This window comes from Terrabacter aeriphilus, from assembly GCF_039542985.1.
Taxonomy (GTDB): Bacteria; Actinomycetota; Actinomycetes; order Actinomycetales; family Dermatophilaceae; genus Terrabacter; species Terrabacter aeriphilus.
This window is the reverse complement of record NZ_BAABIW010000009.1, coordinates 229620-285617: the sequence shown is the minus strand read 5'-3', so window position 1 is coordinate 285617 and position 55998 is coordinate 229620. Positions and strand designations below refer to the sequence as shown.

53 protein-coding genes (2 of these 53 running past the window's edge) are annotated in these 55998 nt (G+C 73.8%); 12 read left to right on the top strand and 41 right to left on the bottom strand.

All coding sequences use genetic code 11. The features are described 5' to 3' along the window. Positions 1-1022, top strand: the 3' portion of a protein-coding gene (locus tag ABD979_RS06360; RefSeq protein WP_345506606.1) for an ABC transporter ATP-binding protein. 754 nt of this gene lie to the left of the window's left edge; 1022 of the gene's 1776 nt are visible here — the last part of the coding sequence; the start codon falls outside the window, past its left edge; it ends in the stop codon at positions 1020-1022. A gap of 166 nt (positions 1023-1188) precedes the next feature. On the opposite strand, the gene ABD979_RS06355 is transcribed toward ABD979_RS06360, so the two are convergent. Together ABD979_RS06355 and ABD979_RS06350 are read right to left on the bottom strand one after the other, a co-directional pair. Continuing rightward, positions 1189-2856, bottom strand: coding sequence for a GMC oxidoreductase (locus tag ABD979_RS06355; protein ID WP_345506605.1), 1668 nt, complete (start codon positions 2854-2856; stop codon positions 1189-1191). Between the two features lie 62 nt (positions 2857-2918). Next, positions 2919-5060, bottom strand: a complete 2142-nt coding sequence (locus ABD979_RS06350) for an acyltransferase family protein (protein WP_345506604.1) — start codon at positions 5058-5060, stop codon at positions 2919-2921. Between the two features lie 242 nt (positions 5061-5302). Here ABD979_RS06350 and ABD979_RS06345 point away from each other — a divergent pair, with 242 nt between their 5' ends. Further along, a complete protein-coding gene (locus tag ABD979_RS06345) occupies positions 5303-6859 on the top strand; it encodes a glycosyltransferase (RefSeq protein ID WP_345506603.1) in 1557 nt (518 codons plus the stop codon). Between the two features lie 46 nt (positions 6860-6905). Here the strand turns inward: ABD979_RS06345 and ABD979_RS06340 are convergent, their stop codons facing one another. From ABD979_RS06340 to ABD979_RS06320, 5 genes are all read right to left on the bottom strand, one after another. Then, positions 6906-9482, bottom strand: a complete 2577-nt coding sequence (locus ABD979_RS06340; protein WP_345506602.1) for a bifunctional glycosyltransferase/CDP-glycerol:glycerophosphate glycerophosphotransferase — start codon at positions 9480-9482, stop codon at positions 6906-6908. A 177-nt stretch (positions 9483-9659) separates the two neighbouring features. Further along, positions 9660-10781: a GuaB3 family IMP dehydrogenase-related protein gene (locus ABD979_RS06335; RefSeq protein ID WP_345506601.1), complete on the bottom strand. Its 1122-nt coding sequence runs from the start codon at positions 10779-10781 to the stop codon at positions 9660-9662. Between the two features lie 94 nt (positions 10782-10875). After that, the gene (guaB, locus tag ABD979_RS06330) at positions 10876-12393 is read right to left on the bottom strand and encodes an IMP dehydrogenase (RefSeq protein WP_345506600.1); all 1518 of its coding nucleotides are present in this window, start codon (positions 12391-12393) and stop codon (positions 10876-10878) included. A gap of 42 nt (positions 12394-12435) precedes the next feature. Then, complete coding sequence (locus ABD979_RS06325; RefSeq protein ID WP_345506599.1) at positions 12436-13425, bottom strand: hypothetical protein; 990 nt, start codon at positions 13423-13425, stop codon at positions 12436-12438. Beyond that, the gene (locus ABD979_RS06320) at positions 13422-13997 is read right to left on the bottom strand and encodes a sigma-70 family RNA polymerase sigma factor (protein ID WP_345506733.1); all 576 of its coding nucleotides are present in this window, start codon (positions 13995-13997) and stop codon (positions 13422-13424) included. Before ABD979_RS06320 ends, ABD979_RS06325 begins: the two co-directional genes overlap by 4 nt. Before the next feature lie 422 nt (positions 13998-14419). On the opposite strand from ABD979_RS06320, the gene ABD979_RS06315 reads away from it, so the two are divergent. Next, complete coding sequence (locus tag ABD979_RS06315) at positions 14420-14707, top strand: WhiB family transcriptional regulator (RefSeq protein ID WP_345506598.1); 288 nt, start codon at positions 14420-14422, stop codon at positions 14705-14707. 149 nt (positions 14708-14856) lie between these two features. Here the strand turns inward: ABD979_RS06315 and groL are convergent, their stop codons facing one another. After that, positions 14857-16470, bottom strand: coding sequence for a chaperonin GroEL (gene groL, locus ABD979_RS06310; protein WP_345506597.1), 1614 nt, complete (start codon positions 16468-16470; stop codon positions 14857-14859). 126 nt (positions 16471-16596) lie between these two features. After that, on the bottom strand, positions 16597-16893 hold the full coding sequence (groES, locus tag ABD979_RS06305; RefSeq protein WP_345506596.1) for a co-chaperone GroES: 297 nt from the start codon (positions 16891-16893) through the stop codon (positions 16597-16599). A gap of 213 nt (positions 16894-17106) precedes the next feature. Here groES and ABD979_RS06300 point away from each other — a divergent pair, with 213 nt between their 5' ends. Further along, positions 17107-18348, top strand: coding sequence for a class I SAM-dependent methyltransferase (locus ABD979_RS06300; RefSeq protein WP_345506595.1), 1242 nt, complete (start codon positions 17107-17109; stop codon positions 18346-18348). Positions 18349-18450: 102 nt separating this feature from the next. On the opposite strand, the gene ABD979_RS06295 is transcribed toward ABD979_RS06300, so the two are convergent. The 4 genes from ABD979_RS06295 to ABD979_RS06280 form a co-directional block, all read right to left on the bottom strand. After that, entirely contained in the window at positions 18451-18936 is a 486-nt protein-coding gene (locus ABD979_RS06295) for an SRPBCC family protein (RefSeq protein ID WP_345506594.1), read from the bottom strand. Further along, the gene (locus ABD979_RS06290; protein WP_345506593.1) at positions 18933-19262 is read right to left on the bottom strand and encodes an ArsR/SmtB family transcription factor; all 330 of its coding nucleotides are present in this window, start codon (positions 19260-19262) and stop codon (positions 18933-18935) included. Before ABD979_RS06290 ends, ABD979_RS06295 begins: the two co-directional genes overlap by 4 nt. 80 nt (positions 19263-19342) lie before the next feature. Beyond that, positions 19343-20173: a PfkB family carbohydrate kinase gene (locus ABD979_RS06285; RefSeq protein ID WP_345506592.1), complete on the bottom strand. Its 831-nt coding sequence runs from the start codon at positions 20171-20173 to the stop codon at positions 19343-19345. After that, the gene (locus ABD979_RS06280) at positions 20173-21240 is read right to left on the bottom strand and encodes a nucleoside hydrolase (protein ID WP_345506591.1); all 1068 of its coding nucleotides are present in this window, start codon (positions 21238-21240) and stop codon (positions 20173-20175) included. Before ABD979_RS06280 ends, ABD979_RS06285 begins: the two co-directional genes overlap by 1 nt. Before the next feature lie 53 nt (positions 21241-21293). On the opposite strand from ABD979_RS06280, the gene ABD979_RS06275 reads away from it, so the two are divergent. Continuing rightward, positions 21294-22646, top strand: coding sequence for a glycoside hydrolase family 3 N-terminal domain-containing protein (locus ABD979_RS06275; protein ID WP_345506590.1), 1353 nt, complete (start codon positions 21294-21296; stop codon positions 22644-22646). On the opposite strand, the gene tsaD is transcribed toward ABD979_RS06275, so the two are convergent. From tsaD to glmS, 9 genes are read right to left on the bottom strand one after another with little or no spacing between them, the layout of a single operon-like run. After that, positions 22643-23689 carry a tRNA (adenosine(37)-N6)-threonylcarbamoyltransferase complex transferase subunit TsaD gene (gene tsaD, locus ABD979_RS06270; RefSeq protein ID WP_345506589.1) on the bottom strand — a complete coding sequence of 349 codons (1047 nt, stop codon included), beginning with the start codon at positions 23687-23689 and terminating at the stop codon, positions 22643-22645. The two genes, ABD979_RS06275 and tsaD, sit on opposite strands and share 4 nt — an antisense overlap. Continuing rightward, positions 23686-24210 (bottom strand): ribosomal protein S18-alanine N-acetyltransferase, encoded by a 525-nt coding sequence (rimI, locus tag ABD979_RS06265; RefSeq protein ID WP_345506588.1) that lies wholly within the window; start codon positions 24208-24210, stop codon positions 23686-23688. The genes tsaD and rimI overlap by 4 nt, the downstream gene beginning before the upstream one ends. Then, positions 24207-24920: a tRNA (adenosine(37)-N6)-threonylcarbamoyltransferase complex dimerization subunit type 1 TsaB gene (gene tsaB, locus ABD979_RS06260; protein ID WP_345506587.1), complete on the bottom strand. Its 714-nt coding sequence runs from the start codon at positions 24918-24920 to the stop codon at positions 24207-24209. Before tsaB ends, rimI begins: the two co-directional genes overlap by 4 nt. A gap of 60 nt (positions 24921-24980) precedes the next feature. Beyond that, entirely contained in the window at positions 24981-25448 is a 468-nt protein-coding gene (gene tsaE / locus ABD979_RS06255; RefSeq protein ID WP_345506586.1) for a tRNA (adenosine(37)-N6)-threonylcarbamoyltransferase complex ATPase subunit type 1 TsaE, read from the bottom strand. Then, positions 25445-26779, bottom strand: a complete 1335-nt coding sequence (locus ABD979_RS06250; protein WP_345506585.1) for an alpha/beta fold hydrolase — start codon at positions 26777-26779, stop codon at positions 25445-25447. The genes tsaE and ABD979_RS06250 overlap by 4 nt, the downstream gene beginning before the upstream one ends. Next, positions 26776-27996 (bottom strand): alanine racemase, encoded by a 1221-nt coding sequence (alr, locus tag ABD979_RS06245; RefSeq protein WP_345506584.1) that lies wholly within the window; start codon positions 27994-27996, stop codon positions 26776-26778. Before alr ends, ABD979_RS06250 begins: the two co-directional genes overlap by 4 nt. A 54-nt stretch (positions 27997-28050) precedes the next feature. Beyond that, on the bottom strand, positions 28051-29607 hold the full coding sequence (locus ABD979_RS06240) for a bifunctional ADP-dependent NAD(P)H-hydrate dehydratase/NAD(P)H-hydrate epimerase (RefSeq protein WP_345506583.1): 1557 nt from the start codon (positions 29605-29607) through the stop codon (positions 28051-28053). Next, the gene (locus tag ABD979_RS06235; RefSeq protein ID WP_345506582.1) at positions 29607-29957 is read right to left on the bottom strand and encodes a holo-ACP synthase; all 351 of its coding nucleotides are present in this window, start codon (positions 29955-29957) and stop codon (positions 29607-29609) included. Before ABD979_RS06235 ends, ABD979_RS06240 begins: the two co-directional genes overlap by 1 nt. 1 nt (position 29958) lies before the next feature. Continuing rightward, complete coding sequence (gene glmS / locus ABD979_RS06230) at positions 29959-31818, bottom strand: glutamine--fructose-6-phosphate transaminase (isomerizing) (RefSeq protein WP_345506581.1); 1860 nt, start codon at positions 31816-31818, stop codon at positions 29959-29961. A 62-nt stretch (positions 31819-31880) separates the two neighbouring features. Between glmS and coaA the strand changes: the two genes are divergently transcribed. Continuing rightward, positions 31881-32897, top strand: coding sequence for a type I pantothenate kinase (gene coaA, locus ABD979_RS06225; RefSeq protein ID WP_345506580.1), 1017 nt, complete (start codon positions 31881-31883; stop codon positions 32895-32897). An 8-nt stretch (positions 32898-32905) separates the two neighbouring features. On the opposite strand, the gene ABD979_RS06220 is transcribed toward coaA, so the two are convergent. From ABD979_RS06220 to ABD979_RS06195, 6 genes are all read right to left on the bottom strand, one after another. Next, positions 32906-33754: an aggregation-promoting factor C-terminal-like domain-containing protein gene (locus ABD979_RS06220; RefSeq protein ID WP_345506579.1), complete on the bottom strand. Its 849-nt coding sequence runs from the start codon at positions 33752-33754 to the stop codon at positions 32906-32908. Between the two features lie 299 nt (positions 33755-34053). After that, positions 34054-35289: an RNA 5'-3' helicase PhoH2 gene (gene phoH2, locus ABD979_RS06215; protein WP_425583927.1), complete on the bottom strand. Its 1236-nt coding sequence runs from the start codon at positions 35287-35289 to the stop codon at positions 34054-34056. Positions 35290-35752: 463 nt separating this feature from the next. Continuing rightward, positions 35753-36310 (bottom strand): hypothetical protein, encoded by a 558-nt coding sequence (locus ABD979_RS06210; RefSeq protein WP_345506577.1) that lies wholly within the window; start codon positions 36308-36310, stop codon positions 35753-35755. Then, positions 36307-36966 carry a hypothetical protein gene (locus ABD979_RS06205; RefSeq protein WP_345506576.1) on the bottom strand — a complete coding sequence of 220 codons (660 nt, stop codon included), beginning with the start codon at positions 36964-36966 and terminating at the stop codon, positions 36307-36309. The genes ABD979_RS06210 and ABD979_RS06205 overlap by 4 nt, the downstream gene beginning before the upstream one ends. 113 nt (positions 36967-37079) lie before the next feature. Then, positions 37080-38063, bottom strand: coding sequence for a WXG100 family type VII secretion target (locus ABD979_RS06200; protein ID WP_345506575.1), 984 nt, complete (start codon positions 38061-38063; stop codon positions 37080-37082). Between the two features lie 141 nt (positions 38064-38204). Further along, positions 38205-38966, bottom strand: coding sequence for an isoprenyl transferase (locus ABD979_RS06195; protein ID WP_345506574.1), 762 nt, complete (start codon positions 38964-38966; stop codon positions 38205-38207). A gap of 275 nt (positions 38967-39241) precedes the next feature. On the opposite strand from ABD979_RS06195, the gene trhA reads away from it, so the two are divergent. Beyond that, entirely contained in the window at positions 39242-39952 is a 711-nt protein-coding gene (gene trhA / locus ABD979_RS06190; RefSeq protein ID WP_345506573.1) for a PAQR family membrane homeostasis protein TrhA, read from the top strand. A gap of 95 nt (positions 39953-40047) precedes the next feature. Here trhA and ABD979_RS06185 read toward each other — a convergent pair whose 3' ends face one another. Then, the gene (locus ABD979_RS06185; RefSeq protein WP_345506572.1) at positions 40048-40341 is read right to left on the bottom strand and encodes a hypothetical protein; all 294 of its coding nucleotides are present in this window, start codon (positions 40339-40341) and stop codon (positions 40048-40050) included. Next, entirely contained in the window at positions 40338-41375 is a 1038-nt protein-coding gene (gene mca / locus ABD979_RS06180; RefSeq protein ID WP_345506571.1) for a mycothiol conjugate amidase Mca, read from the bottom strand. The genes ABD979_RS06185 and mca overlap by 4 nt, the downstream gene beginning before the upstream one ends. A 173-nt stretch (positions 41376-41548) precedes the next feature. On the opposite strand from mca, the gene ABD979_RS06175 reads away from it, so the two are divergent. Further along, positions 41549-41920 (top strand): DUF4307 domain-containing protein, encoded by a 372-nt coding sequence (locus ABD979_RS06175; RefSeq protein ID WP_345506570.1) that lies wholly within the window; start codon positions 41549-41551, stop codon positions 41918-41920. 214 nt (positions 41921-42134) lie between these two features. Then, positions 42135-42620, top strand: a complete 486-nt coding sequence (greA, locus tag ABD979_RS06170; protein WP_345506569.1) for a transcription elongation factor GreA — start codon at positions 42135-42137, stop codon at positions 42618-42620. Positions 42621-42883: 263 nt separating this feature from the next. Here greA and ABD979_RS06165 read toward each other — a convergent pair whose 3' ends face one another. The 3 genes from ABD979_RS06165 to ABD979_RS06155 all read right to left on the bottom strand — a co-directional run bounded on the left by ABD979_RS06165 (position 42884) and on the right by ABD979_RS06155 (position 46668). Continuing rightward, positions 42884-43873: a hypothetical protein gene (locus ABD979_RS06165; protein WP_345506568.1), complete on the bottom strand. Its 990-nt coding sequence runs from the start codon at positions 43871-43873 to the stop codon at positions 42884-42886. Positions 43874-44107: 234 nt separating this feature from the next. Further along, entirely contained in the window at positions 44108-45490 is a 1383-nt protein-coding gene (locus tag ABD979_RS06160) for a glutamate mutase L (RefSeq protein ID WP_345506567.1), read from the bottom strand. Then, positions 45490-46668: a cystathionine gamma-synthase gene (locus tag ABD979_RS06155; protein ID WP_345506566.1), complete on the bottom strand. Its 1179-nt coding sequence runs from the start codon at positions 46666-46668 to the stop codon at positions 45490-45492. The genes ABD979_RS06160 and ABD979_RS06155 overlap by 1 nt, the downstream gene beginning before the upstream one ends. An 80-nt stretch (positions 46669-46748) precedes the next feature. Here ABD979_RS06155 and ABD979_RS06150 point away from each other — a divergent pair, with 80 nt between their 5' ends. Beyond that, entirely contained in the window at positions 46749-47453 is a 705-nt protein-coding gene (locus tag ABD979_RS06150; RefSeq protein ID WP_345506565.1) for an SGNH/GDSL hydrolase family protein, read from the top strand. A 64-nt stretch (positions 47454-47517) separates the two neighbouring features. Here the strand turns inward: ABD979_RS06150 and ABD979_RS06145 are convergent, their stop codons facing one another. The 8 genes from ABD979_RS06145 to ABD979_RS06110 all read right to left on the bottom strand — a co-directional run bounded on the left by ABD979_RS06145 (position 47518) and on the right by ABD979_RS06110 (position 54645). After that, positions 47518-48315, bottom strand: a complete 798-nt coding sequence (locus ABD979_RS06145; protein ID WP_345506564.1) for an amino acid ABC transporter ATP-binding protein — start codon at positions 48313-48315, stop codon at positions 47518-47520. Then, positions 48312-48980 (bottom strand): amino acid ABC transporter permease, encoded by a 669-nt coding sequence (locus ABD979_RS06140; RefSeq protein WP_345506563.1) that lies wholly within the window; start codon positions 48978-48980, stop codon positions 48312-48314. The genes ABD979_RS06145 and ABD979_RS06140 overlap by 4 nt, the downstream gene beginning before the upstream one ends. 7 nt (positions 48981-48987) lie before the next feature. Continuing rightward, positions 48988-49800, bottom strand: a complete 813-nt coding sequence (locus ABD979_RS06135) for an amino acid ABC transporter substrate-binding protein (protein WP_345506562.1) — start codon at positions 49798-49800, stop codon at positions 48988-48990. Positions 49801-50110: 310 nt separating this feature from the next. Then, on the bottom strand, positions 50111-50731 hold the full coding sequence (locus ABD979_RS06130; RefSeq protein WP_345506561.1) for a response regulator: 621 nt from the start codon (positions 50729-50731) through the stop codon (positions 50111-50113). Beyond that, complete coding sequence (locus tag ABD979_RS06125) at positions 50728-52185, bottom strand: sensor histidine kinase (protein ID WP_345506560.1); 1458 nt, start codon at positions 52183-52185, stop codon at positions 50728-50730. Before ABD979_RS06125 ends, ABD979_RS06130 begins: the two co-directional genes overlap by 4 nt. 166 nt (positions 52186-52351) lie before the next feature. After that, the gene (locus ABD979_RS06120) at positions 52352-52966 is read right to left on the bottom strand and encodes a hypothetical protein (protein ID WP_345506559.1); all 615 of its coding nucleotides are present in this window, start codon (positions 52964-52966) and stop codon (positions 52352-52354) included. 60 nt (positions 52967-53026) lie between these two features. Next, a complete protein-coding gene (locus ABD979_RS06115; protein WP_345506558.1) occupies positions 53027-53437 on the bottom strand; it encodes a hypothetical protein in 411 nt (136 codons plus the stop codon). 143 nt (positions 53438-53580) lie between these two features. Then, the gene (locus tag ABD979_RS06110; RefSeq protein ID WP_345506557.1) at positions 53581-54645 is read right to left on the bottom strand and encodes a GNAT family N-acetyltransferase; all 1065 of its coding nucleotides are present in this window, start codon (positions 54643-54645) and stop codon (positions 53581-53583) included. Between the two features lie 164 nt (positions 54646-54809). Between ABD979_RS06110 and msrA the strand changes: the two genes are divergently transcribed. Further along, positions 54810-55484 (top strand): peptide-methionine (S)-S-oxide reductase MsrA, encoded by a 675-nt coding sequence (gene msrA / locus ABD979_RS06105; protein ID WP_345506556.1) that lies wholly within the window; start codon positions 54810-54812, stop codon positions 55482-55484. Between the two features lie 84 nt (positions 55485-55568). Next, positions 55569-55998, top strand: the 5' end (the start) of a protein-coding gene (locus ABD979_RS06100; RefSeq protein ID WP_345506555.1) for an ATP-binding protein. It continues 3023 nt past the right edge of the window; 430 of the gene's 3453 nt are visible here — the first part of the coding sequence; it begins with the start codon at positions 55569-55571; its stop codon lies off the right edge, out of view.

Genomic DNA, 55998 nt, shown 5'->3' with positions numbered 1-55998 from the left:
CCCTCGGCCTGCGGATGCGCTGGTTCCCCTCCGTCGAGTTCGCCTTCTTCGCCCCCGTCGCGGTCACGCTGCTCTGGGGCGGCTTCCTCATCTCGCGCGACGTGGCGACGGCCGGCACCGTGACGGCCGTGGCCCTCTACGTCCAGCAGATGGCCGGCCCCCTCGACGAGCTCATCTCGTGGCTCGACGAGATCCAGGTCGGCGCGACCTCGCTCGCCCGGGTCATCGGCATCGCCGACGTGCCCGCCGACCGCGCCGCGACCGGCGAGGAGCCGGCCGACGACCACCTCGAGGTCGAGGACGTCCACTACGCGTACCGCGCCGGCCGCGACGTGCTGCGCGGCGTCTCGCTCGACCTGCGCCCCGGCGAGCGGCTCGCCATCGTCGGGCCCTCCGGCGCCGGCAAGTCGACCCTCGGACGCCTCATGGCCGGCATCGACGGGCCCCGCGAGGGGCGGGTCGACGTCGGCGGCGTGCGGCTCGTCGACCTCGAGCTCGCCCAGCTGCGCGGCCAGGTCGCCCTCGTGACGCAGGAGCACCACGTCTTCGTCGGCTCGCTCGAGGACAACCTCCGGCTCGCCCGGCCCGAGGCCTCGCGCGACCAGCTGCTCGACGCCCTGGCCGCCGTCGACGCGCGCGGGTGGGCGCTCGAGCTGCCCGCCGGCCTCGACACCGTGGTCGGATCGGGCGGTCACCGGCTGAGCGAGCCGCAGGCGCAGCAGCTGGCCCTCGCCCGGCTCGTGCTCGCCGACCCGCACACCCTCGTGCTCGACGAGGCGACGTCGCTGCTCGACCCGCGGGCCGCCCGCCACCTCGAGCGGTCGCTCGCGGCGGTCGTCGAGGGCCGCACCGTCGTGGCCATCGCGCACCGGCTCATGACGGCCCACGACGCAGACCGGGTCTGCGTCGTCGAGGACGGCCTCATCAGCGAGATCGGCTCGCACGAGGAGCTGCTGCGCGCGGACGGCGCCTACGCCGCCCTCTGGCGCTCCTGGCGCGACGAGCCAGCCCCCACCCACTGACCCACCGACCCCCGCGCGCAACGGGTCCGCGGCGTCGGGGCCGTAACCCCGGGGCCGGCGGCTCGTTGTCCGGGTGGTGCCGACTCCCTGACCGGTGGGCCGGCACCACGGGTGGGGTCGTCTCTGAGGGGTGACGGCCCCACCCACCCGCCGGTCGGTGAGTCGGTCAGGCGTCGACGAGCCGGTATGCCTCGCCCTGGGCGGGTCGGCGGTCCGGCTCGTCGCGCGCCGGCCACAGCGACACGGCCCGCTCGGCCTGGGCCGTGATCGTCAGGCTCGGGTTGACGCCGAGGTTGGCCGAGACCGCGGCGCCGTCGAGCACGTGCAGGCCGGGGTAGCCCCAGACGCGGTGGTAGGGGTCGACGACGCCGTGCTGCGGCGAGTCGGAGATGACGGCGCCACCGAGGAAGTGCGCGGTCATCGGGATGTCGAACACCTCGCCGACCGACGACCCGGGCCACGACCGCTCACCGGTCGCCTGCTCGAGCCGGCGGGCCATGGCGCGCACCGCCTCGTTGCCCTCGGGGATGTAGGTGGGGTTCGGCTCGCCGTGCCCCTGCTCGGACGTGAGACGCCAACCGAGCGGCCCGCGACGGCGGCGCACCGTGATCGAGTTGTCGCGGCTCTGCATGACGAGCGCGATGACGGTGCGCTCGCTCCACCGCCGCGTCGACAGCGACCGCGCGAAGACGGCGGGGTGCCGGATCGCCTTGCCGGCGAAGCGCGCCCAGCGCGGCAGCCGCCCTCCCCCGTCGACCTGGAGCACCGCGAGGGCCCCCATGAGGTTCGAGCCCTTGCCGTAGCGGACGTTCTCGACGTGCGTCGTGCCCGAGACGTGGAAGCTCGAGGTGATGGCCACGCCGCGCGTCAGCTCGATGCCCTCAGGCACGCGCGCGGTCATCGCGCCGCCGAGCGCCTCGGAGTTGGTGCGGGTCAGGGTGCCGAGGGTGTCGGAGAGCCTCGGCAGGCCACGCCCCTCGGGCTCGGCCCTCATCGCCTGGAGCAGCTGCGCCGTGCCCCAGGCGCCGGCCGCGACGACGACCTGGCCGGCCGTCACGGTGCGCTCGTCGGCCCGGCGCCGTCCCCAGGCGCCGCTGCGGACGGTCGTGACGGCATACCCCGACCCCGGCGAGGCCGGGTCGAGCGGGCGCACGCGCGTGACGGTGCGCAGCGGCTCGACGACGACGCCGCGGCGCTCGGCGAGCGCGAGGTAGTTCTTGACGAGCGTGTTCTTGGCCCCCACGCGGCAGCCGACCATGCAGTTGCCGCACTCGGTGCAGCCGGTGCGCTCGGGACCCTCGCCGCCGAAGTACGGGTCGGGCACGCGGCGGCCCGGCTCGCCGAAGAAGACGCCGACCGGCGTCTTCGCGAAGCTGGCGCCCACCCCGAGGTCGGATGCCGTGTCGCGCATCAGCGTCTCCACCGGCCCCTCGCACGGGTTGACGGTCACCCCCAGCATCCGCGAGGCGGTCGCGTAGTGGGGCGCGAGCTCGACCTTCCAGTCGGTGATGTGCGCCCACTGGCGGTCGCGGAAGAAGGCGTCCGGCGGCACGTAGAGGGTGTTGGCGTAGTTGAGCGACCCGCCCCCGACGCCCGCGCCGGCCAGCACGAGGCAGTCGGGCAGGCGGTGGATGCGCTGCACGCCGAAGAGGCCGAGCCGCGGCGCCCACAGGTAGCGACGCACGTCCCAGCTCGTGCGGGCGAAGTCGGCGTCCTCGAAGCGGCGCCCCGCCTCGTAGACGTGCACGCGGTAGCCCTTCTCGGCGAGCCGCAGGGCGGCCACCGACCCGCCGAACCCGGACCCGATGACGACGACGTCGTGGTCGTGCTGCATGGGCGCCACCCTAGGGCGGGCCGCATGGCGCACGAGGGGGTATGCCGTGTGACGCGCGCCGCTCAGGCGCCCGGGACGCCGGCGAGCGCGTCGCGCAGGGCTGCGGAGACCTCGGGCAGGAGCGACATCGAGAAGGTCCGTGTCATGTGGCCGTGGTCGAAGTAGGTGATGAGCCCACCGAGCACCGCCGGGCACGACCCGTCGCGGCAGAGCAGGTCGGTGACGTCGAGGAGGTGGACGTCGGCGCCCGCGCGGGCCTCGGCGGCGTCGGCGAGCGGGTCCGGCTCGAGGCCCGACGTGCCGCGGTAGGCGACGTCGGTCGCGCACCGCGAGACGTCGTCGGCGTGCTGGGCGACGCAGTCGGGCACGCTCTCGGCCGAGCCGGGGGTGTCGCGGATGGCGAGGACGCGCGCGCCGGCCTCGACGAAGCCGTCGACGACCCGGCCGTAGGCGGCCTTCGCCGTGGCGACCTTGCGTGCGGCCGGCACCCCCGCCAGCGGCTGGAGGGTGCGGTCCGACATGACGACGAGGTCGTAGCCACCCGTCGTGATGCGGTCGCGGGCCCACGTGTTGAGGGCGGTGCACGCGTCCTCGAGCGCCTGGGTGCCGAAGGCGACGGGGACGTCGACCGAGTAGCACTCGGAGGCGATGTAGGTGTCGACGCGCCAGCCCCGCTCACGGGCCGTGGCGAGGATCGGCGGCGACCACTGGCCTGCGTGGGAGTTGCCGTAGAGCGCGACCTTCACCGCGGCGTCCTTCGGGCCGTAGCTGCAGACCTTGCGCCGGGTGAACGGGCGGTTGTTCCAGCAGTCGTCGGCGTAGACCTGCGGCTTGTCCTGGGCCGCCTGGATCGGGTTCGTCAGCATGCCGAGGTCGCGACCGGCGCACGAGGCGGTGCGGAACGCGTCGGCGCCGACGCACGGCGCGCTCGAGTCGACGACCACCGCGGCGGCGGCCGCCTCGGTGCGCTGGGTCTGCCAGAGGGCGAGGCCGGCGAGGCCGACGGAGAGCCCGAGGCACACGGCGAGCAGGACGAAGGAGCGACCGGTGCTCCGCGCGATGCGCGGGGTGAACCGCATGAGGTCCTCGACCCACCGCTTGCTCGCGGCGGACAGGACGAGCACGACCGCGAGGATGAGCAGCTTCTGCCACCACGCGACGCTGTCGTCGTCGAGGACGAAGGGAGCGAGGACGATCGCCGGCCAGTGCCAGAGGTAGACGGAGTAGGACACGTCGCCGAGCCACTGGACGGGACGCACCGACCACAGCCGGCGCGGGCCGGCAGCGAGGTCGTCGGACCGCGCGGCGATGACGGCCGCGGCGCCGAGGGTCGGCAGCAGCGCCGCGACCCCCGGGAAGGGCGTGGCGGCCGTGAAGGAGACCGCCGACCAGAGGATCGCGGCCAGACCCGCCCACACGAGGCCGACGCGCACGACGGGCACGCGGAACCGCAGCCCGGCGTGCACGGCGGCGGCGAGCACGGCGCCGATGCCGAGCTCCCAGACGCGGGTCGTCGAGACGAAGTAGGCCTGCGCGGCGTCCTCGCCGGTGAACCACGCGGAGAAGGCGAGCGAGGCGAGGGTGATGGCCGAGATGACGACGAGCGGCGGGAAGCGGAACGACCGGCCGAGACGGCGCGCCACGAGGAAGGCGAGGCCGAGCAGCAGCGGCCAGACGATGTAGAACTGCTCCTCGACCGAGAGCGACCAGTAGTGCTGCGTCGCCGAGTGGAGCTGGTCGGTCGCGAGGTAGTCGGTCGAGGTGAGCGCCAGCATCCAGTTCTCGACGTAGAGCGCCGAGGCGATGACCTCCTGCGCGCTCCGGGTGTGGACAGTCTGGGGCAGCCAGACGAGGCTCGCGCCGAGGGTGACGACGAGCACGACCGTCGCGGCCGGGATGAGGCGGCGCACGCGGCGGGCCCAGAACGAGAGGAGGTCGGCGCCGGAGCGGATCGGCCGCTCGAGCAGGTGGAGCGTGATGAGGAAGCCGGAGATGACGAAGAAGACGTCGACGCCGACGTAGCCGCCGGTGAGCCGCTGCGGCCAGAAGTGGTAGAGCACGACGAGGGTCACGGCGACGGCCCGCAGCGCCTGGATGTCCTTGCGCGGCGCGGCCTTGGCGGTGCGCCCGGTCGGGGCGGGACGTTCGGTCACGGCCGTCGGGGCGCCGGTGGCCGTGGCGCTCGACGCGTCGGGTGCTGCCAAGGGATCTGCTCCGAACTGCTGGTTCCGCTGCTGGACGAGGGAGGGCTGCACCGGCGACATGGCGCACGGGCAGGGGCCGGATCCGCGACGGCCCGGGTCCGGCCTCGGGTCGACCGACCTCAACCCCCACAAAATAACGCACGAACCTCTGTGGGGCCGACTCGTGCGCTCCCGCGCGCCCGACCCCGCCGCCGTGCCCCGCCTACGATGGGGTCCCGCTCCCCGACCGGAAGAGGACCCGCGTGGGCTCCCCCGCTCCCCTGCTGACCGTCATCTGCAACGTCCACGACGACCCCGACCGGCTGCCCAGGGCCGTGGCCTCGGCGCTGGCCGCCTGGGACGGCCCCGGCATCGAGGTGCTCGTCGTCGACGACGGCTCGACCGACGACACCGGTGCGGTGGCCGACCGGCTCGCGGCGGCGGACGAGCGGGTGCGCGTGCTGCACCGCGGCACCAACGACGGGGCACCGGGCGCGCCGCGCAACCTCGGCCTCGACGACGCCCGCGGGGAGTGGGTGGCCTTCGTCGACAGCGACGACGAGTACCTGCCGGGCACGCTGCGGCGGCTCGTCGACCGCGCCGTCGACGGGGACGCCGACGTCGCCGCGGGTGCCGTGGCCCGCTACAACGAGCGCACCGACCGGGTGACGCCGCTGCCAGCGACGGCGTACACGTCCGGGCCGGTCGGCCCCCTGGCGCCGGGTTCACCGCTGTGGCTCGACACCATCGCGGTGGCGAAGGTGCTGCGGCGCAACCTGCTCGACGAGCTCCGGATCCGTTTCCCCGAGCGCATCCTCTACGAGGACCAGCCGTTCACCGTCGCCGTGTGGTCGGCCGCCCGCCGGGTCGCGACCCTCGACGAGGTGGTCTACCACTGGTACGTCAACAACGTCGCCGGCGAGGAGTCGATCACGGCCCGCCGGCACGAGATCGACAACTTCCACGACCGCGTCGCGGCCAACCGCGCCATCGACGACCAGCTGGCGGGTCGGCCCGACCTCGCCGCCGCGAAGCTCGACAAGTTCGTGCGGCACGACCTGGCGCTCTACGCCAAGGACCTCGACGCCCGCGAGCCGGCCTACCGCGCCGCGTTCCTCGGCGCCGCGTCGGACTACCTGGCCGGGGTGCCCGCCGAGCTGCGGGCCGGGCTCGAGCAGCCCTACCGCCTCGTGGTGCGCGAGATCGTCGACGGCACGCCCGAGAGCGCCCTCGCCGCCTGCCTCTTCGCGTTCCGCTCCCACCACGTCGACCGCCCGCTCGACCGGCGCTCCGGTGGCTGGTGGTGGCCGCACCGTCCGGCGGCCGGGTCCACGGCCGACCACGACCTCACCGGGCTCGTCGAGCAGCTGCACGCGCGCGGCCGTTCGGTGCGCACGACGCGGTGCACGGCCCTGTCGGCCGAGGGCGCGCGGCTGCGCCTGCGGGGGTCGGTCGTCGACGGCGACGCCACCCTCGGTTCCTCGGCGCGCGTCACGGTGGTCGTCGTCGACCGCGAGACGGCGTCACCGGTCGCCACGGCGTCGGCGAGGGTCGGTCGCGACGGCGCCTTCGAGGTCGAGCTCGACCTCCCGGCCTCCGGACCCCGCGCTGCCGACGCGACGTGGGACCTCAAGGTCGGCTGGGCGAGCGGGCTGCGCCGCCTCGTCGCGCGCCGCCCCGGGCCCCTGCGAGCCGTCGAGGCGCCGCCGGCGGACGAGCTGACGGACGCCCTGGCGGCGACGCCCCTGAGCGGCGTCGTCGAGGCCTACCGCACCCGCAACGGCAACCTGTCGCTCCGCCGCGTGGGCGCCGCCGGCTGACCCCGCCGGCACCCGTCGGCACCCGCCTGCTGGCGCCGACGGGTGCTCAGCGCGCGAGCGGCCGGTCGAGCGCCTCGACGGCCGCCGTGACCCGGGCGCAGCACTGCCCGTCACGCAGCGGGAACGTCGCGTCGATCCGTGCCTGGAACTCCGGGCGGGCGGCATACCCGTTCTCGGCGATGTCGGCGACCGCGGCCACCGCGGCCTCGACGTCGTCGACGACCGGGCCGAAGCCGTCACGCGGGTACTGGAAGTAGCCGGCGCGCCCGACGTGACCGCCGGCCATGACGCGCTGCGCGTCGAACTGGAAGTAGACGACCGGCCGGTCCATGTAGGCGGCGTTGAAGGCCATCGAGGAGTAGTCGGTCACCATGACGGCCGAGCGCGCGAAGTACTCCTGCACGTCCGCGCCGTCGAACGACAGGCGCAGCACCGAGTCCGGCAGGTCCATCTTGGCGAGGACCGGCTGGATGTTCGGGTGCGGCAGGAAGGCCACCGTGCGACCCGTGCGGGCCGCGAGCTCGGTCAGCTCGGGGCTGCGCAGGAACGCCGTCCACGCACGGGCGTACTCGGTCTCGAAGAAGTGCGAGTCGATGACGCGACGCTGGCTGCCGGCCTTGAGCGGCGGCACCAGCCAGTTGCGCCACGTCGGCGCCACGAGGATGAGGTCGCACGCGTCACCGGTGATCCGCTGCGCCTTCTCGTGGAGGCGGTCGAAGCGCGGCAGGCCCGTCATCGCGACCTCCTTGGCCGTGAAGACGTACGGACTGCCGTCACCGGCGATCGACTCGTACTCCCCCGGGGTCGAGGTGACGAAGACGTCCATCTGCTTGGGGTTCAGCCACTTCGACAGGTCGTCCTTGATGACGCCGTGCTGCAGGAAGGTGAACTTCCACTTCGGCTGGACGTGCTGGAGGATCGCCGGCGGCCGCTGCACGGGCGCGTCGATGTGCGAGGAGATGAGGTGGGCGGCGTTGATCATCAACAGCTTCCACCGCAGCGAGCCGTGGGCGACGAGGTGCGAGCCGTAGCCGTCGGCCTGCAGCCGTTTCCAGTCCGGCGTGTCCTTCTCGAGGGCGAACCACGCGTTGACGTCGGGCCGGTTGTCTCGCAGCCAGCGGTAGAGGATCTCGCCCGAGTCGTTGGCGTCGTGGATGCGGTCCATCAGCACCCAGGCATCCGTGAACTGCTTGCGCGCCGGCCCGCGCGCGGCGAGCACGCGCACCGGGTCGACCTTGAGGCGGGCGAGCGCCTCCTTGCGCCGGCGGCCGGGGCGGCGGAAGCGGTTGGCGATGGCGCGGGCGCCCAGGGCCCGCGTGCGCACGCCCGTCCAGCCGCCGAGCAGCTCGACGCGGGCGCCGTCGAGGCGCACCTCGAGGGTGCCGCGGGCGTCGACCCACAGGATCCGCTCCCACATCAGGGTGTCGCCGAAGAAGTCGATGGCCCGCACCTTGGCGAAGACCGGCGGGGTGGCTCGGCCGCGCAGCGTCACCTTCTCGGCGGGCGGCTCGCCGATGTAGCGGTAGAGCACGCGGACGAGCTTCTTCGTGCGGTCGAACTGGTCGATGACGGCATACGGCGTGTGCCACGACGTGCCGCGGAGGCCGTGCAGCAGGATGTCGCGCCAGTGCGGCTGCAGCTTGCGGATCGAGAACGAGTCGACGACGTCGGGCGAGAGCAGCTCGGCGATCTCGCCGAGGGTCGCGCGGAACGACGCGGCCAGCTCGCCCTCGATCGCCGACGCGGAATTGGCCATCGCGTCCTCCGACGAGAAGTACCACGACAGCTCGTAGAGCATCACGTGCTGGACCCACATCGGGATCTCGCCGGACTGCTCGCGCGCGTGGTGCAGCAGCGCGAGGTAGCCCTCGCGCGGCACCGTCGAGTAGCGCCCGACCGCGGAGATGCCGGTCTGCAGCGTCGAGCTCTGGTCGGCGCGCTTGCGGTAGAAGTACTTCGCCGACCCGACGAAGCCGGTCTGCCGGCTCGGGGCGCGCAGGAGGTAACGCACGGCGAAGTCGCCGTCCTCGAAGTTCGGCCGCAGCCCCGCATTGAAGCGCAGGTCGCCGATGACCTCGCGGCGCATGATCGAGGTCGTCGAGCTGCCGGGGATGAACGAGGTGGCGACGTCGAGGTCGACGAGCCGGTCGTCGGTGTACATCTTCCAGCGCGGGTGCTTGCCCAGCTCGCCGGTGCCCTCGTGGCGCAGCACGACGTTCGCGGAGAGGAACTGCACCTCGGGGTGCGCCGCCACGAAGGCGGCCATCGAGGAGAGGAAGCCCTCGTTGACGGTGTCGTCCGGGTCGATGAAGGTGACCCACTCCCCCGTTGCGCGCTCGAGGCCGGCGTTGCGGGCGGCGGCCTGGCCGGCGTTCTCCTGGTGGAGCACGACGACCTCGCAGGCGGCCCGGGCGGCCCACGCCTCGAGCACCTCGCGCGAGTCGTCGGTGGAGCCGTCGTCGACGAGCACGACCTGCAGCCGGGAGAGGTCGAAGGTCTGCGCCTCGATGGAGTCGACGTACTCCGCGAGGTAGCGGGAGACGTTGTAGACCGCCGAGACGATCGAGAAGAGCGGGCGGCCCCCGTCCGGCGTCGTCACGGTGTCGGGGGTCGCCTCGGTCATCTCTGGTGCCTTTCCCGCACGGGGCACCCACGTGAGTCCCGTGCTGCGTGGTTGTGGTCTGCGGCGGACTCGCGTCCGACTGTCGCACCGCGCCACTGTCGCTCGAGGGCGTATGCCGGACTCATCCTAACCGGGAGCGCCCGCCCTCCCCGTGGGGCCGGGCGGGCGCGCGTCGGGTCAGTTGCCGAGGTAGGGCGAGACGACGACCTCGACCCGCTGGAACTCCTTGACGTCGGAGTAGCCGGTCGTCGCCATGGCGCGCCGCAGCGCGCCGATGACGTTCGTCGTGCCGTCGGCCTGGCGGCCCGGCCCGAAGAGGATCTCCTCGATGGAGGACTGCGCGCCGAGCGCGATGCGCTCGCCGCGGGGCAGCTCGGAGTGGTGTGCCTCGGGGCCCCAGTGGTAGCCGCGCCCCGGGGCGTCGGTGGCGCGGGCGAGGGCCGCGCCGAGCATGACGGCGTCGGCGCCGCACGCGACGGCCTTGACGATGTCGCCGGAGGTGCCGACGCCGCCGTCGGCGATGACGTGCACGTAGCGGCCGCCGGACTCGTCGAGGTAGTCGCGGCGGGCCGCGGCGACGTCGGCCACGGCGGAGGCCATCGGGGCGTGGATGCCGAGCGCGGTGCGCGTCGTGTGCGCGGCGCCGCCGCCGAAGCCGACGAGCACGCCGGCCGCGCCGGTGCGCATGAGGTGCAGGGCTGCCGTGTAGGAGGCGGCGCCACCGACGATGACCGGCACGTCGAGCTCGTAGATGAAGCGCTTGAGGTTGAGCGGCTCCGCGCGACCCGAGACGTGCTCGGCCGACACGGTGGTGCCGCGGATGACGAAGAGGTCGACCCCGGCGTCGACGACGGTCTTCCAGTGCTGCTGGGTGCGCTGGGGCGAGAGGGCGCCGGCCACCGGCACCCCGGCGTCACGCAGCTGGCGCAGCCGCTCGGTGATGAGCTCGGGCTTGATCGGCTCGGCGTAGATCTGCTGCATGCGCGCGGTCGCCGCGTCGGCGCCGATCTCGGCGATCTCGGCGAGCTGCGCGGTCGGGTCCTCGTAGCGCGTCCAGAGGCCCTCGAGGTCGAGCACCGGCAGGGCGCCGAGCTTGCCGAGCGTGATCGCGGTCTCCGGCGAGACGACCGAGTCCATCGGCGCCGCCATGACGGGGATGTCGAAGTGGTAGGCGTCGATCTGCCACGAGACCGAGACCTCCTCGGGGTCGCGCGTGCGCCGCGAGGGCACGACGGCGATGTCGTCGAAGGAGTAGGCGCGCCGTCCGCGCTTGCCTCGGCCAATCTCGATCTCGGTCACCGGCCGATCCTACCGACCCGGCCCCGGGCGCACGTATGCCGTCCCGCGGGGCCCGCGGGACGGCATCCGTGCTCGGTGTGCTGGGTCGGGCAGGTCAGCCGACGGTGTAGTTGGGGGCCTCGACCATGCCCTGGATGTCGTGCGGGTGGCTCTCCTTGAGCGACGCCGAGGTGATGCGCACGAACTGGCCCTTCTCCTGCAGCTCGGTCACGGTGCGCGCCCCGACGTAGAACATCGACTGGCGCAGGCCGCCGAGCATCTGGTGGGCGACGGCCGACAGCGGCCCGCGGTAGGCCACCCGGCCCTCGATGCCCTCGGGCACGATCTTGTCGTCGGACTCGACCTCGGCCTGGAAGTAGCGGTCCTTGGAGTAGGACTTCTTGCCACGGCTGCTCATCGCGCCGAGCGAGCCCATGCCGCGGTAGCTCTTGAACTGCTTGCCGTTGACGAAGATCAGCTCGCCCGGGCTCTCCTCGCAGCCGGCGAGGAGCGAGCCGACCATGACCGAGTCGGCTCCCGCGACGATCGCCTTGGCGATGTCGCCGGAGTACTGCAGGCCGCCGTCGGCGATGACCGGCACCCCGGCCGGCTTGCAGGCCTGCGCGGCGGCGTGGACGGCGGTCACCTGCGGCGCGCCGACGCCCGTGACGATGCGGGTCGTGCAGATCGAGCCCGGGCCCACGCCGACCTTGACGGCGTCGGCGCCGGCGTCGACGAACGCCTGCGCGCCCTCGCGCGTCGCGACGTTGCCGCCGATGACCTGCACGTGGCGGGTGGCGGGGTCGCTCTTGAGGCGCTGCACCATCTCGATGAGCAGGCGCACGTGGCCGTGGGCGGTGTCGGCTACGAGCACGTCGACGCCGGCCTCGATGAGGGTCGTCGCGCGCTCCCACGAGTCGCCGAAGTAGCCGATGGCCGCGCCGACCATGAGCCGGCCGTCGGCGTCGTTGCTCGCGTCGGGGAACTGCTCGCCCTTGACGAAGTCCTTGACGGTGATGAGGCCCGCGAGGTGGCCCTCGGCGTCGACGATCGGCAGGCGCTCGCGCTTGTGCTGGCGCAGCAGGGCCGTCGCCTCGTCGCGGCTGATGCCGACCGGGCCGGTGATGAGCGGCATCGGCGTCATGACGTCGCGCACGAGCGTCGTGGCCCAGTCGGCGACGGGCGTGAAGCGCAGGTCGCGGTTCGTCACCATGCCGATGAGCTTCTTGTCCTCGCCGATGACCGGCAGGCCCGAGACGCGGTACTCGCCGCAGATCGTGTCGAGCTCCTCGAGCGTGCGGTCCGGGCCGATGGTGATCGGGTTGGAGATCATCCCGGTCTGGGTCCGCTTCACGAGGTCGACCTGGTAGGCCTGGTCGGCGATCGAGAGGTTGCGGTGGAGCACGCCCAGTCCACCCTGGCGGGCCATCGCGATGGCCATCCGGGCCTCGGTCACGGTGTCCATCGCCGCCGAGATGAGGGGCGAACGGATCGACAGCTCGCGCGTCAGCCGCGTCGTCGTGTCGATGTCGTTCGGCGCGAGGTCGCTGTAGCCCGGGAGGAGCAGGACGTCGTCGTACGTCAGCCCCATCGTGGCGAAAGCAGCAGGCACGTCAGACGATCCGAGGCTCATCCGCCGATTCTACGGTCTCGCGCACGAGGCTCCGAACCCGCGTCACGAGCTGGTCGCACCCGGCCGCGCGTGGGTGGATCCCGACGAGCCGCCGGGGCCGGTCGGGTGCCCGGGCTCGGCCGGCTTGGCCGGCTTCTCGGGCTCGGTGGGCTTGGTGGGCTTGGCCGGCTTCTCGGGCTCGGTGGGCTTGGTGGGCTTGGCCGGCTTCTCGGGCTCGGTCGGCTTGGCCGGTTTCTCGGCCGGCCTCGGCTTCTCCGGAGTGGCCGGCTCGGCAGGCACTCCTGGCACGGCCCGCCGCGTGGCCTCGCCCGGCTCACTCGGCCCCCCGGACGTCCCAGGCTCCCCCGACCCCGGCTTCTCCGGCTTGGCGGGCTTGGCGGGCTTGGCGGGCTTCTCCGGCTTGGCGGGTTTGGCGGGCTTCTCCGGCTTCCCCGGCCTGGCGGGCTTCTCCGGCTTGGAGGGCTTGTCCCCCTTGGCGGGTTTCTCCGCCTTGGCGAGCTTCTCCGGCTCGGCCGCGACGCCGGGCAGCCGGTGCGGCGGCGCCTCGGGCGTGACGGCGAGCGTCGCACCCGGCACGGGGACGAGGACGACGGGCGATCCAGGCCCGGCGTCGACCAGGAGGCGGCCGCCCTGCTGCTCGACGGGGGCCGTCGGCCGCGTGTCGGCGCCCGCTCCGGCGCCGGTGCCGGCGGCATCCGGGCCGGGGCGCGCACCCCGTTCGGAGGGCTCGTGGGGCCGGCCGACCGGGCTGTGCTCGACCCGGTCGAGCACGGCGTCGGGCAGACCCACCGCGGCGGCCACGCCCGCGCCCGAGGCGCCGACCGCGAGCGCGGCGAACGCCCCGAGGTAGCGGTGGTGCCGGCGCCCGATGCGGCGCCGCGGCGAGCGTCCCGGCAGCGGTGCGTCCGCGTGGCCGGCGAGCGCGGAGAGCAGCTGCGCGACCGGCTCCGCGCCCGCGTCGAACCGACCGGCGAGCCGGTCGAGGAGGAGGTCGTCGGCGACGAGGTCGCTCATCGGCGTGGGGTCGCTCATGCCACGTCACCTGCCCCGGCCTGCGCGAGGAGGGTCCGCAGCTTGGCGAGCGCCCGGTGCTGCGCCACCCGCACCGCGCCCGTCGTCATGCCGAGGGCTGCCGCCGTCTCGTCGGTCGACATGCCCACGGCGACCCGCAGGGTGAGGATCTCGCGCTGCTGCGCGGGGAGCGTCTGCATGAGCGCGAGCGCGGTCGATACGTCGTCGCGCAGGACGGCGACCGACTCGGGCGTCGGCCCGTCGTCGGTGGCGTCCGGCACCTCGGCCACCGGGGTCGGGGCGCGCATGGCCGAGCGCTGCGCGTCGGCGAGCTTGCGGGCGGTGATCGTGTAGACGAAGGCCTCGAAGGGCACGCCGCGCTCCTCGTAGGTCGGCAGGGCGGTGACGAGCGCCATGCACACCTCCTGGGCGACGTCCTGGGCCGTGTCCTCGGCGCCGAAGCGACCGAGGCGGACGCGCGCGTACCGCACGGCCATCTCGCGCACGCGGGCCAGCAGCAGGTCGCGCGCGTCCGGGTCCCGGACGGCGCACCTCGCCAGCTCGCGCAGCGGGGGTGCGTCCACCCGCCCCATCGCGTCCCGGGCGCCCGGCGTTACGCCGCCGCGCCCCGGCTCCTCGTGCGCCATCCGTGCCGATCCCCCGAAGCTCTCTCGTCGCTCGTGCGCGTCCGTGCCCGACCGTGTCCGCCCGGGGTCGTCCCCGTCGGCGAGGGCCCATGCTAGTGGCGCGCCGCCGCCCGGGGGTGGCGGACGAGGTGCCCGACGAGGGGCCGCCGATGTGACGAGCGGCCACACCTCCGGCGACCGGCCCGGGCAGGGGCACCTGACGCCGACCATCCCAAGGGCAGGCCAAGTCTTGAACAAGTCTTGAACCACGTGACCTTTATCCCGGGTCGAGCACCCGGTTAGCGTCGATCTGCGCCCCTTCGGACCTCTGGTCCGGTGGTGGCCGACACGACCTGGCGGCTGCGCCGCCCGACGCGAGAGACGAGTTCATGGCCGAGATCACCCGCTTGCCCGGACCGGTAGCCGACCTCTGGGACTGGCAGCTGGACGGGGCCTGCCGCGGCGTCAGCCCCGAGGTCTTCTTCCACCCGGAGGGCGAGCGCGGCCCGCGCCGGCGCAACCGCGACGCGCAGGCCAAGGCCGTCTGCGCGGCCTGCCCCGTCCTGACGCAGTGCCGGTCCCACGCCCTCGAGGTGCGCGAGCCCTACGGCGTCTGGGGTGGCCTGACCGAGAGCGAGCGCGAGGTGCTGCACGGCGGCATCCAGGAAGCCTCCTGACGCCGCGCCACCAGCACCCCACCGGGCCGGCGCGCACCGCCGACGCACGAAGGGCCGCTCCCCCACGGGGAGCGGCCCTTCGTCAGCTCGGGCGCCGGTCACGGCGCCTGTCGCCGCCGGCGCTCACGCGCCGGGAGGTGCGATCCGGCTCAGTGGCCGTGACCGTGCCCGTGGCCGCCGGCCTCGGACTCCTCCTCCGGCTTGTCGACGACGAGCGTGTCGGTCGTGAGGATCATCGACGCGATCGACTCGGCGTTGCGCAGCGCGGAGCGCGTCACCTTGACCGGGTCGATGACACCGGCGGCGATGAGGTCGCCGTACTCGCCGGTGGCCGCGTTGAGGCCCTGGCCGAGCGGCAGCTCGGCGACCTTCGAGGTGACGACGTAGCCCTGCAGGCCCGCGTTCTCGGCGATCCAGCGGAGCGGCTCGGCGACGGCCTTGCGCACGATGCTCGCGCCCGTCGCCTCGTCGCCGGTCAGCTCGAGGGCGTCGATGGCCGAGGCGGCGTGGATGAGGGCGGTGCCGCCACCGGCGACGATGCCCTCCTCGATGGCAGCGCGCGTCGCGGAGATGGCGTCCTCGATGCGGTGCTTCTTCTCCTTGAGCTCGACCTCGGTGTGGGCACCCACCTTGATGACGCAGACGCCACCGGCGAGCTTGGCGAGGCGCTCCTGGAGCTTCTCGCGGTCCCAGTCGGAGTCGGTGCGCTCGATCTCGGCCTTGATCTGGTTGACGCGGCCGGTCACCTCGGACTGCTCGCCGGCGCCGTCGATGATCGTCGTGTCGTCCTTGGTGAGCACGACTCGGCGGGCCTGGCCGAGCACCGTGAGGTCGGCCTGGTCGAGGCTGAGCCCGACCTCGGGCGCGATGACCTGCCCACCGGTGAGCACGGCGATGTCCTGGAGCATCGCCTTGCGGCGGTCGCCGAAGCCCGGGGCCTTGACGGCGGCGACGTTGAACGTGCCGCGGATCTTGTTGACGACGAGCGTCGAGAGGGCCTCGCCGTCGACGTCCTCGGCGATGATGAGCAGCGGCTTGCCCGACTGCACGACCTTCTCGAGGACCGGGAGCACCTCGGCGACGGCCGAGATCTTGCCCTGGTTGATGAGGATGTAGGCGTCCTCGAGGACGGTCTCCATGCGCTCGGTGTCGGTGACGAAGTAGGCCGAGAGGTAGCCCTTGTCGAACTGCATGCCCTCGGTGAACTCGAGCTCGGTCGCCGTCGTCGAGGACTCCTCGACGGTGATGACGCCGTCCTTGCCGACCTTGTCGAACGCCTCGCCGATGAGGCCACCGAGGGTGGCGTCCTGGGCGGAGAGCGTCGCGACCGAGGCGATCTCGTCCTTGCCGTCGACCTCGCGGGCGTTCTCGAGCAGGCGGTCGTTGACCGCGGTGACGGCCTTGTCCATGCCGCGCTTGAGCGCGGCCGGGGCGGCGCCGGCGGCGACGTTGCGCAGGCCCTCCTTGACCATGGCCTGGGCGAGGACCGTGGCGGTCGTCGTGCCGTCACCGGCGACGTCGTTCGTCTTGGTCGCGACCTCCTTGGCGAGCTGGGCGCCGAGGTTCTCGTAGGGGTCCTCAAGCTCGATCTCACGGGCGATGGTGACGCCGTCGTTCGTGATCGTGGGGGCGCCCCACTTCTTGTCGATGACGACGTTGCGGCCCTTGGGGCCGAGCGTCACCTTGACGGCGTTGGCGAGCGCGTTGACGCCGCGCTCGAGCGACTTGCGGGCGGAGTCGTCGAACTCCAGCTGCTTGGCCATGATGTTCCTTTGGCTCGGGTTGCGTTGTGGTTCTTGGTCTTCCGGGCAGGACCCGGGTCAAACGAGACGCACCCCGGCGAGGCCCCAGCGGGGCTCACCGGGGTGCGTTCACGGCATACGGCTGGGTCAGCCGACGATCGCGAGGACGTCGCGCGCGGAGAGGATGAGGTACTCCTCGCCGCCGTACTTGACCTCGGTGCCGCCGTACTTGCTGTAGATGACCTTGTCGCCGACCTTGACGTCGAGCGGCACGCGCTCCGAGCCGTTCTCGTTGAAGCGGCCGGGACCGACGGCGAGGACCTCGCCCTCCTGGGGCTTCTCCTTGGCCGTGTCCGGGATGACGAGGCCGGACGCGGTGGTCTGCTCGGCCTCGAGGGACTTGACGACGATGCGGTCTTCGAGCGGCTTGATGGAAACCGACACGGTGGTGACCTTCCCTTCGGGACAGTCGGAATGGAACTACGGACTGGGGCTCTTCGAGGCTGGCCGCCGTCGCGGGGGTCGACCGCCCTCGAGGAGGGCGCTGGCACTTTCGGTACGAGAGTGCCAACACGAGCAAATCTAGGTTTGCCGTTAGCACTCGGTCAAGTCGAGTGCCAATACTCGTCCCCAGCGCGAGGCTGCGAGGATGGCGTCATGGACGCCGCGATGGTCGACCGCCTGTCCGCGGGCGAGGGATGGGCCCTGCTCCAGTCGCTGCCGCCCTACGACGAGGCGGCCTCGCTCCGGCTGCAGGGACGGCTCCGCGAGGCCGGCTTCGCCGCCGACCTCGTGGCCGCAGCCCTCACGCAGTCGCGCCTGCGGGCGCGCGCCACCGACAAGTTCGGCGAGTTCGCCGCCGGCATGCTCTTCACCCCCGACGGCCTCGAGCAGGCCACCCGCCTGCCCGTCGCGGCCCGCCACGCGCACCGGTACGCCGCCGCCGGCATCCGTGAGGTCCACGACCTCGGGTGCGGGGTCGGCTCCGACGCCATGGCGCTCGCCGGCCTCGACCTCACCGTCCACGCGGTCGACGCCGACGACGTGACCGCGCGCGTCGCGGCCGTCAACCTGCGGCACTGGCCCTCCGCCCGCGTCACCCACGGGCTCGCAGAGGACGTACGCCTCCCCGACGGCGCGGGGTCCAGCCAGCTCGGGCTGTGGCTCGACCCCGCCCGCCGCGTGAGCGGGGTGGCCGACATCAGCGGCCGCACGAAGCGCGTCTTCTCCCTCGACGCGATCTCCCCGTCGTGGCAGCAGGTGCAGGCCTTCGCCGCCCGGGTGCCGGCCACCGGGGCCAAGCTCTCCCCCGCCTTCCCGCACCGCGCGCTGCCGCCGGGCACCGAGGCGCAGTGGACCTCGTGGAACGGCGAGGTCCTCGAGTGCGCGGTCTGGTGGGGGCCGCTCGCGACGACGCCGGGACGCACGGCCGCGGTCGCGACCGAGGCGTCGACCCAGCTCGTGACCGAGGCCGACGCCGAGGAGGGCACGCGCCGGCCGCCCCTCGGCTCGGTCACCGAGGTGGGCGAGTGGCTCTACGAGCCCGACCGGGCCGTCATCCGGGCCGGGCTCACCGGGGCCCTCGTCGGTGCCGTCGAGGGCGCGGAGCTCGCGGGAGGCGTCGGCTACGTGAGCAGCCGAGCGGCGCACGAGGTCGCGTGGGCCCGGCGCTACCGCGTGATCGAGGCCATGCCGCTCTCGACGAAGCACCTCGCCCGGTGGCTGCGCGACCACGGCCACGACCGCGTGACGATCAAGAAGCGCGGCGTCACCCTCGACGCCGACCAGCTGCGCCGGCAGCTGAAGATGACCGGGAGGGGCCGGGGCGGCTCCGAGGCGACCCTCGTGCTGACCCGGGTCGGCGGCGGCCAGGTCGCCCTCGTCGTCGCTGCCGCCTGAGGCCGGTCACCTGGTCCCGGTCCGGTGATCCGTGCCCGGTCCGGCGATCTTCCACCGGACCGAGGCCACTCCGCCGGACCGAGCACGCTCCACCGGCCGGGGTCAGGCCCGGCGGTAGCGCTCGTGGAGCGCGATCCACGTCTCGTCCCAGTCGGGCAGGGCGGCGCCGGCGAGGTCGGCCTCGAGGCGGCGCACGTAGGTGTCCCAGCCCGCGGCATACCCCGCTGCCTGCCCGGCGCCGAGGCGCTCGTGCCGCAGCCGCAGCCGCGCCCCGTCGCCCTCGGCACCGACCTCCACCGTCACGAGGGTCACCGCGCCGCCGACGGGCCACTCCCAGACGAGGCGGGTGGGCCGCTCGCACGAGACGACCCGGCACGACGGGGTGTCGGCGTCGTCGAAGTGGATCGTGAAGGCGCCCCCGGGGCGCAGGTCTCCGGTCACCGGCGCGAACCACCGCGCCAGCCGCTCGGGTTCGGTGCAGGCCGACCACAGGTCGTCGGGCGAGGTCGCGTAACGGCGGTCGAAGACCGCGGCCACCCCCTCGCCGTCGCGCTCGATGCGGCCCAGCACCTCGGTCAGCTCGCTCATGCCTGCTCCTGTCGCCTGGCCCGCGCGCCGCGGGCGATCTCGGTGTCGAGGGCGTCGAGGCGCTGCCCCCAGAACATGCGGACGTCGCGGCACCACTGCTCGAGCTCGTCGAGCGCGGCCGGCGCGAGGCGGTAGACGCGCTGGCGCCCCCGCTCCTGCGCCTCGACGACCCCGGCCTCCCGCAGCACCCGCAGGTGCCGCGAGATGCCGGGCCGGGACGCGTCGAACCGCGCCGCGACCTCGCCGGCCGTCAGCTCCCCGCTCGCGAGGTGCTCGACGATGCTCCGCCGGGTGGGGTCGGCCAACGCCTCCCAGGTGCCGTTCATCCCAGAAGCGTAACTCGCACGTTACGTAACGAGCAAGGTACGCGTCGGCGCGGCACCCGCTGCCGCGGCAGGGCCGTCGCTCAGAGCGCGGCGTCCGGCTGGGCCCCGACCCAGTGCACCGCGGCCGCACCGGCCACGTTGGCGGCCTCGAGCGCGCCCCGGCGGTCCGCACCGGTCGCGAGGGCCGCTGCGAGCGCGCCGCAGAAGGCGTCACCGGCACCCACGGTGTCGCCGAGGTCGCGCTTCGCCACGGGTATGCCGTCGACGCCGTCGAGCCCCCAGCGGGCCCCGGCCGCCCCGAAGGTCACGAGCAGCGACCCCGGCACGAGGTCGGAGTCGGCGAGCTCGCGCATCTCCGACTCGTTGACCACCACGGGGTCGGCGAGCGCGACCACGTCGGGAGGGAGCACGGCATACGGGGCGAGGTTGACGACGACGGTGGCTCCCGCTGCGGCGGCGGCGCGGCAGGCGGCCGCCACCGTGTCGAGGTGGACCTCGAGCGAGCAGAGCAGCACATCGCCCGTGCCGAGCCGCCCGGCGGCCGCCACGAGCGACTCGTCGCGCTCACCGTTCGCCCCCGCCACGACGATGATGGCGTTCTCGCCCTCCTCGTCGACGGTGATGTAGGCGGTGCCCGTGGGGGCGCCCGGGCTCGTGGACACGTCGGAGGTGTCGATGCCGAGCCGCCGGAGCCGCTCGACGTAGGCGCGCCCGGGCCCGTCGTCGCCGACGCGCGCGAGCATCGCGACGTCGGCCCCCGCCCGGGCGGCGGCCGCGGCCTGGTTGCCGCCCTTCCCGCCGGCGAACCGGCCGCCGTCCTCGCCGAGCAGCGTCTCGCCGGGCAGCGGGTGCCGCTCGACGAGGGTGACGACGTCGACGTTGAGCGAGCCGAGCACGGCGACGCGCCCCATCAGGACCGCTCCCCCGCGCCGAGGAGCGTGTCGGCCCAGAGCCGCGCGTAGCGCTCCCCGTCGACCTCGAGGGCGACCTCGATGCGCACCGGGGCCTCGCCGTGCGGGTCGTGCGCCATGTCTCCGGTCCAGTCCCGCCGGTCGACGATGGTGCGTCCGCGCGACCACGCGCCGGCCAGCTCGACGCGGAGCGGCAGGCTCTGCGTCGTCAGGCCCTCGGGGGCGAGCACGGCGCAGACGGCGCCGGCGTCGCCGATGGTCGACGCCTCGCGGGCGAAGCGCTCGTGCTGGAACTCGAGCAGGCGCCCGCCCAGCTCGGCCGGGCCGCGTCCTCCGACGGCGACGAGCTCGGCGGCGAGCGCCCGGTCGACGACCGGCTCGTAGAAGACGTCGAGGCCGTACATCGTCACCGCGATGCCGAGGTCGGCGGCGGCGTCGAGCACGATGGCCGCGGCCTCCGGGTCGTGGAAGACGTTGAACTCCGCCGACGCCGTCGCGTTGCCGACGTTCGCCGCCCCGCCCATGAAGATGATGCGTGAGATGCCCTGCGCCACATCGGGATACGTGCGCAGCAGCAGCGCGATGTTCGTCAGCGGCGCCAGCGGCACGAGGGTGACGGGCCGGCCCGCCCGCGCCGCCTCGCGACAGACGTCGCGGAGCAGCTCGACGGCGTGTCGCGGGTCGGGGTCGTGGGCGGCCGGCCCCCAGCCGAGCTCGCCCATGCCGTCCTCGCCGTGCACGTGCCGGGCGTCGACCGGTCGCTCGAGGAGGGGGCGGTCGGCGCCGCGCGCGACCGGCACGTCCGCCCGCCCGGCCGTCTCGAGCACGAGCAGGGTGTTGCGCACGACGTCGTCGACGGGGGCGTTGCCACCGACGCAGGTCACGGCGCGCAGGTCGAGGCCCGGGTGCAGCGCGGCGAGCAGGAGCGCGCACGCGTCGTCGACGCCGGTGTCGACGTCGAGCACGACGGGCACCGGACGCAGCGGCGGGCCGTCGGTGGCCTTCGGTGCGGGGGCCGGTGCGGGGCTGGGTGCGGGGGTGGAGGCTGCGATCGGGTCGGTCGTCACAGCGGGCACGGTACCGGGCGGTCGCGCCCAGCCGCCCGGGATACGCTCGAGCGATGCGTGTGCAGCCCCGTCGACGCCGTCCCCCGACCCGCCTCCGGCTCGTGACCCTCGTCGCCGCCACGGCTCTCACCGCCGCCTGCTCGTCCGCGCCGTCACCGGGCGGCGCCACCGGTGCGGCCTCCGGCTGGGCCGGCACCAGCGCGGGCCCGACGACGCCGGCCTCGTCGGGGCCGAGCTCGGTGCCGACGTCGGTGCCGACATCGGTGCCGACGTCGTCGGACAGCGCGAGCAGCACCCCGACGGGGAACGCCACGGGCACGCCCACGGGCACCCCCACAGGGTCGACCCCGACCTCGTGCGCGCCCGCGATCGTGGCCCGCATGGACGCCGGCGAGCGGGCCGGTCAGCTGCTCATGGTCGGGCTCGACGCCGGCGCGAGCCGCACCAGCCTCGACGCCCTCGTCGCGAGACGCCACCTCGGCGGCGTCATCCTCCTCGGCGGCTGGGGCGACGGGGTCGACCGGGTGCGCGCCACGACCCGGCACCTGGCCTCGCTCGCGTCGGCGAAGGACACGGCCGGTCTCGGCATGCTCCTGGCCGTCGACCAGGAGGGCGGCGCCGTGCAGCAGCTGCGCGGCGACGGCTTCAGCCGGATGCCGTCCGCCACCGCCCAGGGCCAGGGGTCGGCCACCGCGCTCACCGCGGACGCCACTCGCTGGGCGGGGCAGCTGCGGGCGGCGGGCGTCAACGTCAACCTCGCCCCCGTCGCCGACACCGTCCCCGCGTCCCTCGGGCGGGCCAACGGCCCGATCGGGCAGTACGACCGCCAGTTCTCGAGCGACCCCGAGCGGGTGGCCCGGATGGTCGGGGCCTTCGTCGCCGGCATGCGGGCCGGCGGGATCGCCTCGACCGTCAAGCACTTCCCCGGCATCGGCCGGGTCACCGGCAACACCGACGTCACGGCCAGCGGCATCACCGACCGCCGAACGACGGTCGACGACCCCTACCTCGAACCCTTCCGCACCGGCATCCAGGACGGCGTCGAGCTCGTCATGGTCGGCTCGGCCGTCTACAGCCGCATCGACCCGGGCACGAACGCCCCCTTCTCGCGGGCGATCGTCACCGACCTCCTGCGCGACCGGCTCTCCTACGACGGGGTCGTCATCACCGACGACGTCGGCGCCGCGAAGGCCGTGGCGGACGTGCCCGTGGGCCAGCGCGCCACGCGCTTCATCGCGGCCGGTGGCGACATCACGCTCACGGCGCGCCCCAGCACCGTCCCGACGATGCACGAGGCCATCACCGAGAAGATGGCGGCCGACCCGGCCTTCGCCGCGAAGGTCGAGGCCGCCACGACCCGGGTCGTCGACCTCAAGCTGCGGATGGGCCTCGCCCGCTGCTCCTAGGCCTGCACGAGGGTGACCGGCATGGACGAGTCCGTCGGGAGCCCGAGGTCGCTCGGCTCGCGGCCCTTGGCGACCATCTGCGCGCCGAGCGCGGCGACCATGGCGCCGTTGTCGGTGCACAGCCCGGGCCGCGGCACGCGCAGGGTGACGCCGGCCTTGGCGCAACGCTCCTCGGCGAGCGCCCGCAGGCGCGAGTTCGCCGCGACCCCACCGCCGATGAGGAGGTGGTCGACGTCGTGCTCCTTGCACGCGAGCAGGGCCTTGCGGGTCAGCACGTCGACGACGGCCTCCTGGAAGCTCGCGGCGACGTCGGCGACGGGCACGCTCTCGCCGGCCCGCTGCCGCGTCTCGACCCAGCGCGCCACGGCCGTCTTGAGCCCCGAGAACGAGAAGTCGAACCGGTGTCGCTCCATGTCGCGACCCGTCGTCAGGCCGCGCGGGAAGTCGATGGCGATCCGATTGCCCTCTCGCGCAGCACGATCCACGTGTGGCCCACCCGGAAAGGGCAGACCGAGCACACGGGCGACCTTGTCGAAGGCCTCCCCGGCGGCGTCGTCCATCGTCGCGCCGAGCGAGCGCACGTCGTTCGTCACGTCGGGCACGAGCAGCAGCGAGGAGTGGCCGCCCGACACGAGCATCGCCATCGTCGGCTCGGGCAGGGGACCGTGCTCGACGATGTCGACGGCGACGTGCGAGGCCAGGTGGTTGACGCCGTAGAGCGGCTTGCCGAGCGCCACGGCGAGCGCCTTGGCCGAGGCAACGCCGACGAGCAGCGCGCCGGCGAGTCCCGGGCCCGAGGTCACCGAGATCGCGTCGAGGTCGCGCAGCGCCACCCCGGCCTCGCGGCAGGCCCGCTCGATCGTCGGCACCATGGCCTCGAGGTGGGCCCGGCTCGCGACCTCCGGCACGACCCCGCCGAAGCGGGCGTGCTCCTCGACGCTGCTCGCGACCGTGTCGACGAGGAGCGTCTGGCCGTGCACGATGCCGACCCCGGTCTCGTCGCAGGACGTCTCGATGCCGAGGACGAGTGGCTCGTCGCTCATGCGTCTCCCTCCGTGACGTGGAGACGCAGCACGAGGGCGTCGACGTCTCCCGGTTGGTAGTAGCGGCGCCGCACCGAGACGACCTCGAAGCCGGCGCTCTCGTAGAGCCGGCGGGCGGCGGCGTTGTCGGCGCGCACCTCGAGCATGACGGCCTCGGCCCCGTGCCCGCGGGCCCGCCGCAGCAGCTCACCGAGCAGCACCCGACCGAGGCCGCGGCCGCGGTGGGCGGGCACCGTCGCGATGGTCATGACGTCGGCCACGTCGCCCGCGACGTCGAGGCCGGCATACCCGGCGATCGTGCCGTCGGGCGCCTGCGCCACGACGTAGTCGCGCCGGGGGCGACCGGCGAGCTCGGCCCACCACGTCGCCTCCGACCACGCGTCGTCGGCGAAGAGCAGCTGCTCGAGCCCGGCGAGGACGGCGAGGTCGGTCCACTCGAGCTCGCGCAGCGTCACGGCGGACCCGGGCGACACGGCGGACGCGGGCGCCGAGTCGACGCGGGGTCCCGGGGCGACGGTCATCCGAGCGTCGACTTCGCGCTCGGCGGGGCGGGCGCCGCGTCGGGCCGGCGCAGGTAGAGCGGCTCGAGGCCGTCGAAGCCCGCACCGGGGTCGACCTGCTGGAGCTCGACCCCGGCCTGGCGGGGTGTGGCCGCGAGCCGGCGCACGGCGAGGTCGGCGAGCGCCCCGGCGCCGACGTCGAGCGGGCCGACCCCGTGCGGGAGGCTGTCGGGGTAGAGGGAAGGGCCGCGACCTGCCGTGGGCAGCTCACGCAGGTCAGGGAGCAGGTCGGCCGCCCGCGCCACGAAGGGGTCGAGGGTGCGCACCGCGCCGTCGTCGTCGAGCGCGTAGGCGGCGGCGTAGACCTCCTTGCGGCGCGCGTCGGTGGCCACGAGGAGGTCGCCGCGCCGCCCGGAGCGCCACGCCTCGTGGGCGATCGCGTCGGGGCTCGTCAGGCCACGCACGGGCACCCCGAGCGCGAAGGCATACGTGCGGGCCGTGACGATGCCGACGCGCAGCCCCGTGAAGGGCCCGGGCCCGATGCCGGCGACGACGTCGGTGACGTCTCCCGGCTCGGCGCCCACCGTGTCGAGCACGGCCCGGATGCCGGGAGCGAGGTGCTCGGCGTGCGCACGGGCGTCGAGGGTCGTCTCCTCGGCGACCACCGAGCTGCCGTCGTGCAGGGCGACGGTGATGGCGGTCGTCGACGTGTCGATCGCGAGCAGGAGCACGCGGTCAGGCTATCCGAGGGACGGCGACGCCCCACCACCGCCGCCGACCGGCGCGACGGCTCAGAGGGGCGCGACCGCGTCGAGCACCGCGCCCCAGCGGGGGCCCACCCCGACGAGGCGCGCGGTGCGCACGTCCTCGCCCACGATCGTCAGCTCGAGACGCGACTCGCTCAGCTGCTCGGCGAGACCGGCGCCCCACTCGACGACGGTGACGCTCGCGTCGAGGTCGGCGTCGAGGTCGAGGTCGTCGAGCTCGATCGCGCTGCCGAGGCGGTAGGCGTCGACGTGCACGAGCGCGGGCCCGTCGACGAGCGAGGGGTGCACCCGGGCGATGACGAAGGTCGGTGAGGTGATCGGACCGCGCACGCCCAGACCCTCGGCGATGCCCTGGGTCAGCGTCGTCTTGCCCGCTCCGAGGTCGCCGGTCAGCACGAGCACGTCACCGCCGCGCAGCAGCGCCCCGAGCCTCCGGCCGAAGTCCTGCGTCTCGTCCGGCGTCGCCCACCTGACGACCCGCTCGACGCTCACGTCCCCGTCCTCCGCTCGGCAGCATCGCCCTTCCCGCCCTTCCCGGCCTTCGCGGACTTCGCGGGCTCGGAGTCGCCGGAGCCCCTGGCGCTCGTGCCGCGCCTCGCGCCCCGACCCGCGCGGGCGAGCTCGGCGGCCTCGCTCTCGAGGCGGCGCTGGCGACGGTTCTTCGCGACGTCGGTGACGACGCGGCGCACGCGCGGCTGGGTCGAGACCTCGATCTGCTCGGCCCGGGCCCGGGCCGACTGGTCGACGAGCTGCACGAGGTGCGCGTCGAGCAGCTCGGGGTGCTCGAGCATGATGACGTGCCCGGCGTCGTTGACGACGATGTGCTCCGCACCGGGGATGCCCTCGACGATGAGCTCGCTGTGCGCCGGCGGCGTGAGCACGTCGTCACGGCCGTTGAAGACGAGCACGACCGCGTGCCGGTACTCGAGCAGGGCCGGACGCTTGTCGAAGCCGTCGAAGGTCATCAGGTAGTCGTTGACGACGTCGAGCGGCGTGCCGAGGAGGATGTCGGAGGTGTAGCGCACGACCGAGCGCGGCACCGGTGAGGCGAACGAGTTCTGCTCGACGAGGAAGTGCTCGAGGTCCCGGGCCACCCGACGCATCCGGCCGAAGAGCTCGGGGCGGTGGCTGAGCGAGCCGAGCACCCCCGGCCCGAGGCGCTCGAGCATGAGCCGGCCCATCGTGGCGACGCGACCGCCGTTGGCGAGCATGAGCCCGCCCGCGCTCGTCGCGACGAACGCGGCACCGACCACCCGCTCCACGACGAGCACCGGGTCCAGCTCGCCGAGCGCGAGCATCGTCATGCCGCCCATCGAGTGCCCGACGAGCACGAGGTCGCCCTCGGGCACCACCTGCGCGACCACGGCGTGCAGGTCCTGGCCGAGCCGGTCGATCGTGTAGCTGTCGCGCGCGCCCCGGCCCGACTGGCCGTGGCCGCGCTGGTCCCAGCTGACGACGCGGTAGCCGGCCTCCTTGAGGGCCCGCCGCTGGTAGACCCAGCAGCGCAGGCTGAGGCAGTAGCCGTGCGTCAGCACGACGGTCGGCAGCTCGTCGGGCCGGCCGTGGCGCGTCGAGCCGTCGGCCGCCACGCGGGCGGCCCCGGGGTCGGGCAGGTCGATCTCCACGTGGAGCGCGACCCCGTCGTCGGTGAGCACGACACGCTCCTCGTCGGGCGTGATGTCGAGCAGCTCGGGGGTCTCGAGGGCGGCCATCGCCGCGCGGTGCTTGCCGGCGCGGTCGGCGGCGATGCCGGCAGCCACGCCGGCCGCGACCCCGAGGGTGGCGGCGGCGATGCCGATGACCGGGTTGCGCCGCGAGCTCATGCACCGGCCTTCGCGTCGGCGTCCGGCGCACCGAGGTGCAGCCGGGGCACGCGGGCGCCGAGCCGGGTGACGATCTCGTAGCTGATCGTGCCGGTCGCGTCGGCCCAGTCCTGGGCCGTGGGCTCGCCGGGCGCGCCGCCGAAGAGGGTGACCACGTCGCCGGCGCTCGCGCCCGACCCGGCACCGAGGTCGACGACGAACTGGTCCATGCAGACCCGGCCGGCGATCGTCGTGCGCCGGCCGTCGACGAGGAGCGGGCCGACGTTCGTCGCGTCGCGGGGCACGCCATCGGCATACCCGGCCGGCACGAGGCCGACCACGGTGTCGGTGGCGGGCACGTAGGCGTGCCCGTAGCTGACGCCCTGCCCGGCCGGCAGCCCCTTGACGAGGGCGAGGCGCGCCCGCAGGGTCATGACCGGCCGCAGCCCGAAGTCGTCGTCGAGCTGCGGCACGGGCGTGAGGCCGTACATCGCGATCCCGGGGCGCACGAGGTCGGCGTGCGCGGAGGGGTGCACGAGCGTGGCGGCGGAGTTCGCGAGGTGGCGCACCTCGGGCCGGCAGCCGGCCCGCTCCGCCTCGGCGACCGCCTCGAAGAAGCGCTCCTGCTGCGCGAGCACCGTCGGGTGCTCGGGCGAGTCGGCGTGCGCGAAGTGCGTCCAGATGCCGACGACCTGCACGGCGCCCTCGGCCTCGAGCGGCCGGGCGTGGCGCACGAGCGTGGTCCAGTCCTGCCCGTAGGCGCCGCCGCGGCCGAGGCCGGTGTCGACCTTGAGGTGCACGCGGGCCGTGCGGCCGAGCGAGCGGGCCGCCGCGGCGATCTCGTCGAGCACCCACGGTGCCGACGCCGAGAGGTCGATGTCACGCGCCACGGCCGCGGCGAAGTCGGTGCCCGGCACGCTCAGCCAGGTGAGCAGCCGGGCCGTGATGCCGGCATCGCGCAGCGCCACGGCCTCGGGCAGCTGGGCCACGCCGAGCCAGGTCGCGCCGGCCCGCAGCGCGGCGCGCGCGACCGGGAGCAGGCCGTGGCCGTAGGCGTCCGCCTTGACGACCGCCATGAACTCGGAGCCGGAGGCCCGCTCACGCAGGGTGCGCACGTTGGCCTCGAGGGCGGCGAGGTCGATCTCGGCCCAGACCGTGCGGCCGAGCGTGGCCGACTCGAGCGTGGCCGGCTCGTGCGGGGTCGGCACGGCCGGCTCGGTGGCGTCGGTCTCGCTCATCTGTGCAGTCTCGCAGGTCGTGAGGGTGGTCTCGGGGGCAGGGCGCGCCGACGGTCAGGCCGGCGCAGAGCGTCCTCGCGCGAGCAGGTCGCGCACCGTCGGACGGATGCCGTGGGCGACCGCGAGTGCCCGCAGCGGGCCGCCGTTCGACACCCGGTCGGCGGTGACGCCGTGCACGAGGGCGCCCAGCGCGGCCGCGTCGTGGGGCTCGAGGCCGGAGGCGAGCAGCGTGCCGACGATCCCGGTCAGCACGTCACCGGCACCGGCCGTCGCGAGCCACGGCGGCGCGTCGGCCTGCGAGCGCACCGCGTGGCCCTCGGTGACGACGAGGGTGGTGGCGCCCTTGAGCAGCACGGTCGCCCCGGTGAGCGCGGCGAGCCGGCGTGCGTGGCCGAGCGGGTCGGCCCTGACGTCGTCGGCCGTGACGGGACGACCCGCTGGCAGCTCGTCGGCGGCCGGGCTCGACGAGGCCGAGCCGGAGCCCCGCTGCCCGCCGGTGGTCCCGAGGCGGGTCAGCAGCCGGGCGAGCTCGCCGGCGTGCGGCGTCAGCACGGTCGGCGCCTCGCGCCGGCCCGCGACGAGCGCCAGGCCGCCCGCGTCGACGACGACGGGCAGCTCGCTCCCGAGCGCCGCGCGCGCGACGTCGAGCTGGGCGACCGCGTCGGCGTCGGTCGCCTCGGTGTCGAGCCCCGGACCGACGGCCCACGCCTGCACGCGGCCGTCGCCGACGACCGCCTCGGGCACGGCCTGGTGGACGAGCCCGACGGGCGTCGGGGTGGCGACGAGGCGGAGCATGCCCACCCCTGCCTCGGCCGCGGCGGTCGCGCCGAGCACCGCCGCGCCGGGGTAGGCCTCGCTGCCGGCGACGAGGCCGAGCACTCCGCGCGAGTACTTGTCGTCACCGCGGCCGGGCACCGGCCAGAGCGCGGCGACGTCGTCCCACTCGAGGCGCTCGACGGCGGCGGGCACCTCGTCGACCTCGATGCCGATGTCGACCACGGTGAGTCGTCCGGTGGCCGCCTCGCCCGCGGGCAGCAGGTGCACGGGCTTGGGGGTGCCGAAGGTGACCGTCTCGTCGGCCCACACGGCGTCGTCCTCACCGGACTCCCCCGCCGGGTCGAGCCCGCTCGCGAGGTCGACGGCGAGGACCCACGCGTCGTCGTCGACGGCGTCGACGAGCCGCGCCGCCTCGGGCCGCAGGCCGGGGCGTCCGCCGATGCCGACGATGCCGTCGAGCACGAGGTCGGCCTCGGCCACGACCTGGGCGAGCGCCTCGGGGCCCTCCGCGACGAGGTGGACCATGACCCCGGCACCGTCGGCGGCCTCGAGCCCTCCGGCGTGCACGCCGTCGCGACCGGCTGCCGGCAGGAGCACCACGGCGCAGGCGTACCCGGCCTCGGCGAGGTGGGCGACGGCATACAGGGTGTCGCCGCCGTTGTCGCCCGCACCCACGAGGCCGACGACCGTCGTGCCCCCGCTGTCGGTGAGGCGTGCGGTGGCCACGTCGGCGAGCCCGCGCGCGGCGCGCGCCATGAGCTCACCCTCGGGCAGCTCGGCCATGGCGGCCGCCTCGGCGGCTCGCACGGTCTCGACGGAGTGGGCGCGGATCATCAGCCCTCCGCGATGACGACGGCCGACGCCACCCCGGCGTCGTGCGACAGGGACAGGTGGAGCGAGTCGACACCGAGGTCGTTGGCACGGGCCTGCACGGTGCCCCCCATCTCGAGGAACGGGCGCCCGTCCTCGTTCGTGATGACGCGCGCGTCGGTCCAGTGCAGCCCGACCGGCGCGCCGAGCGCCTTGGCGAGCGCCTCCTTGGCAGCGAATCGCGCTGCGAGGGAGGCGATCCCGAGACCGCGCTCCTCGGGAGTGAAGAGGCGCTCGCGCAGCGCCGGCGTGCGCTCGAGCGTCTGCTCGAAGCGCGCGATGTCGACCACGTCGATGCCGACCCCGACGATCACGTCACTCGACCGTGACCGACTTGGCGAGGTTGCGCGGCTGGTCGACGTCGAGGCCCTTGGCCGTCGAGAGCCACAGCGCGAAGACCTGCAGCGGCACGACGGTCAGCAGCGGCGCGAGCAGCGGCGAGGTCGCGGGCACGCGGATGACCTCGTCGGCGAAGGGCACCACGGCCTCGTCGCCCTCCTCGGCGATGACGAGGGTGCGGGCGCCGCGCGCGCGGATCTCCTGGATGTTGCTGACGACCTTGCCGTGCAGGCCGTGCTCGCTCGTCGGCGAGGGCACCACGACGAAGACCGGCTGGCCGGGCTCGATGAGGGCGATGGGGCCGTGCTTCAGCTCGCCGGCGGCGAAGCCCTCGGCGTGGATGTAGGCGAGCTCCTTGAGCTTGAGCGCGCCCTCCATGGCGATCGGGTAGCCGACGTGGCGGCCGAGGAAGAGCACCGAGCGCGTGTCGGCCATGAAGCCCGCGATCTCCTTGACGCGGTCCATCTGGCCGAGCAGCGCCTCGATCTTCGCCGGGACCCCACCGAGCTCCTTCATCACCGACTGCGCGTCGTCGGCGAACGAGCCGCCACGCAGCTGGGCCAGGTAGAGGCCGAGCACGTAGCAGGCGGTGATCTGGGCGAGGAAGGCCTTCGTCGAGGCGACGGCGATCTCGGGGCCGGCGTGCGTGTAGAGCACCGCGTCGGACTCGCGCGGGATCGTCGAGCCGTGCGTGTTGCAGACCGACACCGTGAGGGCACCGAGCTCGCGGGCGTGCTTCACGGCCATCAGGGTGTCCATCGTCTCGCCCGACTGGCTGATCGACACGACGAGGGTCCGCCCGCCCACGATGGGGTCGCAGTAGCGGAACTCGTGCGCGAGGGCGACCTCGACGGGGATGCGCGTCCAGTGCTCGATGGCGTACTTGGCGACCATGCCGGCATACGCGGCGGTGCCGCAGGCGACGATGGTGATCCGGTCGACGGCCTTCAGCTGCTCCTCGGAGATGCTCATCTCGTCGAGCACGAGCCGGCCGTCGATGTCGGTGCGGCCGAGGAGCGTGTCGGCGACGGCGTGCGGCTGGTCGTGGATCTCCTTCTCCATGAAGGTCGCGAAGCCACCCTTCTCGGCGGCGGCGGCGTCCCACGTCACCTCGTACGCCGTGCCCTCGGCGGGCGTGCCGTCGAAGTTGACGACGCTGGCGCCGTCCGGGGTGATCGTGACGATCTGGTCCTGCGCGAGCTCGAGCGCGTGGCGGGTGTGGCCGATGAAGGCGGCGACGTCGGAGCCGAGGTAGTTCGCGTCGTCACCGAGGCCCACGACGAGGGGGCTGTTGCGCCGGGCACCGACGACGACGCCGGGCTGGTCGGCGTGGATCGCGAGGAGCGTGAAGGCACCCTCGAGGTCGGCCACGACCCGGCGCATCGCGGCGGTGAGGTCGCCCTCCGCCTCGTAGGCGCGGGCCACGAGGTGCGCGACGACCTCGGTGTCGGTCTCGCTCGTGAAGGTGACACCCTCGGCGAGCAGGCCCTGCTTGAGGGCGTGGAAGTTCTCGATGATGCCGTTGTGGATGAGGGCGAGCTTGCCGTCCTCGCCGCCGCGGTGCGGGTGCGCGTTCTGGTCGGTGGGCCCGCCGTGCGTGGCCCAGCGGGTGTGGCCGATGCCGGTCGTCGACGACGGCAGCGGGTCGGCCTCGAGCTCGGCCGTCAGGTTCGCGAGCTTGCCCGACTTCTTGCGGGTCTCGACGTGGTCGCCGTCGAGCAGCGCCACGCCGGCCGAGTCGTAGCCGCGGTACTCGAGGCGGGCGAGGCCCTCCATGACGACGTCGAGTGCCGTCCCGTCGTTCGTGCGCCCGACGTATCCCACGATTCCACACATGAGGGCCAGCCTAGGGGACCGCGTGGGGCCCCTGCGCCACGGCGGGCCCCGCGTCCGCAAGAATGGCGCCCGTGTCGGAGCCCACCAGCGGACCCGGCGGGAACGAGGCGAGCGGCGGCGGCACCAGCAGCGGCAGCAGCGCCTCCCTCCCGTCGCCCTACGTCGAGTTCGACCGGGCCGCGTGGTCCCGGTTGCGCGAGAACCACCCCCTCAACCTCGACGACGCCGACCTCGCGCGCCTGCGCGGGCTCGGTGACCGCATCGACCTCAGGGAGGTCGAGGAGGTCTACCTCCCGCTCTCGCGCCTGCTCAACTTCTACGTCGGCGCGACCCGCCAGCTGCACCAGGTGACGAGCGACTTCCTCGGCGAGCGCCCGGCGCGCACGCCCTTCGTCATCGGCGTGGCCGGCTCGGTCGCGGTCGGCAAGTCGACGACGGCCCGCATCCTGCGCGAGATGCTCGCCCGCTGGCCCGACACGCCCCGCGTCGCGCTCGTGACGACCGACGGCTTCCTCTGGCCGAACGCCGAGCTCGAGCGCCGCGGCCTGCTGCAGCGCAAGGGTTTCCCCGAGTCCTACGACCGGATCTCGCTGCTGCGCTTCGTCGCCGAGATCAAGTCGGGCAAGCCCGAGGTGTCGGCGCCGGTCTACTCACACCTGACCTACGACATCGTGCCGGGCGAGCGCATCGTCGTGCGCCAGCCCGACGTGCTCATCGTCGAGGGCCTCAACGTCCTGCAGGCGCCGGAGGTGCACCCGGTGCGCGGCACGGGCCTCGCCGTCAGCGACTTCTTCGACTTCTCCGTCTACGTCGACGCGTGGGTCGACGACGTGCGCAAGTGGTACGTCGAGCGGTTCCTGCGGCTGCGCGAGACGGCGTTCTCCGACCCGGACTCCTACTTCCACCGGTATGCCGTGCTCTCCGACGAGGAGGCCGTCGCCACGGCGAACCGGATCTGGCGCGAGATCAACGGGCCCAACCTCGTCGAGAACATCCTGCCGACGCGGTCCCGCGCGAGCCTCGTGCTCTCCAAGGGTGACAACCACGCCGTGCGGTCGGTGCGGCTGCGGAAGATCTGAGGCGGACCTCAGTACCAGTGGGGCGAGCGCGCCTGCCACGTCGACCAGGCGTTGCACGGGTTGCCGTAGGACATCTTGATGTACCAGAGGCCCCACTTGATCTGGGTCAGCGGGTTGGTGCGGTAGTCGTCGCCGAACTGGGCCATCTTGCGGGCCGGCAGCGACTGCGGGATGCCGTAGGCGCCCGAGCTCGGGTTCTCCGCCGACCAGCGCCAGTCGCTCTCGCCCGTCCAGAGGTTGACGAGGCAGTTGTACTGCGCGTCGCTGCTCCATCCCTGGTCGACCATGAGCAGGCGCGCGGCGGACTTCGGGTCGTCCTTCGCGTTGTCGATGACGCGCTGGCGCTCCTTCTCGCGGGCGGCCGCGGCGGCCTTCTCGCGTGCCTTCTCGGCCTGCTCGGCGGCCGCCTTCTTCTTCTTGGCCTCGAGCTCCTTGGCGGTGCGCACGCCGCCGGCGGCGATCGCGGTGCGGCGCTCGTTGCGCGAGACCGAGGCGGCCGCGCGGTAGGTCGTGTCGACCGTGGCGGCGCGGGCCATCTCGTCGGTCTGCGCGGCGACGCCCGAGCCGACGACGAAGGCCGCCGAGTCGGCGCCGATCAGGTCGTTGGCCTTCGCGTACGCGAAGCCGGACGCGCCCATGGCGATGGCCAGCGCACCCGCGACGACGGGCCGGACGACACGCTTGCGCGTGCTCGAGTGGTGCTGGTGGCTCGCATGGCCCGACTCGTGCCGGGAGCTGCGCCGGGCGGTGCCGTCGCCGGTGGCGCTGCTGGCGCTGCTGACGCCGACGGCGGCGGTGCGCCGGCGCGGCGGGACTGCGGGGGCCGGGTTGCGGTGCCGGCCTTCGTAGCGTGCCATGGCGGGTCGTCACGCCTTCCTGGGTCTCGGGGCAGTGCCGGGCTCAGGTCGTCACGGGCGGGGCCCACGACGGGCGGCGCCCGGACGGTACAAGGGGAGGTCGACCCCGGTCGGCCTCTCCGCGTCGCAGCGAAACGCCGTTATCATTCCGAGATCTTTGCCTCCACCGTGCCAGCAGAAACTAGCCGAGGGCAAATCGCGGCCCGCGCCCGGGGTGGACCCGGCCGCCGCAAAGCGGACGAAACGCATCGGCTCCCCGGGCCGCGCGTGCCCGGGGAGCCGACGTGACGTGGATCAGGTCACACCTCGAGGCCCTCGAGCAGGTCGGTCACGAGCGCGGCGATCGGGCTGCGCTCGCTCCGCGTCAGCGTGACGTGCGCGAAGAGCGGGTGGCCCTTGAGCTTCTCGATGACCGCCGCGACCCCGTCGTGGCGCCCGACCCGGAGGTTGTCGCGCTGGGCGACGTCGTGGGTCAGCACGACCTTGCTGTTCTGGCCGATGCGCGACAGGACGGTGAGCAGCACGTTGCGCTCGAGCGACTGCGCCTCGTCGACGATGACGAAGGCGTCGTGGAGCGAGCGCCCCCGGATGTGCGTGAGGGGCAGCACCTCGAGCAGCCCCCGGTCCATGACCTCCTCGACGACCTCGGTCGAGACGAGCGCGCTGAGGGTGTCGAAGACCGCCTGGCCCCACGGGTTCATCTTCTCGGCCTCGGTGCCGGGCAGGTAGCCGAGCTCCTGGCCGCCGACGGCGAAGAGCGGGCGGAAGACGAGGACCTTGCGCTGCACCCGGCGCTCCATCACCGACTCGAGGCCGGCGCACAGCGCGAGCGCCGACTTGCCCGTGCCGGCCCGGCCGCCGAGGCTGACGATGCCCACGTCGGGGTCGAGCAGCAGGTCGAGCGCGATGCGCTGCTCGGCGCTGCGGCCGTGCAGGCCGAACGCGTCGCGGTCGCCGCGCACGAGCCGGATCTGCTTGTCGGCCCCGACCCGCCCCAGACCGCTTCCCCGCGGCGAGAGCAGGACGAGACCCGTGTGGCACGGCAGCTCGGCCGCGCCGGCGTGCTCGATACGTCCCCGGTCGTAGAGCTGGTCGAGCTCCTCCGAGGAGACCTCGAGCTCGTGCAGCCCGGTCCAGCCCGAGTCGACGCCCTGCTCGGCGCGGTACTCCTCCGCCTCGAGCCCGCACGCCGACGCCTTGACCCGCATCGGCAGGTCCTTGCTGACGACCGTCACGTCGGCGCCCTCGTTCGCGAGGTTGCGCGCGACCGCGAGGATGCGGGTGTCGTTGTCGCCGAGACGGAAGCCGGCCGGCAGGGCGGACGGGTCGGTGTGGTTGAGCTCGACCCGCAGCGTTCCGCCGTCGGCGCCGACCGCGACCGGCTTGTCGAGGCGCCCCTCGCTGACCCGCAGGTCGTCGAGCAGGCGCAGCGCCTGGCGGGCGAAGTAGCCGAGCTCGGGGTGGTGGCGCTTGCCCTCGAGCTCGGTGACGACGACGACCGGCAGGACGACCTCGTGCTCGGCGAACCGGAGCATGGCCCGCGGGTCGGAGAGGAGCACCGACGTGTCGAGCACGTAGGTCTTGGTCTCCGGCGTGCGCGCGCGTGTGGTCGTCCCCGTGGCGGTGTCGGGCGAGCCCGTTCCCTGTCCAGCCATTCCCACTCCCTGACCGGCGCGCGGCCTGCGCGCGCCTACTCGCTCCCGAGGTGCCGGGCGACCACCAGAGGGTGGCGTCGTGCCCGGCCCTCCGTCCTGAGCGAATGCTCCATGGGTGGGCCTCCTGGCAGCGTCCGGCGGGTGCCGTCCGCTGAGACGACGGTACGACCGCCGCGCCGCGACGACACGCATTGACGCGTGTCGCGGGCTCGTGTCGCCGAGGTGTTCACCCCCACGTCGCGGGGGGCGCCGGTGCCGACACCTCCGCGACACGAGGCCGTCACCCGATGCCGTATGCGGTCGGGCGCGGTCCCGGCGCCCGGCGAGCGGGTGCGGGGCCGGGTCAGCCGCGGGGCGGGCGGGTGCGCACGGCCGCCATGACGCCGATGACGGCGGCGAAGAGCCCGAGCAGCACGATGACGACCATCGCGCCCGCGCTCGTCGGGGTCTCCCCCGTCACGGCGCGCCGCAGGGCCAGCGCCATGACGATCGTCACGAACGCGCAGACCGCGACGAGGAGCCAGCGCCCGACGCGGCCGACCCGCGACTGGTCGCCGAACGCGCTGCCGACGTTCGCGCCGGACTCGACGGCCGCCGCGAGCGGGTCGACGCCGGGGTTGCGGGTGCGCCAGGCCCGGCGGGCCGTGCCCATCCGGACCACGACGGCGCCGATGAGCACGAAGACGATGCCGACGCCGAGCCGGGCGGCCCGGCCCTGGTCACCGCCGAAGAGCCCGAAGGCCAGGCCGAAGAGGCCCATCGCGCCGAGCGCCGAGCCGATGACGACCGTCGTGCGGATCCCCACGGGACCGAAGGGCTGGGCGGGGTCGTCGAGCCACGCATACGGCGGCGGGTCGCTCGGCCGCGCACCCGCGCTCGGCGGAGGGGTGGGCGCGCTCACGCGGGTGCTCCGGGCAGCAGCTGCGCGAGCTCGCGCTCGAGGCCGTCGACCACCGGTCGCGGCTGCGCGTCGCGCTCGTCGGCGACGGTCCAGCCCGAGTCGTCGGGGCGGAAGTAGCGGGTGCCGACGCTGCCCTCGAGGGTGCGCGTCTCGATGGCGAACCGCGACGTGCTGCCGTGCGCGGCACGCAGCTGCTCGACCGCGCGCGCGAGCACCTCGGCGGGCCGGTCGACGGCGTCGGTCAGGCCGACGAACCACGTGCCGAGGCTGCGCGGCTGCAGGAGCGCGATGATGTCGCCGTCCTCGATGACGACCATGAGGTCGCCCGTGTCGCCGTCGCGCACGCTGATGCCGCTCCAGCGCTTCGCGCGGGCGAAGACGGTCTCGAGCACGGCCGCCTCGCCGCGGCTCACCGCGTGGTCGCCCTCCGGCTGCGCGAGCCCGCGCGCGAGCAGTGACGCCACGCCCGCGGCGCCGACGAGCTCGTCGGTCGGTGCGGCGTCGAAGCCGAGCGAGGCGACCGTCATCCGCGAGCTCTCGGTCGCGTGCCGGCCGAGCAGGTAGCGGATCTCGGCCCAGCCGAATCCGTACACGTCGTCGGGCAGCGGCACGCGCGCGAGGTCCGAGCCCGCCAACGGGTCAGTGGCAATGGACATTGAGGTGCTCCTTCATCGGTCCCTGTGGCACGGCACCCATCTTGTCGTGCCGGCCCGTGTCGTGCGCGCCCGACCCGGCGACGGTGGTGGACCGGCGGCCGGGGCGTGGCGGGTCAGAAGATGCTCGTGACGGAGTCCCAGGCGTCGGAGGCGGCGTCGCCGATGTCACCGGCGACGTCGGCGATGCCCTCGCCCACGGCGTTGACGGCGTCGTGCACCGCCGGGATGTTCTGGTAGGCCGCGACCCCGAGGCCCGCCACGCCGCAGGCGATGTTGATCGGCGGCGGGGCGAAGACCGCGCCCGCGGCGAGGCCCGTGCTCAGGCCGTTCGTGATGATGCCCTCGGTGTCGCCCTCGGCGATGGAGACGCCGAGCTGGGCGGCGCTGAGGCCGATGCCCACCGGGCCGAGCACGCCGAACCTGCCGACGGCGTTGCCGGCCGCGCTGCCCTCGGCGAAGAGGCCCGAGAGCCCCTTCATGTCCCAGGCGTCCGCGAAGAGGTTGGCGCCGGCGGCGAAGCGCGAGGCGCCCGGGAATACGTCCATCATGCTGTCGCCGACCCGCATCATCTCGGTGATGTTCGACAGGTAGCGGCCGCTCATGAGCGCGCCCTGCGAGCGGGAGAACACCGACCCGAAGGCCGCCGTCTGGGCGAGCAGGCTCGGCATGCCGAAGATCGTCATGGCGTTGGCGATGCCGTCGAGCGGCGACGTGCCGTCGTCGCCGCCACCGCCGCCGAGGTTCGAGGGCCCTCCCGGCTGGCCGGGGGTGCCCGGCATCCCGGGCAGGCCCGGCCCCTGCGGCAGGCCCGGGCCGGTGCCGCCCTGGCCGCTCGTGGTGTCCTGCGCGCCGGCATTGCGCCGCAGCGCCTCGGCGAGCTTGCCGAGGTCGGAGCCGAACTGCGTCAGCTGCGCCTCGACCGGGGGCCAGCGGTTCATCAGGTGGTCGAGGTCCGCGCCACCCCACTGGCCCTTGAGCGCGTGCACGGCACGGCTCGCCTCACCCTTGACGGTGTCGCACTCGCGGGCGTGACCGGTGATCCGGTCGGCCGACGCGCGCAGCGCCACCGGGTCGGCACCCTTCTTGTAGATCGCCATCTCTGCTCTCCCCTGATGTCGGCGGAACGACGGACCGCACCCCCGCGCCCACACGGCCGGTGCCCTTGCCTCCCGAGAACCTACGTGGCCCGCCCGAACCGGACAATGGGGAGCACTCCCCACCCCGCCCCGGACGCGCGCTCAGCCGCCGAACCGACGGTGCCGGCCGGCATACGCCCGCAGCGCGCGGAGGAAGTCGACGTGCCGGAAGTCGGGCCAGTAGGCCTCGCAGAAGTAGAACTCCGACGTCGCGCTCTGCCAGAGCAGGAACCCACCGAGGCGCTGCTCGCCCGAGGTGCGGATCACGAGGTCGGGGTCGGGCTGCCCCTTGGTGTAGAGGTGGCCGGCGATGTCCTCCGCCGTCAGCCCGGCCGCGATCTGCTCGATCGACTCCCCCGCTGCGGCGCGCTCGAGGAGCAGGTCGCGCACGGCGTCGGCGATCTCGCGCCGCCCGCCGTAGCCGACCGCCACGTTGACCGTCATGCCGTCGACGTCGGCCGTGCGCTGCGCCGAGCGGCGCAGGCTCTCGGCCGTCTCGGCGGGCAGCAGGTCGAGGGCGCCGACGATGGTGAGGCGCCAGGTGCCGCTGTCGGCGAGGTCGGAGACGGCCGTCTCGATGATCTTGAGCAGCGGCGCGAGCTCCTCCTGCTCCCGGCGCAGGTTGTCGGTCGAGAGCAGCCACAGGGTGACGTACTCGACCCCCGCCTCCCGGCACCAGCCGAGGAGCTCCTCGATCTTGTCGGCCCCGGCCTGGTGGCCGCTCGCGGTGCCGGCACCGCGCGCGCGGGCCCAGCGGCGGTTGCCGTCGAGCATGACGGCGACGTGGCGCGGCAGCGACTCCTGGGGCAGATCCTTGAGGACCCGGCGCTCGTACGCGCCGTAGACCACATCGCGCCACCCCACGGGGCCTCCTCGTCGACTCGCTCGTCCACGCCGCTCGGGACAGGGCAGACCCGCTCGGGTCGGCGGTCCTTACCGTACCCCTCGCGATCCGCGCAGCCGCGGCGGTCGTGCGGGGCCCTGGCGGGCGAGTCGCGGATCCGCCCAGGACCTCCACCGGAGAAGCACCAGACCGTCACCGGGGCCCCACGGACCCACCCCGGCCCGCCCCCGACCTGCCCCCGACCCCGTAACCTACGACTGCGTAACTTACGGTTGCGTAGGTTACACTCGGGACCATGAGCACCGACCCCCAGAGCACGCCGACGCCCTCGAGCGGAGGCCCCGTCGCCGACCTCGTCGCCGTCGTCAAGCCCCGCCTGCGCGGCTGGCTCCACCTCGGCATGTTCCCGGTCGCCGTCCTCGGCGGCCTCGCCCTCGTGCTCGTCTCCGACCCCGGAGCCGTGCGCACCGCCTCACTCGTCTTCACCGTGAGCGCCGCCCTGCTCTTCGGCGTGTCGGCCGTCTACCACCGCGGCACGTGGGGCCCGCGGATGTCGGCGCTGCTCAAGCGCTTCGACCACTCGAACATCTACCTCATCATCGCCGGCACCTACACGCCGTTCGCCGTGACCCTGCTCCCCGCCGACCAGGCGAAGCTGCTGCTGTCGCTCATCTGGGGCGGCGCCGTGGCCGGCGTGCTCTTCCGCGTGTTCTGGGTCGGCGCCCCGCGCTGGCTCTACACGGCGCTCTACATCGCGCTCGGCTGGACCGCCGTCTTCTACGTCGTGCCGTTCTGGCGCGAGGGCGGCCCGCTCATCGGCTCGCTCATCGGCATCGGCGGCCTGCTCTACACCGCCGGCGGCATCGTCTACGGCACGAAGAAGCCCAACCCGTGGCCGCGCTGGTTCGGCTTCCACGAGGTGTTCCACGCCTTCACGCTCGGCGGCTTCCTCGCGCACTTCGCCGCGGTCGCGCTCGCCGTGGTCGGCTACCAGGTCGCCACCTGAGCGCCGTCCCCGCAGCTGCACGCGCGAACGCCCCGACCGATCGGTCGGGGCGTTCGTCGTCGTCGGCCGGAAGCCGGGTGCCGGGTGCCGCGGTCTCAGGGCTGCGGCGCCTCGCCGGTCGGCTCCGTGGGCTCGGCCGGCGTCGTCGGTTCGGTGGACTGGGTGGACTGGGTGGACTCGGTGGGCCGAGTGGGCGGGTTCTGCTGACCCGAGCCCGTCGGGTCGGCGTCGGACGCGAACTGCTCGGCGCGCTCCCGGTCGCGGTAGGCCATCCGGCGCAGCCGCGTGTTCATGTTGCGCACGAGCAGCCACAGGGCGACCGCGAGCACGAAGAAGGCCACGAAGCCCCAGATGCCCGGGCCGACCGGGAGGTTGCCGCCGCCGCTCATCGCCGGGCCGCCGTGTCGTCCTCGTCGACGTGCGTGTCCGAGCTGTCGCCGTGCTGCTCGGGCCGCTGGGCCTCCTCGGACTCCGGCTCCTCGGGCTCCGGCTCCTCGGTGATGCGGCCGTCGTGGACGATCCGCAGGTCGGTGCTCGTCGCGAGCGCGTCGGCCTCCTCGGGGCTGCCCAGCCCGGCGAAGAGGTCGTCCTCACCCTCGGCGAGCGGCACGTACGTCACGGCCGCCTCGAACTCCTCGACGCCCCAGACGCGGCGCTGGACCTCGAGCGGCACCTGGAACCAGAACCCGTCGGGGTCGACCTGCGTGGCGTGCGCGAGCAGCGCCCGGTCACGCGTCTCGAAGTGGTCGGCGCAGGCGATCGTCGTCGTCGGGCGTCCCGAACGGCGCGGCTTCCAGTTGGCCAGCCACTCGGCATACGGGCTCTCGAGGCCCTCGGCGAGCATGGCGTCGTGGATCGCCTCGAGGCGCGGCTTGCTCCACCCGCCGTTGTAGTAGATCTTGAGCGGCTGCCACGGCTCGCCGGCGTGCGGGTAGCGGCTCGGGTCGCCGGCGGCCTCGAAGGCGGCCATCGACACCGTGTGGCACATGATGTGGTCGGGGTGGGGGTAGCCACCCTTCTCGTCGTACGTCGTCATGACGTGCGGGCGCCAGGCGCGGATGACGCGCACGAGGGCCTCGGTCGTCACGTCGATGTCCTCGAGGGCGAAGCAGCCGTCGGGCAGCGGCGGCAGCGGGTCTCCCTCGGGCAGGCCGGAGTCGACGAAGCCGAGCCACGTGTGCTCGCAGCCGAGCACGTCCTGTGCGGCCTTCATCTCGTCGCGCCGCACCTGCGCGATGTCGCGCAGGATGTGCGGGTCGCCCTTGAGCTTCTCGTTGAGGATGTCGCCGCGCTCGCCACCCGTGCACGACACGACCATCACCGACGCGCCCTCGGCGACGTACTTCGCCGTCGTGGCCGCGCCCTTGCTCGACTCGTCGTCGGGGTGCGCGTGCACCGCCATCAACCGCATGCCCTCGGCCACGTGGCTCCCTGTTCGTTCGCGTCGTCGGTGGGGCGTCGCCGGCGGCTCGCGGCCACCGGGCACCCCGGGCCCGTGCGAGCTCTCGCCGTGTCATGGGAGACACTGGACCCGTCCGCCATCCTCTCACTCCCCCGCGGCGCCCAGCGCACGGGCTCGACCCGCCAGGACCCCGTATGCCGTCGCGCACGACCCTGCCCCGCCCCGCACCCGGCCAGCGCAAGTGGTGGGTCGTCGGGACGCTCGGCATCCTCGCCGGCACCGCGCTCGCGGTCTGGTTCGGCCTCTCGGCCACGCTCGGCCAGCCGAGCTGGCAGACGCTCGGCTACAAGGTCGTCAGCGACCAGCAGGTGCGCGTCGACTGGCAGGTCACGCGCCCCGGCGGCGCCGCCCTCACGTGCACCATCGAGGCGCTCGCCCGCGACTTCTCCCCCGTCGGCACCGCCCGGGTCACGGTCGCGGCGAGCCCCGACGAGACGACGAACGAGTCGGCGACGCTGCGCACGACGTCGCGGGCGGTCACGGGCCAGGTCAAGACCTGCTCCTGAGCCGGCGGTCCGCGGCGACGGCAGCAGACGGTGGAAAACCGTGCGTGAACTGCGCGGATGCGCCCGACTTTGTTATCCTGAATCCTTCATCCAGGGTCCGGACCCGTCGCCGACCGGCTTCACGAGTCGGTGACACCACGGTTCGGACCCTTTCTTTTGTGCAGGCGCCCACGCGAGCACCGCGTGGGCGCTGTTCATCCAAGGAGTGACAACAGTGACCGAGACTGCCGCTGGCTTCCTGACCCAGGAGGCCCATGACCGCCTCAAGGCGGAGCTCGACCAGCTGACGGGCGAAGGTCGCATCGAGATCGCGCGCAAGATCGAGGAGGCCCGGGAAGAGGGCGACCTCAAGGAGAACGGTGGCTACCACGCCGCCCGCGAGGAGCAGGGCAAGATGGAGGCCCGCATCCGCCAGCTCACCGAGCTGCTCCAGACCGCGACGATCGGCGAGACGCCCCCCGACGACGGTGTCGTCGAGCCCGGCATGCTCGTGACGGTCGAGATCTTCGGTGACGAGGAGACCTTCCTGCTCGGCAACCGTGAGATCGCCGACGGCTCCGACCTGCAGGTCTTCTCGGAGAAGTCCGCCATGGGCGCCGCCATCCACGGCAAGAGCGTGGGCGACAGCACGAGCTACGTGGCCCCCAACGGCAAGACGATCGACGTCAAGATCATCGCCGCCAAGCCCTACACCGGCTGAGCACCGCGGACCCCGACGAACGGGCCGGATCCCACCCGGGACCCGGCCCGTTCGCACGCCCCCACCTCAACCGTCGAAAGGCCACCTTTCGTGGCTTCCCCGCCGTCGAGAGGCCACCTTTCGTGGGTCCCCCACCGTCGAGAGGCCACCTTTCGTGGCTTCCCCGCCGTCGAAGGGCCATCCTTCGTGGGTTCCCCGCCGTCGAGAGGCCGAAGTTGGCGGGTCCCCGTCGTCGAGAGGCCGAAGTTGGCGGGTCCGCCCGACTAGGACCGCCGTCGCCGCGGTCGGGCGAACTGGGCGGGTGCGAAGAACTGGGGAGCCGCGGCCATGACGTCGAGCAGATGGGCGTTGACGCCCAGGACCCCGGCGAGCTCGCGGAGTTTCACCGCCCGTTCGTCGTGATCGAACACGTCGGCCGAGACGATGTCGACGACCGTCCAGTCCCCTCGCGCGATCCGGTCGCGGCGGAGACCGTCGTGCGTCCTGTCACGAGCGCGGGTGTGGAACTCGACGCCCTGGTACTCGCCGACGACGCGCTGCTCCTCCCAGACGAGGTCGCCGAACCCGAGCCACTCGCCCGTGCGGCTGAAGACCGGGAGGTTGTGCCGCGGCTCCGGTAGCCCGGCGCGAACCACCATGAGGCGACTGCGCGTCTCCATGGGTGACCACGCGCCCAGACGGATCCTCGGCAGGGCGAACGTCAGCGTCACCTTGCCCCGCGGACGCACCCGCGCCTCGACCGCTCGCTTGAGCGGCGCGATCGCTCCCAGCAGGTTCGCTGCAGCGTCACCCGCCACGATGAGGTCGTCGAGGCCCACGGGCCGGCCTGCCCCGACGTACTCCCCGAGGTCGGCCCACGTGTCCGCAGGACCCACGACCGGCAGGCCGTCCACCTCGACGACCTCACGCGACTCGAGACCGCGGTGTCCGACGACCTCGAAGCGCCGTACGCGGTTCGCCTCGGTGCGCGTGACGATGTGGAGGTGTGGGTCCTCATCGAGCGCGTACGGCAGCGGGATCCCCAGCAGCCGGGCCGCCGTCGCGTGCGCGAACGCGAACGGGAGGGGCGCCACGACGGCGAACGCGCACGCCCGCTCGTGCAGGGTCATGGGGATCTCGAGGGTGCGCACCCCCGGCGTGGGCGTCCACAGGTCGTCGGCACGCAGACGCGACGGTGTCACGCCTCTGCGGCGGGCCTCCGACGTCCGGAAGGGACGGGAGAGCAGGTCGGGTGGCAGGTCCTGGGCGTCCATGACCCGACGGTCCGGCGCCTCGTCTCACCGCGCGAGCCCCGAGTCGTCGCCTGTGCATCGCGCAGGTGCGCGCGCAGGGGGGTGTGGACAACGACCCCTCGACGGGTGGGGACCCACGAACGGTGGCCTCTCGACGGGTGGGGACCCACGAACGGTGGCCTCTCGACGGGTGGGGACCCACGAACGATGGCCTCTCGACGGGTGGGGACCCGCAAGAGGTGGCCTTTCGACGGTTCAGGGGGTGATCTGGGCGGCGACGGCGCGGGCGAGCTCGTGGGTGCGCTCGTCCGCCGCCAGCAGGCCTGCCGCGAAGAGCAGGTATGCCGTGTCGACCCCCGCGCGTGCCGCGCGGGGCACCTTCCAACCCCCCGCGTGGTCGGCGAGCACCGCGCCCAGCACGTGGTCGCGCGCGGCCCGGCCGCCGTGCCGGAGCACCCCACCGGAGCCCACGAGCGCCGTGACGTTGGCGAGCGGTCGCGGCGACTCGGTCGGCTGGGCCGGGCGGGCGTGGCGACGCACGGCGACGAGCGCCGCGAGGCGGGCCAGCTCGAGGTCCAGCCCGCGCTCGTCGTCGTCGACGGGGAGGGAGCCGGGGCGCTCGTGGACGCGGGCGGCATACGCCCTCAGCGCGTCGGCGTCGGGCACCGTGCCGAGCAGGTGCTCCGACTTCGCGGCCTCGACGACGTGCTCGGCGTTCCACCGCATGCCGAGGTCGCCCTCGACGGTGCGGGCGTGCCAGAGCGGCGCCACGACGTCCTTGCGCAGGCCGGCGTCCTCGCCCTCGGGCGTCAGGCACGAGTAGACGTCGGTCGTCGCACCGCCGATGTCGACGACCATGACGTCGCCACCGCCGGCGACCGAGGCGAGCACCTCGACGCCGCGCAGCACGACGTCGGGCGTCGCCGCCTCGACCATCGCGGCGAAGGCGGGGTCGCGCGAGAGGCCCTTGCCGCCGATGACGTGGCGCAGGAACGCCTCCCGGATCGCCGCTCGCGCCGACTCGGGGGCGATGACGCCGATCTGCGGCAGCACGTTGTCGGCGAGCACCGTGGGGCGGTCAGTCGTCGCGAGCGTCGCGGCCACCTCGTCGCGCACGTCGACGTTGCCGGCGACGACGACGGGGACGGCGCGCGAGCCGTGACCGCCCAGGGCGCTCTTGGCGAGCCGGGCGGCGTTGTGCAGCAGCACGGTTCCGTTGCCGCCGTCGGTGCCGCCGACGAGCAGCACGAGGTCGGGGCGGGCCGCGCGGACGGCCGCCACGTCGGACGTCGTCAACTCACCGGCGGCGACGTGCACGACCTTGGCCCCCGCCGACAGCCCGACCCGGTGGCCGGCCTGCGCCGTGACGCTCCGCTCGTAGCCGACGACGGCCAGCCGCAGGCCTCCCCCGGCGCTCGAGCAGGCCCGGACGACCGCGTCCTCGCCGACCTCGAGGGTGGTCCGCAGCGACCGGTAGCCGTCGAGGATGTCGCCCCGGCCCTGCGTGCCCGTCGTCGGGGTCGACGCCGTGCGCAGCACCGTGCCGTCGTCGGCGAGGACGGCGGCCTTGGTGAACGTCGAGCCGAAGTCGACGGCGAGGATCGTCATGAGCGGTGGTCGCGGTCCCGTGGCCGGCATCAGCCGTGGATGTCGAGCACCTCGCGCAGGTCGGCGATGAGGTCGTCGACGTCCTCGATGCCGACGGAGAGCCGGATGAGGTCGGCGGGCACCTCGAGCTCCGTGCCGGCGACGCTCGCGTGCGTCATCCGTCCCGGGTGCTCGATGAGCGACTCGACGCCGCCGAGCGACTCACCGAGGGTCCAGAGGCTGACGGCCGCGCAGGTCTTGACCGCGGCGTCCTCGCCCCGGCGCAGGCGGAAGCTCACCATGCCGCCGAACCGCTTCATCTGGCGTGCGGCGACGTCGTGGTTGGCGTGACCGGGAAGACCCGGGTAGAGCACCTGCGAGACGCCCTCGTGGCCCTCGAGGAACTCCACCACCTTCTCGGCGTTGTCGCAGTGCCGCTCCATGCGGATGCCGAGCGTCTTGAGGCCACGCAGCGTCAGCCACGAGTCGAAGGGCCCGGCGACGCCGCCGATGCTGTTCTGGTGGAAGGCGATCCGCTCCTCGGCATCTTCATAGCCGGGCACCGTGACGGTCTTGGCCGTCACGACCGCCCCGCCCACGACGTCGCTGTGGCCGCCGGAGTACTTCGTCGTCGAGTGCGTGACGATGTCGGCGCCCAGCGCGAGCGGGCTCTGGAGGTAGGCGGTCGCGAAGGTGTTGTCGACGACGAGCACCGCGCCCGCCTCGTGGGCGATCCCGGCGATCGCCTCGATGTCGGCGATGCCGAGCAGCGGGTTGGTCGGCGTCTCGACCCACACCATCTTCGTCTGACCCGGGCGGATCGCTGCACGGACGGCCTCGACGTCACCCATGTTCGCGATCGAGTGCTCGATGCCCTGGGGCCCCGCGACCTTGTTGAAGTAGCGGTAGGTGCCGCCGTAGGCGTCGTTCGGCACGACGACGTGGTCGCCCGGCACGAGGAGCGCCCGGGCGACGGTGTCCTGCCCGGCGAGGCCGGAGGCGAAGGCGAAGCCGCGGCTGCCGCCCTCGAGCGCGGCGATGCACTCCTCGAGCGCCGTGCGCGTCGGGTTGGCGCTGCGGCTGTACTCGTAGCCGCTGCGGAAGCCGCCGATGCCGTCCTGCTTGTACGTCGACACCTGGTAGATCGGGGTGACCACCGCGCCCGTGAGCGCGTCGGCCTCCTGGCCGGCGTGGATGGCGCGTGTGGAGAAACCGTGCTCGTCAGACATGCCCACGAGCCTATGCCCTGGCGCGCCGGAGTCCGCGGGCCCCCGGTGGCCTCGCGCCGCTCGTCTGCGATGCTGCCGTCGTGGCACCCGACTTCCACTACTCCAACCGCAGCGAGCGGCCCCGCGGGCCCGTGCTGTCGGCGCTCTCGGCGGTCTTCCCCGGCATCCGCGCCGTGCAGGATCAGGTGCAGCCGTATGCCGTCTGGTGGGAGGCGCACAACCGGCGCGCGCTCACGCAGCCGGGGCCGCTCTGGGTGGCCCTCGGCGACTCGATGACCCAGGGCATCGGTGCCAGCGCCCCCGACCGCGGGTGGGTCGGGCAGCTGAGCGGGCGCCTCACGGCACGCGGCTGGGACCACCGGCTCGTCAACCTCGGCGTCAACGGCGCGCGCGTCGAGGACGTGCTCGACCGCCAGCTCCCGACGCTCGAGGCCCTCACCACCCCACCGGTGCTCGTGACGGTCGTCATCGGCTCGAACGACGTCGTCGTGCGGCGCCACCGCCGCGGCCTCGTGGAGCGCTTCGAGCAGCTCCTCGACCGCCTTCCCGCGGGGGCCCTCGTCTCCAACCTGCCGAATCCGCACCGCGAGGCGCGCGCCGTCGACGCCATGCTGCGCGAGCGCGACGCCGCGGGGCGCCTCGTCCTCGTCGACATGCGCCACGACGGCCCGCGCTCGTGGCGCGGGCGACTGGCCTCGGACAAGTTCCACCCCAACGACCTCGGCTACGCCGACATGGCGAGCGTCGTGGAGCGCGCCGTCGACCGGGCGGACGTCGTCGACTGACGCCGCCGAACGCATACGGCCCGCGGGGCTGGTCGTGACGAGATGCCCTGCGGTGCAGCGGCGCTCAGTCGAGCGGGTCGAGGATGCGGTGGAGGAACTGGCGGGCGCGCTCGGTGCGCGGACGCGTCAGCACCTCCTCAGGGGTGCCGCGCTCGACGACGACCCCGCCGTCCATGAAGAGCACCTGATCGGCGACCTGCTGCGCGAAGCGGATCTCGTGGGTGACGACGACCATCGTCCAACCTTGCGCCGCAAGGTCCTTCATCGCGGTGAGCACCTCGCCGACAAGCTCGGGGTCGAGTGCGGAGGTCGGCTCGTCGAAGAGCATGAGCTGCGGGCGGATCGCCAGGGCACGGGCGATGCCGACGCGCTGCTGCTGCCCGCCGGAGAGCTGGTACGGGTAGGCGTCCGCCTTGTCGGCGATGCCGACGAGGCGCAGCAGCTCGCGCCCCTCCTCCTCGGCCGCTGCCCGGTCGCGTCGCTGCGCGAGCACCGGGCCGGCAGTGACGTTCTCGAGCACGGTGAGGTGCGGGAAGAGGTGGTGCGACTGGAACACCATGCCGCTCTGCGCCCGCAGCGTGGCCACCTCGGCCTTGCCGACGGGGCCGGCGAAGTCGACCTCGACGTCACCGATGCGCACGACCCCGGCGTCGGCGAGGTCGAGGGCGTTGAGCGAGCGGAGCACCGTCGTCTTGCCCGACCCGGACGGGCCGATGAGCACCGTGACGCTGCCCGTCATGACCTCGAAGTCGATGGAGCGGAGCACCTCGTGGTCGCCGAACGACTTGGCGAGCCCGGAGACCGAGACGAGGGAACGGCCCTGCGCTGCAGTCGAACCCGTGGGAGGCGTGGTGTCGGTCATGTGGCGACGTACCTGTTCTGTCGTTCCTCGAGGCGGGACTGGCCGAACGAGAGGGCGAGGCAGACGACCCAGTAGTAGACAGCGGCGACGCCGTAGAGGGCGAAGAACTGGTAGGTCGGCGCCGCGGCCTCCTGGGCCACGCGGAGCAGCTCGGTGACCTGGATCGTCGAGGCGAGCGAGGTGTCCTTGACGAGGGAGATGAGCGTGTTGGACAACGGCGGGATCGCGGTGCGGGCGGCCTGCGGCAGGACGACCCGCCGCAGGGTCGTGACGTAGCCCATCCCGACCGTCGAGGCGGCCTCCCACTGCCCCTTGGGGACGGACAGGATCGCCGACCGGATCACCTCGGCCGCGTAGCCCCCGACGTTGAGCGTGAACGCGAGGATCGCCGCCGGGAACGGGTCGAAGCGCACCCCCATCGCCGGGAGGCCGTAGTAGATGATGAAGAGCTGGAGCAGCAGCGGCGTGCCGCGGATGAGCGAGACGTAGACGCGCGCCACCCCGGAGACGACGCGCACCGACGAGAGCCGCATGAGCGCGACGCCGAGCGCCAGCGCGAGCCCGAGGACGAAGCTGACGAGGGTCAGCGGGATCGTCGAGGTCACGGTGGCGCGCAGCAGCGGCCCCAGCGAGTCGAGGATGAGCGAGACGGTCTGGTCGTTCACCGGTCGGTCACGAGGCGGTCGCGGCGGACGGCTTCACGGAGACGTCGGCCGAGAAGTACTTCTCGGAGATCTTCGCCAGCGTGCCGTCGGCCTTGAGGTCGGCGAGGGCCTTGTCGATCGCGGCGACGAGGTCGGAGCCCTTGCGCGTCGCGACGGCCTGCTCGGAGACGTCGCCGGTCTTGCCGGCGATCTTGACGCCCTGGTCACCGGTCGACCTCTGGTAGTCGAGCACGGCGAGGCTGTCGTTGACGGTCGCGTCGACGCGCTGCTGCTTGAGCAGGGTGATCGCCTGGGTGAAGCCCTCGACCGACTCGACCTGCGCTCCGGCGTCCTTGGCGACGGTGGCCCAGTTGCTCGTCAGGCTCTGCGCGGACTTCTTGCCCTTGAGCGACGCGAGCGAGGTGATCGAGCTCTCGTCGGCCCGGGTGGCGATGACGCCCTCCGACCACGTGTAGGTCGAGCTGAGGCCGTAGAGACCGGCGCGCTCGGGGTTCTTCGTCACCTGGTTGACGACGACGTCGTAGCGGTCGGCGGCGAGGCCGGCGAAGATCGCGTCCCACGGCGTCTCGACGTACTCGACCTTGACGCCGAGCTTGTCGGCGACGGCCTTGGCGACCTCGACGTCGTAGCCGGTGAGGGCGTTCGTCTTCGGGTCGTGGAAGGAGAACGGCGAGTACGTCCCCTCGGTGCCGACCCGGAGCACGCCGGCATCCTTGACCGACTGCAGGTCGGAGCCGCCTCCGGACCCGCTGCTGCAGGCGGTGAGGGCGACGGCGAGGATCGCGGCGAACAGGGCGGTGAGGACGGACCTCGAACGCATGGGAGCACTTCCTGGGAGGACGGACGGAACGGGACGGCCACCAGCCAAGATATAAGTCCCGCTTGGGACGGGCATAATCAGATGAGGCAGGGCCACGGGTGCCAACCGCGACGGCCCCGCGCACATTCCCCGCGGCTGCAACTGCGCCACGGCTCACTTACCGCTGGGTAGAGCGCCGGAACGCGACTGGAACTGCGCCACGGCGCACTTACCGCTGGGTAGAGCGCCGAAAGGCGGCTGCAACTGCGCCGTGGCGCGCTTGCAGCTGCGGCGTGACGCTCGGCCCGGCGCGTCCGGGCTCGCGGTCCGCTCAGCCGAGGCCGTGGTCGCGGGCCCAGAGGGCCGCGGACGTGCGGTCCCCCACGCCGATCTGGCGGAAGACGTTGCCGAGGTGCACCTTGACGGTGCGCTCACTGATGCCGAGGGTGCGCGCGATCTGCTTGTTGGCCAGGCCCTGCGCGACGTGCGAGAGCACCTCGCGCTCGCGCCCGCTGAGGGTCGGGCCGGGGGCCGACCGCGCGGAGGAGGGCAGCAGGGCGCCGGCCACGCGCGGGTCGAGCGGGGCGTGTCCGGCGGCGGCGGCCCGGACGGAGTCGAGCACGTCGGCCGGCTCGCTGTCCTTGAGCAGGTAGCCGATCGCGCCCGCCTCCACGGCGGCCCGCACCCGGTCGGCCTCGGCGAACGAGGTCAGCACGACGACGGGGGTGTGCAACCCGGCCGCCCGCAGGCGGTGCATCGCCTCGATGCCGTCGACGCCGGGCATCGACAGGTCGAGCAGCACGACGTCCGGGCTCGTCGCGGCGACGACGGTGACCGCCTCCGCGCCGTCGGCGGCCTCGCCGACGACCTCGAGGTCGTCGCTCGCGTCGAGGATCGTGCGCAGGCCGGCTCGCACGAGCCGGTGGTCGTCCACCACGACGACGGTGGTCATCGGTCCTCCTCGACGGGTAGGGCGAGCAGCCACGTCGTACCCCTGCCCGGGGCAGATCGTACGCGCAGCACGGCACCGACGTCGGTCGCGACGTCGGCGAGCACCCGGATGCCGAAGTGGCCCTCGGGGCCGGGCAGCACGGCAGCGGGGTCGAAACCCACCCCGTCGTCGTGCAGCACGAGCACGACCGGCCGCGCCGGGTCGTGGTCACCGTGGTCGTCGCCGTCGAAGACGTCGTCGAAGACCCGGTCCACGTCCTGGCCGAGGTCCTGCTCGAAGTCCTGCCCGAAGTCCTGCCCGACGTCGTGGTCGCGGTCGTCGACCCCACCCCGACCGAGGCGGATCGTCACGTGCCGCGCGTCGGCGTGGCGCACGACGTTGCGCAGCCCCTCGCGCACGACCCGGTGCGCCACCTGCTGGGCGGCCTCGCCGAGCCGGGCCGCCTCGTCCTCGTCGACCGACACGTCGACGTGGATGCCGCGGCCGGCGAGCGGGCGGGCGAGGTCCGAGACCGCGGCGGCCAGGCCGGCGTCGGCGAGGCGCGACGGGTAGAGGTCGACGAGGAGCGAGCGCAGGCTCGCGATGCTCGCCCGCACCGTCGAGCCGGCCTCGGCGATGTTCGCCGACAGGGCGGGTCGGCCGTCGGCGCGCGCGGCCTCGGCCGCACCGCTCACGACGAGCGAGCTCGCCACGAGGTCCTGCACCGGACCGTCGTGCAGGTCGGCGGCGATCCGGCGCCGCTCCCCCGCCGAGGCGTCGACCGCGCGGCGCAGCAGGCTCTCGCGCTGCGCCTGCGCGGCGCCGAGACGGTCGAGGAGGCGCCAGATGAGGGGGGCGAGGAGCACGAGGAGCAGGAGCAGGCTGCTCGTGAGCACCCCGGCCAGCCCGCGCCACAGGTCGAACGCGCGGGCGCTCACGGGCTCGTAGTCGCCGTACACCTCGAAGAGCAGCTCCGAGCCCGAGGGCGTCCACACCGGCCGGTAGACCTCGAGCAGCTTGCCGCCGTAGCGCTCGAACTCGTTCTCGGAACGGTCGAGGGCCGAGACCTCGGCGCGCGTCGTCGGCTTGGCCAGCGTCTCGCGCTGCTCGTCGCCGAGCGGGAAGCGCTGGCCGACGAGCCGGGACTCGTCGGCGTAGACGACGGTGCCGTCGGGCGTCCACAGCTTGACGCGGACGATGCCGTTGGGCAGCACCCGGGCGCGCACGACGCGGTCGAAGGCCGCGTATGCCGCCGCGTCGCCCGTGAGCAGCGCGTCCTCGAGCGCCGGCTGCACGACGGCGAGCGCGAGCAGGTTCGTCGTGTGGGCCGCATCGGTGACGGCCTCGCGCTCGGCGAGCCGGCTCGCGGCGAACGAGGTGCCGACGACGACGGTCACGATGACGACCGCGGCCGCCAGGCCGAGCTGCAGCAGGGTGCGGCGCCGGCTCGGCAGGGGCCGGGTCGGGGGCGGCACCACGCCGTCGGCCAGGGTCCACCACGCGGGGGGCGACGGGGGATCCTCTGGGCCGACGGCGGGGCGCCCGTCCGGGAGCGGGGGGTCTACCGGACGGGTGACCGCCACGCCCCCGGGGCGCAGAGCGCCGGGGTCGTGGTGGTCACTGCTCTGGTGGGACAGCACGTCAGTGGTCGTCCGATCCGGAGTCGTCGGAGCCGTGCCGCCCGGACGAGCCGGACGAGCCGGACGAGCCGGACGAGCCCGACCCGTGCCGGCCCGAGGACGAGCCGCTGGAGCCGGAGCTGCTCCGACGGTCGTCACCGGACTCGGTGCGGGTGGCCCGCGGCCGGTCCCCGCCGCGGTCGTCACCGGCCTCGGCGGTGCGCGTGGCCCGCGGTCGGTCGCTGCCGCTCCCGTGACCGCTGCCCTGCCCGCTGCCCTGCCCGCTGCCCTGCCCGCTGCCCTGCCCGCCGCCGTGGTCGTCACCGGCCTCCGTGGTGCCCGTGGCCCGCGGCCGGTCACCACCGTGGTCGTCACCGGCCTCCGTGGTGCCCGTGGCCCGTGGCCGGTCACCACCGTGGTCGTCGCCGGACTCGGCCGTCCGCGTCGGTGTCGGCGTGCCGGTGACCGGACCCGTCGCGGGGGTCGGGGTCGACGTGGCCCCGTCGGCGCCGACGACCTGGGCCGCGGCGGGCACGCGGGCGGGCACGCTCTCGGCGAAGGAGCTGTTGCCGAGCAGCCCGAGCGTCGCGGGTACGAGGGCGGCGACGGCGGCGACGGAGAGACTGAGGCGGCGCATCGGAGTGGCCTTTCGGTTCGGTCGGGGACGGGGCTGCTGGGTCGCGGGGGTGCTCGCGCGTCAGCCGGGGTAGGTCAGCGCCGCGCGGCACACGGCGCCGGTGGTGGGGTTGGTCGCGGTGGCGCGGATGACGTCGGAACCGGCGCGGTTGGCGATGAGCTTGCGCACCGTGAACGACCCGCTCGGCGCGACCGTGGTGGCGGTGCCGCGGTGCACGACGACGAGGTTGTCGCTCAGGACGACGTTCCAGCGCTGGCCGTTGCGGTTCGCGTCGACCTCGAACTCGACCTGGATGCGCGCGTCGTCCTGCTTCGCCTTGAGCTTCGCGGTGACGCCGGCGGAGCAGGTACCGGTCGCGCGGACCTCGAGGCCCTTGGCCGACGCGGCCGGGGCGAGGGCGACCGCGCCGGCCGTGGCGAGGCCGAGGGTGAGAACGGTGGTGGTGGCGGCGACGGTGCGGCGGATGCTCATGGTGACCTCCTGGTCGGATGCCGCGCCGGAGGATCCGGGCGGTCAGCGAGGTGCTGTGGTCCAACCGTGCCGCCGCAGGCCGGGCAGCCACCATCGGGCTTTGGTCCTAGTACCTGCCACGACGCGCAGCCGGCCCGCCGGGTTCACCCCAGCCGCGCGCCGCCGCCCACGCCGGACCCACCGGTCCCCTCGGCCCCACCGGTGATCTTCTGCCACTCGCGGCTGTAGCCGTCGACGGCGTAGCCGAGCCGGCGGTTGACGGCCAGCATGTGCTCGTTCGAGGCGGCGTTCCACGTGCGGACCGCCGTCACCTCGGGCAGCTCGTCCATGAGCCGCAGCGCGTTGGCCGCCTTGAGCCGCAGCCCGAGCCCGTGGCCGCGGTGCTCCGTGAGCACGAGGGTGTCCTGCTGGTAGCCGAGGCCCGGCTCACCGGCCGAGACCCCGACCGTCGTGAACCCGACGAGCCGTCCGCTGGGCACGTGCCGCGCCGCCGTCTCGACGGCCCGCCGACCGGAGGCGCGGGCGCGCGCGAGGCTGGCCCGCAGGCGCTCGACGTCCCAGTCCTCCTCCTCGAGGTCGAGGTCGTCGGAGGGCGCGTCGGTGCTCATCCGCTGCTGGAGGAGCGCACGGTCCTCGAGCCAGGCGTCCGGCATGTCGTCGACCCAGGACTCGAGGCGGTAGTCCTCGGCACCCGGCTCGGCGACGAGCGCCTCGAGGGCGGCGCGGTCGGCCGGGAGGGACTGCTCGCTGCGCAGCACCGTCTGGGCCACGACGAAGCCGCGCGCGGTGGCGAAGGCCTCGGCGGCGTCCGACCCGCCCTGCGCCCACTCGGTCTCGACGAGCAGCGTGCTCCGCCCGTGCTCGGCCGCGATGCGCTCGGCCTCGGCGACGAGCGCCGACCCCACCCCGCGTCCGCGCGCGGACGGCTCGACCGACAGCCAGAGGACGGCGCTGCGCAGGTTGTCGCGCAGAGGCAGGTGCACCTCGAGCGCACCGACGAGCCGGTCGCCCACCCACACGCCTCGGGCGACGCGCTTCTTGTCCGACCCGCGCACGAATCCCTGCACCTCCTCGAGGGTCCAGGCGCTCCCCCGGTCACCGAAGAGGTCACGTTGCACCGCCGCGTGGACCCCGACCCACGCACGGGCGACGTCCAGCTGGGCCGGGTCGAGCAGGTCGACGGGTCGGGTCTCGAGGTCTTCGCGCATGGGCGCAGTCTGTCGACCCGACCACCCCGGTGGCCACCGGTTTGTCCGCTGTGCCCCGCTCCCGGCATACGCGAGCGGTCACGAGCGTTACAGGGGGCGTACGACGCTCCCGGCAACAAGGATGTGACACTCGCATGGTGTTCGGTTTCGGTAGGAAGTCCCAGATGCCCAGCCGTGAAGACGCGCTCTCGGGCCGCCCCGAGCGGCCGTATGCCGTCGACCCCACGCACGTCGTGCTCGGCACCCCGCTCGAGGGCCCGTGGCCGGACGGCTCCGAGGTGCTCTACGTGGCGATGGGCTGCTTCTGGGGTGTGGAGCGCATCTTCTGGCGCCAGGACGGCGTCGTGTCGACCGCGGCCGGCTACATGGGCGGCTACACGCCCAACCCGACGTACGAGGAGACGTGCACCGGCATGACCGGGCACGCCGAGACCGTCCGCGTCGTCTACGACCCCGAGAAGACCTCCCCCGAGCTGCTGCTCAAGTCGTTCTGGGAGAACCACGACCCGACGACGGCGAACCGGCAGGGCAACGACGTCGGCACGGCCTACCGCTCGGCCATCTACTGGACCACCGAGGGCCAGCGGCTCGCCGCCGAGGCCACCCGGGAGGCCTTCCAGAAGGTGCTCGACGACAACGGCTTCGGCCAGATCTCGACCGAGATCCGCTCCGCCGACGACGCCGGCCCGTTCTACCTCGCCGAGGACTACCACCAGGGCTACCTGCACAAGAACCCCGGCGGCTACTGCAACCACGGCCCGAACGGCATGACGTGCCCCGTCGGCATCGTGCGCCAGGACCAGCTGCCCGCGCAGCAGGACATCGCGCCGCCGGCCTGAGACAGCTCGCCCTCCGCGGTCGCCCGGGCCCCGATCCCGGGTGACCGCGCGACCGGGACCCGCCACGGGCGGACAATGGACGGCATGCCGTCGCGTGCCGCGCGTCCTGGCTCGTCCGACCGGTCCGGGCGGGTGGGGTCGACCCGCGCCGACGCGCAGCCAGAGGCGCGCGCCGGTGGGCGGGTGGACGAGCGCGTCGAGGTGCGGGTCGAGGTGCTCGGCGGCCTGCGGGTCCACGTCGCCGGTCGCGAGCTGACCGGACCCGCGATCGGCAGCCGGATGGCACGCCGGCTGCTCGTCCACCTGGCGTGCGACGAGGGACAGCGGGTGGGGGCCGATGCGCTGGTCGACGCCCTCTGGGGGCCGCACCCGCCGGCCCGGGCCGACCGCATCCTCGCCTCGCTCGTCAGCCGGCTGCGCGCCTCGATCCACCGGGAGGTGGTCGTGGGCGACGGTCGTGGCTACCGCCTCGGACCCGACGTGGCGGTCGACCTGACCGACGCGCGGCGGCTCC

Coding starts and splice junctions, on each gene's coding strand:
- trhA (WP_345506573.1), top strand. CDS start 39,242: ATGAGCACCGACCCCCAGAGCACGCCGACGCCCTCGAGCGGAGGCCCC.
- alr (WP_345506584.1), bottom strand. CDS start 27,996: ATGAGCGAGACCGACGCCACCGAGCCGGCCGTGCCGACCCCGCACGAG.
- coaA (WP_345506580.1), top strand. CDS start 31,881: ATGGCGCCCGTGTCGGAGCCCACCAGCGGACCCGGCGGGAACGAGGCG.
- ABD979_RS06165 (WP_345506568.1), bottom strand. CDS start 43,873: ATGGACGCCCAGGACCTGCCACCCGACCTGCTCTCCCGTCCCTTCCGG.
- ABD979_RS06160 (WP_345506567.1), bottom strand. CDS start 45,490: ATGCCGGCCACGGGACCGCGACCACCGCTCATGACGATCCTCGCCGTC.
- ABD979_RS06185 (WP_345506572.1), bottom strand. CDS start 40,341: ATGAGCGGCGGCGGCAACCTCCCGGTCGGCCCGGGCATCTGGGGCTTC.
- ABD979_RS06295 (WP_345506594.1), bottom strand. CDS start 18,936: ATGAGCGAGCTGACCGAGGTGCTGGGCCGCATCGAGCGCGACGGCGAG.
- ABD979_RS06340 (WP_345506602.1), bottom strand. CDS start 9,482: ATGACCGAGGCGACCCCCGACACCGTGACGACGCCGGACGGGGGCCGC.
- ABD979_RS06110 (WP_345506557.1), bottom strand. CDS start 54,645: ATGCGCGAAGACCTCGAGACCCGACCCGTCGACCTGCTCGACCCGGCC.
- ABD979_RS06115 (WP_345506558.1), bottom strand. CDS start 53,437: ATGAGCATCCGCCGCACCGTCGCCGCCACCACCACCGTTCTCACCCTC.
- phoH2 (WP_425583927.1), bottom strand. CDS start 35,289: ATGCTCCGGTTCGCCGAGCACGAGGTCGTCCTGCCGGTCGTCGTCGTC.
- ABD979_RS06120 (WP_345506559.1), bottom strand. CDS start 52,966: ATGCGCCGCCTCAGTCTCTCCGTCGCCGCCGTCGCCGCCCTCGTACCC.
- groL (WP_345506597.1), bottom strand. CDS start 16,470: ATGGCCAAGCAGCTGGAGTTCGACGACTCCGCCCGCAAGTCGCTCGAG.
- ABD979_RS06205 (WP_345506576.1), bottom strand. CDS start 36,966: ATGTCCATTGCCACTGACCCGTTGGCGGGCTCGGACCTCGCGCGCGTG.
- rimI (WP_345506588.1), bottom strand. CDS start 24,210: ATGACCGTCGCCCCGGGACCCCGCGTCGACTCGGCGCCCGCGTCCGCC.
- ABD979_RS06155 (WP_345506566.1), bottom strand. CDS start 46,668: ATGTCTGACGAGCACGGTTTCTCCACACGCGCCATCCACGCCGGCCAG.
- glmS (WP_345506581.1), bottom strand. CDS start 31,818: ATGTGTGGAATCGTGGGATACGTCGGGCGCACGAACGACGGGACGGCA.
- ABD979_RS06325 (WP_345506599.1), bottom strand. CDS start 13,425: ATGAGCGACCCCACGCCGATGAGCGACCTCGTCGCCGACGACCTCCTC.
- msrA (WP_345506556.1), top strand. CDS start 54,810: ATGCCCAGCCGTGAAGACGCGCTCTCGGGCCGCCCCGAGCGGCCGTAT.
- ABD979_RS06320 (WP_345506733.1), bottom strand. CDS start 13,997: ATGGGGCGGGTGGACGCACCCCCGCTGCGCGAGCTGGCGAGGTGCGCC.
- ABD979_RS06275 (WP_345506590.1), top strand. CDS start 21,294: ATGCGTGTGCAGCCCCGTCGACGCCGTCCCCCGACCCGCCTCCGGCTC.
- ABD979_RS06250 (WP_345506585.1), bottom strand. CDS start 26,779: ATGAGCTCGCGGCGCAACCCGGTCATCGGCATCGCCGCCGCCACCCTC.
- guaB (WP_345506600.1), bottom strand. CDS start 12,393: ATGAGCCTCGGATCGTCTGACGTGCCTGCTGCTTTCGCCACGATGGGG.
- ABD979_RS06285 (WP_345506592.1), bottom strand. CDS start 20,173: ATGGGGCGCGTCGCCGTGCTCGGCTCGCTCAACGTCGACGTCGTCACC.
- ABD979_RS06240 (WP_345506583.1), bottom strand. CDS start 29,607: ATGATCCGCGCCCACTCCGTCGAGACCGTGCGAGCCGCCGAGGCGGCC.
- ABD979_RS06130 (WP_345506561.1), bottom strand. CDS start 50,731: ATGACCACCGTCGTCGTGGTGGACGACCACCGGCTCGTGCGAGCCGGC.
- ABD979_RS06200 (WP_345506575.1), bottom strand. CDS start 38,063: ATGGCGATCTACAAGAAGGGTGCCGACCCGGTGGCGCTGCGCGCGTCG.
- ABD979_RS06145 (WP_345506564.1), bottom strand. CDS start 48,315: ATGACCGACACCACGCCTCCCACGGGTTCGACTGCAGCGCAGGGCCGT.
- ABD979_RS06300 (WP_345506595.1), top strand. CDS start 17,107: ATGGACGCCGCGATGGTCGACCGCCTGTCCGCGGGCGAGGGATGGGCC.
- ABD979_RS06175 (WP_345506570.1), top strand. CDS start 41,549: ATGCCGTCGCGCACGACCCTGCCCCGCCCCGCACCCGGCCAGCGCAAG.
- ABD979_RS06290 (WP_345506593.1), bottom strand. CDS start 19,262: ATGAACGGCACCTGGGAGGCGTTGGCCGACCCCACCCGGCGGAGCATC.
- tsaD (WP_345506589.1), bottom strand. CDS start 23,689: ATGAGCGACGAGCCACTCGTCCTCGGCATCGAGACGTCCTGCGACGAG.
- ABD979_RS06220 (WP_345506579.1), bottom strand. CDS start 33,754: ATGGCACGCTACGAAGGCCGGCACCGCAACCCGGCCCCCGCAGTCCCG.
- ABD979_RS06135 (WP_345506562.1), bottom strand. CDS start 49,800: ATGCGTTCGAGGTCCGTCCTCACCGCCCTGTTCGCCGCGATCCTCGCC.
- ABD979_RS06315 (WP_345506598.1), top strand. CDS start 14,420: ATGGCCGAGATCACCCGCTTGCCCGGACCGGTAGCCGACCTCTGGGAC.
- ABD979_RS06355 (WP_345506605.1), bottom strand. CDS start 2,856: ATGCAGCACGACCACGACGTCGTCGTCATCGGGTCCGGGTTCGGCGGG.